This window comes from Rhizobium leguminosarum, from assembly GCF_010668065.1.
Taxonomy (GTDB): Bacteria; Pseudomonadota; Alphaproteobacteria; order Rhizobiales; family Rhizobiaceae; genus Rhizobium; species Rhizobium leguminosarum_S.
This window is the reverse complement of sequence record NZ_WUEN01000001.1, coordinates 1-57,671: the sequence shown is the minus strand read 5'-3', so window position 1 is coordinate 57,671 and position 57,671 is coordinate 1. Positions and strand designations below refer to the sequence as shown.

The 57,671-nt window shown below is 59.6% G+C and carries 52 protein-coding genes (1 of these 52 running past the window's edge); 24 read left to right on the top strand and 28 right to left on the bottom strand.

Annotated features, from left to right (window positions below; translation table 11 throughout):
* The 5 genes in view from GR198_RS00260 to GR198_RS00240 are tightly spaced (each overlapping or abutting the next) and all read left to right on the top strand, a layout consistent with a single transcriptional unit that may run on beyond the window.
* Positions 1 to 709: the 3' portion of a carbohydrate ABC transporter permease gene (locus tag GR198_RS00260; RefSeq protein ID WP_029872481.1), read on the top strand. Its footprint begins 176 nt before the window's first position; only the last 709 of its 885 coding nucleotides appear in the window; its start codon lies beyond the left edge, outside the window; it ends in the stop codon at positions 707 to 709.
* Positions 709 to 1,554: a carbohydrate ABC transporter permease gene (locus tag GR198_RS00255; RefSeq protein ID WP_029872482.1), complete on the top strand. Its 846-nt coding sequence runs from the start codon at positions 709 to 711 to the stop codon at positions 1,552 to 1,554. The genes GR198_RS00260 and GR198_RS00255 overlap by 1 nt, the downstream gene beginning before the upstream one ends.
* Entirely contained in the window at positions 1,551 to 2,573 is a 1,023-nt protein-coding gene (locus GR198_RS00250) for an SIS domain-containing protein (protein WP_164066949.1), read from the top strand. Before GR198_RS00255 ends, GR198_RS00250 begins: the two co-directional genes overlap by 4 nt.
* Positions 2,574 to 3,503, top strand: coding sequence for a PfkB family carbohydrate kinase (locus GR198_RS00245; RefSeq protein ID WP_029872484.1), 930 nt, complete (start codon positions 2,574 to 2,576; stop codon positions 3,501 to 3,503).
* Complete coding sequence (locus GR198_RS00240; RefSeq protein ID WP_028743250.1) at positions 3,500 to 4,573, top strand: ABC transporter ATP-binding protein; 1,074 nt, start codon at positions 3,500 to 3,502, stop codon at positions 4,571 to 4,573. The genes GR198_RS00245 and GR198_RS00240 overlap by 4 nt, the downstream gene beginning before the upstream one ends.
* Before the next feature lie 28 nt (positions 4,574 to 4,601).
* On the opposite strand, the gene GR198_RS00235 is transcribed toward GR198_RS00240, so the two are convergent.
* From GR198_RS00235 to GR198_RS00215, 5 genes are all read right to left on the bottom strand, one after another.
* Positions 4,602 to 5,429, bottom strand: coding sequence for a glycoside hydrolase family 16 protein (locus GR198_RS00235; protein WP_041936439.1), 828 nt, complete (start codon positions 5,427 to 5,429; stop codon positions 4,602 to 4,604).
* A gap of 50 nt (positions 5,430 to 5,479) precedes the next feature.
* Complete coding sequence (locus GR198_RS00230) at positions 5,480 to 6,961, bottom strand: lipopolysaccharide biosynthesis protein (RefSeq protein WP_164066947.1); 1,482 nt, start codon at positions 6,959 to 6,961, stop codon at positions 5,480 to 5,482.
* A gap of 69 nt (positions 6,962 to 7,030) precedes the next feature.
* The gene (locus tag GR198_RS00225) at positions 7,031 to 8,275 is read right to left on the bottom strand and encodes a glycosyltransferase family 4 protein (RefSeq protein ID WP_164066946.1); all 1,245 of its coding nucleotides are present in this window, start codon (positions 8,273 to 8,275) and stop codon (positions 7,031 to 7,033) included.
* The gene (locus GR198_RS00220) at positions 8,272 to 9,621 is read right to left on the bottom strand and encodes a glycosyltransferase family 4 protein (RefSeq protein ID WP_312876432.1); all 1,350 of its coding nucleotides are present in this window, start codon (positions 9,619 to 9,621) and stop codon (positions 8,272 to 8,274) included. Before GR198_RS00220 ends, GR198_RS00225 begins: the two co-directional genes overlap by 4 nt.
* Positions 9,618 to 10,355, bottom strand: a complete 738-nt coding sequence (locus GR198_RS00215) for a Crp/Fnr family transcriptional regulator (RefSeq protein WP_029872489.1) — start codon at positions 10,353 to 10,355, stop codon at positions 9,618 to 9,620. Before GR198_RS00215 ends, GR198_RS00220 begins: the two co-directional genes overlap by 4 nt.
* A 468-nt stretch (positions 10,356 to 10,823) precedes the next feature.
* Between GR198_RS00215 and GR198_RS00210 the strand changes: the two genes are divergently transcribed.
* The 5 genes from GR198_RS00210 (at position 10,824) to GR198_RS00190 (ending at position 17,408) form a co-directional block, all read left to right on the top strand.
* Positions 10,824 to 11,525, top strand: coding sequence for a sugar transferase (locus GR198_RS00210; protein ID WP_164046801.1), 702 nt, complete (start codon positions 10,824 to 10,826; stop codon positions 11,523 to 11,525).
* 118 nt (positions 11,526 to 11,643) lie between these two features.
* The gene (locus GR198_RS00205) at positions 11,644 to 13,410 is read left to right on the top strand and encodes a GumC family protein (RefSeq protein WP_164066943.1); all 1,767 of its coding nucleotides are present in this window, start codon (positions 11,644 to 11,646) and stop codon (positions 13,408 to 13,410) included.
* Complete coding sequence (locus GR198_RS00200) at positions 13,407 to 14,426, top strand: glycosyltransferase family 2 protein (protein WP_204336988.1); 1,020 nt, start codon at positions 13,407 to 13,409, stop codon at positions 14,424 to 14,426. The genes GR198_RS00205 and GR198_RS00200 overlap by 4 nt, the downstream gene beginning before the upstream one ends.
* Positions 14,427 to 14,432: 6 nt before the next feature.
* Complete coding sequence (locus GR198_RS00195; protein ID WP_164066941.1) at positions 14,433 to 15,818, top strand: polysaccharide biosynthesis/export family protein; 1,386 nt, start codon at positions 14,433 to 14,435, stop codon at positions 15,816 to 15,818.
* A gap of 123 nt (positions 15,819 to 15,941) precedes the next feature.
* Positions 15,942 to 17,408, top strand: a complete 1,467-nt coding sequence (locus GR198_RS00190) for a hypothetical protein (protein WP_164066939.1) — start codon at positions 15,942 to 15,944, stop codon at positions 17,406 to 17,408.
* 185 nt (positions 17,409 to 17,593) lie between these two features.
* Here GR198_RS00190 and GR198_RS00185 read toward each other — a convergent pair whose 3' ends face one another.
* Entirely contained in the window at positions 17,594 to 17,890 is a 297-nt protein-coding gene (locus tag GR198_RS00185; RefSeq protein ID WP_164022959.1) for a hypothetical protein, read from the bottom strand.
* Positions 17,891 to 18,198: 308 nt separating this feature from the next.
* On the opposite strand from GR198_RS00185, the gene GR198_RS00180 reads away from it, so the two are divergent.
* Both GR198_RS00180 and GR198_RS00175 read left to right on the top strand, forming a co-directional pair.
* Positions 18,199 to 19,110: a glycosyltransferase family 8 protein gene (locus GR198_RS00180; protein ID WP_003562063.1), complete on the top strand. Its 912-nt coding sequence runs from the start codon at positions 18,199 to 18,201 to the stop codon at positions 19,108 to 19,110.
* A 133-nt stretch (positions 19,111 to 19,243) separates the two neighbouring features.
* Positions 19,244 to 20,266: a glycosyltransferase family 2 protein gene (locus tag GR198_RS00175; RefSeq protein ID WP_164046797.1), complete on the top strand. Its 1,023-nt coding sequence runs from the start codon at positions 19,244 to 19,246 to the stop codon at positions 20,264 to 20,266.
* Between the two features lie 185 nt (positions 20,267 to 20,451).
* Here GR198_RS00175 and GR198_RS00170 read toward each other — a convergent pair whose 3' ends face one another.
* Positions 20,452 to 21,201, bottom strand: a complete 750-nt coding sequence (locus tag GR198_RS00170; protein WP_029872498.1) for a Crp/Fnr family transcriptional regulator — start codon at positions 21,199 to 21,201, stop codon at positions 20,452 to 20,454.
* A 453-nt stretch (positions 21,202 to 21,654) separates the two neighbouring features.
* Here GR198_RS00170 and GR198_RS00165 point away from each other — a divergent pair, with 453 nt between their 5' ends.
* The gene (locus GR198_RS00165) at positions 21,655 to 22,311 is read left to right on the top strand and encodes a sugar transferase (protein WP_029872499.1); all 657 of its coding nucleotides are present in this window, start codon (positions 21,655 to 21,657) and stop codon (positions 22,309 to 22,311) included.
* Between the two features lie 143 nt (positions 22,312 to 22,454).
* On the opposite strand, the gene GR198_RS00160 is transcribed toward GR198_RS00165, so the two are convergent.
* A complete protein-coding gene (locus tag GR198_RS00160; protein WP_029872500.1) occupies positions 22,455 to 22,751 on the bottom strand; it encodes a hypothetical protein in 297 nt (98 codons plus the stop codon).
* Positions 22,752 to 23,342: 591 nt separating this feature from the next.
* Positions 23,343 to 24,563: an acyltransferase family protein gene (locus GR198_RS00155; protein WP_029872501.1), complete on the bottom strand. Its 1,221-nt coding sequence runs from the start codon at positions 24,561 to 24,563 to the stop codon at positions 23,343 to 23,345.
* Between the two features lie 142 nt (positions 24,564 to 24,705).
* On the opposite strand from GR198_RS00155, the gene GR198_RS00150 reads away from it, so the two are divergent.
* Together GR198_RS00150 and GR198_RS00145 are read left to right on the top strand one after the other, a co-directional pair.
* On the top strand, positions 24,706 to 27,024 hold the full coding sequence (locus GR198_RS00150) for a membrane-bound PQQ-dependent dehydrogenase, glucose/quinate/shikimate family (protein WP_029872502.1): 2,319 nt from the start codon (positions 24,706 to 24,708) through the stop codon (positions 27,022 to 27,024).
* 147 nt (positions 27,025 to 27,171) lie between these two features.
* Positions 27,172 to 28,959 (top strand): adenylate/guanylate cyclase domain-containing protein, encoded by a 1,788-nt coding sequence (locus tag GR198_RS00145; RefSeq protein WP_029872503.1) that lies wholly within the window; start codon positions 27,172 to 27,174, stop codon positions 28,957 to 28,959.
* A 100-nt stretch (positions 28,960 to 29,059) separates the two neighbouring features.
* Here GR198_RS00145 and GR198_RS00140 read toward each other — a convergent pair whose 3' ends face one another.
* The 3 genes from GR198_RS00140 to GR198_RS00130 all read right to left on the bottom strand — a co-directional run bounded on the left by GR198_RS00140 (position 29,060) and on the right by GR198_RS00130 (position 32,052).
* Entirely contained in the window at positions 29,060 to 29,842 is a 783-nt protein-coding gene (locus GR198_RS00140; protein WP_029872504.1) for a FadR/GntR family transcriptional regulator, read from the bottom strand.
* 194 nt (positions 29,843 to 30,036) lie between these two features.
* Positions 30,037 to 31,023, bottom strand: a complete 987-nt coding sequence (locus GR198_RS00135) for a substrate-binding domain-containing protein (protein WP_012758783.1) — start codon at positions 31,021 to 31,023, stop codon at positions 30,037 to 30,039.
* A gap of 48 nt (positions 31,024 to 31,071) precedes the next feature.
* Entirely contained in the window at positions 31,072 to 32,052 is a 981-nt protein-coding gene (locus GR198_RS00130; RefSeq protein ID WP_029872505.1) for an NAD-dependent epimerase/dehydratase family protein, read from the bottom strand.
* A 259-nt stretch (positions 32,053 to 32,311) separates the two neighbouring features.
* Between GR198_RS00130 and GR198_RS00125 the strand changes: the two genes are divergently transcribed.
* Both GR198_RS00125 and GR198_RS00120 read left to right on the top strand, forming a co-directional pair.
* Positions 32,312 to 33,052, top strand: a complete 741-nt coding sequence (locus tag GR198_RS00125; protein ID WP_032987312.1) for an ATP-binding cassette domain-containing protein — start codon at positions 32,312 to 32,314, stop codon at positions 33,050 to 33,052.
* A gap of 40 nt (positions 33,053 to 33,092) precedes the next feature.
* The gene (locus GR198_RS00120) at positions 33,093 to 34,091 is read left to right on the top strand and encodes an ABC transporter permease (protein ID WP_029872506.1); all 999 of its coding nucleotides are present in this window, start codon (positions 33,093 to 33,095) and stop codon (positions 34,089 to 34,091) included.
* A 60-nt stretch (positions 34,092 to 34,151) separates the two neighbouring features.
* Here GR198_RS00120 and GR198_RS00115 read toward each other — a convergent pair whose 3' ends face one another.
* The 6 genes from GR198_RS00115 to GR198_RS00090 form a co-directional block, all read right to left on the bottom strand.
* Positions 34,152 to 35,201, bottom strand: coding sequence for an ABC transporter ATP-binding protein (locus GR198_RS00115; protein ID WP_029872507.1), 1,050 nt, complete (start codon positions 35,199 to 35,201; stop codon positions 34,152 to 34,154).
* A 12-nt stretch (positions 35,202 to 35,213) separates the two neighbouring features.
* Positions 35,214 to 36,056: a carbohydrate ABC transporter permease gene (locus tag GR198_RS00110; RefSeq protein ID WP_029872508.1), complete on the bottom strand. Its 843-nt coding sequence runs from the start codon at positions 36,054 to 36,056 to the stop codon at positions 35,214 to 35,216.
* Positions 36,053 to 36,976 (bottom strand): carbohydrate ABC transporter permease, encoded by a 924-nt coding sequence (locus GR198_RS00105; protein WP_029872509.1) that lies wholly within the window; start codon positions 36,974 to 36,976, stop codon positions 36,053 to 36,055. The genes GR198_RS00110 and GR198_RS00105 overlap by 4 nt, the downstream gene beginning before the upstream one ends.
* Positions 36,977 to 36,987: 11 nt before the next feature.
* Entirely contained in the window at positions 36,988 to 38,235 is a 1,248-nt protein-coding gene (locus GR198_RS00100) for an ABC transporter substrate-binding protein (RefSeq protein ID WP_029872510.1), read from the bottom strand.
* Between the two features lie 133 nt (positions 38,236 to 38,368).
* On the bottom strand, positions 38,369 to 39,160 hold the full coding sequence (locus tag GR198_RS00095) for an SDR family NAD(P)-dependent oxidoreductase (protein WP_029872511.1): 792 nt from the start codon (positions 39,158 to 39,160) through the stop codon (positions 38,369 to 38,371).
* Positions 39,157 to 39,915 carry a FadR/GntR family transcriptional regulator gene (locus GR198_RS00090; protein ID WP_164053865.1) on the bottom strand — a complete coding sequence of 253 codons (759 nt, stop codon included), beginning with the start codon at positions 39,913 to 39,915 and terminating at the stop codon, positions 39,157 to 39,159. The genes GR198_RS00095 and GR198_RS00090 overlap by 4 nt, the downstream gene beginning before the upstream one ends.
* Before the next feature lie 160 nt (positions 39,916 to 40,075).
* Between GR198_RS00090 and GR198_RS00085 the strand changes: the two genes are divergently transcribed.
* Genes GR198_RS00085 through GR198_RS00075 form a run of 3 tightly spaced genes read left to right on the top strand, consistent with a single transcriptional unit; the run spans position 40,076 to position 42,481 of the window.
* Complete coding sequence (locus tag GR198_RS00085) at positions 40,076 to 41,221, top strand: mandelate racemase/muconate lactonizing enzyme family protein (RefSeq protein ID WP_029872513.1); 1,146 nt, start codon at positions 40,076 to 40,078, stop codon at positions 41,219 to 41,221.
* A 58-nt stretch (positions 41,222 to 41,279) separates the two neighbouring features.
* Complete coding sequence (locus GR198_RS00080; protein WP_029872514.1) at positions 41,280 to 42,146, top strand: DUF6772 family protein; 867 nt, start codon at positions 41,280 to 41,282, stop codon at positions 42,144 to 42,146.
* A complete protein-coding gene (locus GR198_RS00075; protein WP_029872515.1) occupies positions 42,146 to 42,481 on the top strand; it encodes a hypothetical protein in 336 nt (111 codons plus the stop codon). The genes GR198_RS00080 and GR198_RS00075 overlap by 1 nt, the downstream gene beginning before the upstream one ends.
* A 41-nt stretch (positions 42,482 to 42,522) precedes the next feature.
* On the opposite strand, the gene GR198_RS00070 is transcribed toward GR198_RS00075, so the two are convergent.
* The 10 genes from GR198_RS00070 to GR198_RS00025 all read right to left on the bottom strand — a co-directional run bounded on the left by GR198_RS00070 (position 42,523) and on the right by GR198_RS00025 (position 52,588).
* Positions 42,523 to 43,917 carry an FAD-dependent oxidoreductase gene (locus tag GR198_RS00070; RefSeq protein WP_029872516.1) on the bottom strand — a complete coding sequence of 465 codons (1,395 nt, stop codon included), beginning with the start codon at positions 43,915 to 43,917 and terminating at the stop codon, positions 42,523 to 42,525.
* 20 nt (positions 43,918 to 43,937) lie between these two features.
* The gene (locus GR198_RS00065; protein ID WP_029872517.1) at positions 43,938 to 44,741 is read right to left on the bottom strand and encodes an SDR family NAD(P)-dependent oxidoreductase; all 804 of its coding nucleotides are present in this window, start codon (positions 44,739 to 44,741) and stop codon (positions 43,938 to 43,940) included.
* Between the two features lie 314 nt (positions 44,742 to 45,055).
* Positions 45,056 to 45,613, bottom strand: a complete 558-nt coding sequence (locus tag GR198_RS00060; RefSeq protein ID WP_164066937.1) for a c-type cytochrome — start codon at positions 45,611 to 45,613, stop codon at positions 45,056 to 45,058.
* A gap of 104 nt (positions 45,614 to 45,717) precedes the next feature.
* Positions 45,718 to 46,038, bottom strand: a complete 321-nt coding sequence (locus tag GR198_RS00055; RefSeq protein WP_280806047.1) for a methyltransferase — start codon at positions 46,036 to 46,038, stop codon at positions 45,718 to 45,720.
* A gap of 74 nt (positions 46,039 to 46,112) precedes the next feature.
* Entirely contained in the window at positions 46,113 to 46,862 is a 750-nt protein-coding gene (locus GR198_RS00050) for a ribonuclease activity regulator RraA (protein ID WP_029872520.1), read from the bottom strand.
* A 21-nt stretch (positions 46,863 to 46,883) separates the two neighbouring features.
* Positions 46,884 to 48,047, bottom strand: coding sequence for a mandelate racemase/muconate lactonizing enzyme family protein (locus GR198_RS00045; RefSeq protein ID WP_164066935.1), 1,164 nt, complete (start codon positions 48,045 to 48,047; stop codon positions 46,884 to 46,886).
* A gap of 33 nt (positions 48,048 to 48,080) precedes the next feature.
* Positions 48,081 to 49,178, bottom strand: a complete 1,098-nt coding sequence (locus GR198_RS00040; RefSeq protein ID WP_164066933.1) for an ABC transporter ATP-binding protein — start codon at positions 49,176 to 49,178, stop codon at positions 48,081 to 48,083.
* Positions 49,179 to 49,189: 11 nt separating this feature from the next.
* Positions 49,190 to 50,080, bottom strand: a complete 891-nt coding sequence (locus GR198_RS00035) for a carbohydrate ABC transporter permease (protein WP_003542591.1) — start codon at positions 50,078 to 50,080, stop codon at positions 49,190 to 49,192.
* Positions 50,077 to 51,036 (bottom strand): carbohydrate ABC transporter permease, encoded by a 960-nt coding sequence (locus GR198_RS00030; RefSeq protein ID WP_028743224.1) that lies wholly within the window; start codon positions 51,034 to 51,036, stop codon positions 50,077 to 50,079. The genes GR198_RS00035 and GR198_RS00030 overlap by 4 nt, the downstream gene beginning before the upstream one ends.
* 73 nt (positions 51,037 to 51,109) lie before the next feature.
* Positions 51,110 to 52,588: an ABC transporter substrate-binding protein gene (locus GR198_RS00025; protein WP_003542594.1), complete on the bottom strand. Its 1,479-nt coding sequence runs from the start codon at positions 52,586 to 52,588 to the stop codon at positions 51,110 to 51,112.
* Between the two features lie 208 nt (positions 52,589 to 52,796).
* Here GR198_RS00025 and GR198_RS00020 point away from each other — a divergent pair, with 208 nt between their 5' ends.
* The 4 genes from GR198_RS00020 (at position 52,797) to GR198_RS00005 (ending at position 57,374) form a co-directional block, all read left to right on the top strand.
* Positions 52,797 to 53,507, top strand: coding sequence for a GntR family transcriptional regulator (locus tag GR198_RS00020; RefSeq protein WP_029872523.1), 711 nt, complete (start codon positions 52,797 to 52,799; stop codon positions 53,505 to 53,507).
* A gap of 53 nt (positions 53,508 to 53,560) precedes the next feature.
* The gene (locus GR198_RS00015; protein ID WP_029872524.1) at positions 53,561 to 54,727 is read left to right on the top strand and encodes a mandelate racemase/muconate lactonizing enzyme family protein; all 1,167 of its coding nucleotides are present in this window, start codon (positions 53,561 to 53,563) and stop codon (positions 54,725 to 54,727) included.
* Positions 54,728 to 54,795: 68 nt separating this feature from the next.
* A complete protein-coding gene (locus GR198_RS00010; protein WP_164066931.1) occupies positions 54,796 to 56,157 on the top strand; it encodes a mandelate racemase/muconate lactonizing enzyme family protein in 1,362 nt (453 codons plus the stop codon).
* Positions 56,158 to 56,174: 17 nt separating this feature from the next.
* Positions 56,175 to 57,374: a mandelate racemase/muconate lactonizing enzyme family protein gene (locus tag GR198_RS00005; RefSeq protein ID WP_164066929.1), complete on the top strand. Its 1,200-nt coding sequence runs from the start codon at positions 56,175 to 56,177 to the stop codon at positions 57,372 to 57,374.
* Positions 57,375 to 57,671: the final 297 nt, after the last annotated feature.

Genomic DNA, 57,671 nt, shown 5'->3' with positions numbered 1-57,671 from the left:
CTCCGGCTCGAACTTCCAGCGCACGCTTGTTACCACCGCATGGTTCGCGATCATCTCGGTCGCCGCCGAAATGGTAATCGGCGTTTTGGCAGCCCTGCTGCTGAACCAGCAGTTTCGCGGCCGCACCGCGCTTCGCGCTCTGATGATCCTGCCCTGGGCGCTGCCGACCGTTGTGAACGCCACGCTCTGGCGGCTGATCTACAATCCGGAATATGGTGCGCTGAACGCCGCGCTGACTCAACTCGGCCTGCTGGAGGCTTACCGCTCCTGGCTCGGCGAACCGGGCACGGCGCTGGCGGCCCTCATCGTCGCCGATTGCTGGAAGAATTTCCCGCTGGTGGCGCTGATCGCGCTGGCCGCACTCCAGGCCGTGCCGCGCGACATCACCGCCGCCTCGCTGGTCGACGGCGCCGGCGCTTTCGCCCGCTTCCGCTTCGTCATCCTGCCCTATCTCGCCGGTCCATTGATGGTGGCCCTGGTGCTGCGCACGATCGAGGCCTTCAAAGTGTTCGACATCATCTGGGTGATGACCCGCGGCGGCCCGGCCAACAGCACGCGCACGCTGTCGATCCTCGTCTATCAGGAAGCCTTCTCCTTCCAGCGGGCAGGCTCCGGCGCATCGCTGGCTTTGATCGTCACGCTGCTGGTGACGCTGCTTGCTGCCGGCTACGCCGCTCTGGTGCGCAAGACGGCGGGGAGTGCGGCCTGATGGAACGCCAAGGCCCGCTTTTTTCCGCCTTCATATATGTCTGCGCGCTGCTGCTTGCCGCCGTCATCCTGGCGCCGATCCTGTGGTTGTTCATCATGAGCATCTCGCCGGCCGCCGACCTTGCGGCAAAGCCGCTGCGCTGGTGGCCGCAGACGGTGGATTTCTCGCGCTACGGCGTACTGCTCTCGACGATCGAAAACAGCGCCGGCGCCGCCTTCACCTCGTCGCTGCGCAACAGCATCGAAGTGGCGGGCATGGCGACGATCGCCGCCATCGCGCTCGCCATTCCGGCCGGCTGGGCAGTGTCGCGCACGCCGTCCGTCGGCTGGTCGCTGTCGATGGTGATCGCCACCTACATGCTGCCGCCGGTGGCGCTCGCCGTGCCGCTCTATATGGGGCTTTCCCATCTCGGCATGCTGAACAACGTCTTCGGCCTCGCGCTCGTCTATCTCACCATCCTTGCGCCTTTCACCACCTGGCTGATGAAATCGGGCTTCGATTCCATCCCGCGCGAGATCGAATCCGCCGCGATGATCGACGGCGCCGGCCTGTTTCAGACGCTCAGGATCATCACGCTGCCGCTGGCCGCCCCCGTGGTCGCGACGTCAAGCCTCTTTGCCTTCCTGCTTGCCTGGGATGAATTCTTCTATGCGCTGCTCTTCACCTCGGACCAGCGCGCCAAGACGCTGACTGTCGCCATTGCCGATCTCGCCGGCGGCCGCGTTTCCGATTACGGACTGATCGCGACGGCAGGCGTGCTCGCCGCCCTGCCCCCGGTGCTGATCGGTCTCGTCATGCAACGCGCCCTGATTTCGGGGCTCACCAGCGGCGGCGTCAAGGGATGAACATGACATCAGAAAGACCCCGGCCGGCCGGACTTGCCGCGATTGATTGCGAAATGGCGCGCCAGCATGCCGATGCGATCGCCTCCTATGAAGCGGCCAAGCTGATGGCTGTCAGGGCCGCCGCTTCGCTGAAAAAGACCGGCAGGCTGCTGCTCATCGGCATGGGCGGCTCGCATGCCGTCAACCGCGCCGTCGAGCCGCTCTACCGGGCTCTCGGCGTCGATGCCGTCGCCTTGCCGCTGTCCGAACAGCTCGGCCAGCCGCTGCCGATCGCCGGCAGGACGATCTTCGTCACCTCGCAATCCGGCGAAAGCGCCGAGGTCGTGCGTTGGTTCAACGAGACCGGCGGCACGGAGGAAACTTTCGGCCTGACACTCGAAGGCAATTCCTTCCTCGCAAGAACCGCTCCGTCGCTGGTGGGCAGCGGCGGCACCGAGCTTGCCTTCGCCGCGACCCGCAGCCTGACGGTGACCTTCGCCCTGCATCTGGCGATCCTTTCCGCCCTCGGCGAAGATCCTGACACCGCACTTGCCGCCCTCAAGGCGCCGGAAGATCATGACATCGCCGCCGCTCTCTCGGCGCTCGAAAACGTCGCGACCGTCGCCACGTCGGGCCGCCGGCTGCAGGGTATCGCCGAGGCGCTCGCGCTCGGATTGACCGAGCTGTCGCGCCGTCCCTGCTTCTCGCTCGAAGGCGGCCAGCTGCGCCACGGTCCGATGGAAATGCTGGGGCCGGAAATCGGCGTCGTGCTGTTCCGCGGCATGGACGAAACCGCCGACCTGGTGACGGCAATGGCGACATCCGCCGTCGAGACCGGCGCCCCGGTCATCCTGTTCGACGCATCCGGGCAAGCGCCGGTCGCCGGCGCGGTGACGATCCGTTTTGCGCCTGCAACCGGTCTTGCCGCGATCTTCGCCATGCTGCCGGTCGCCCAGCGGCTGATGATCGCCTTTGCCGATGCCCGCGTGGAGAATGCCGGAACGCCGGTTCGATCCACCAAAATCACCCGGAGCGAATGAATGCGGCCGCTTGCAGTCATCGGCAACGTCAATGTCGACCTGATTCTTGGACCGGCCGCCCCCTGGCCGAAGGCCGGGACGGAAATCATCGTCGACCATGACGAGTTGCGCGTTGGCGGAGCCGCCGGCAACAGCGCGCTCGCCTGGCAAGCGCTTGGTGTCGAATTCGAAATCGCCGCCAATATCGGCAGTGACCAGTTCGGCCGCTGGCTGAGCGAAGCCTTCGGCCACCGTTCCGACAAGTGGCCGGTACGTCCGGAGAAAACGACGCTCTCCGTCGGCATCACCCATCCGGACGGCGAGCGCACCTTCTTCACGACGAGGGGCCACCTGCCGCGTTTCAGCCTGGCAGATGTCTTCGCGGTCCTCGACAGCGCACACCTCGCCGGCGGTTACACCCTTCTCTGCGGCTCGTTCCTGACCGACGATTTGACGGCGGAATATGACGCCTTCTTCGATTGGACCGACAGCCATGACATCATCGTCGCGCTCGACACCGGCTGGCCGCTCGACGGCTGGACGGACGAGAATTGCGCAGCGACGCGCGCCTGGCTCTCCCGCTGCGGCATCGCGCTTCTGAACGAAGTCGAATCGACGACGCTTGCCGGCATCGCCGATCCGATCGAGGCCGCGCGTCACATCAGGTCGCATATGCCGGCGGGTGCGATTGTCGTCGTCAAACGCGGCCCGGACGGCGCTCTCGCGATCGGGCCGGACGGCAGCTTGGTTTCGGTGGCAGCACCCGTTGTCGAAGTCGTTGATACGATCGGCGCCGGCGATGTCTTCAACGCCGCCTTTCTCGCCGCGCTCGCAAGCAGTGAGCCGCTGGTTTCCTGCCTGATGGCGGGAACCGAGGTTGCCTCGCGCGCCATCTCCACTCTTCCCCGCAACTATGGCGGCCCGACATCTCTCCAGGAGCCCTTGCGATGAGCGCGCTCGAAATTCAAAACATCCGCAAGACCTATGGCGACGTCGAGACGCTGAAAGGCATCGACATCTCATTGGAAAGCGGCGAGTTCCTGGTGCTGCTCGGCTCCTCCGGCTGCGGCAAGTCCACCCTGCTGAACATCATTGCCGGCCTTGCCGAGGCGACGAGCGGCGATGTCAGGATCGGCGGCCGCTCGGTGCTCGGCGTGCATCCGAAGGACCGCGATATCGCCATGGTCTTTCAATCCTACGCGCTCTATCCCAATCTGACGGTGCACCGGAACATCGGATTCGGCCTGGAAATGCGCAAGGTGCCGGCGCAGGAGCGCGACAGGGCCGTACACGATGCCGCCAAGCTCCTGCAGATCGAAAACCTCCTCGACCGCAAGCCGAGCCAGCTTTCCGGCGGTCAGCGCCAGCGGGTCGCGATCGGCCGAGCGCTGGTGCGCAAACCTGAGGTATTCCTCTTCGACGAGCCGCTCTCCAACCTTGACGCCAAGCTGCGCATGGAGATGCGCACCGAGATCAAGCGGCTGCATCAGATGCTGAAGACCACGGTCGTCTACGTCACCCATGACCAGATCGAGGCGATGACCCTGGCAAGCCGCATCGCCGTCATGCGCGACGGCCGCATCGAGCAGCTGGGCACGCCGGAGGAGATCTACAACCATCCGGCAACGCTCTATGTCGCGACCTTCGTCGGCGCGCCGCCGATGAACCTGCTGAAGGCGACGGCGCGCGACGGTGGCCTGGCGCTTTCAGGCTCCGATGCGATCCTGCCCCTGCCCGCTCGTTTCCGCCAGACGGCCGGCAATGGCCGCGACCTTATCCTCGGCATCCGTCCCGAGGCGCTTCGCACGGACGGCACCGGCCCGTCGATCGAGGCAAGCCTTGAGGTCGCAGAGTTGACCGGCCCGGAACTCGTCGTCACCGCCCTTGCCGGACATCAGCGGCTGATGGCCTGCCTGCCGCCACGCACACCGATCCGCGACAACGAAAAGCTCACCCTCTTTTTCGACGAGGAGGCAATGCATCTCTTCGATCCGGAAACCGGTATCAGCTGCGGCTGTTAGCGACGGAACGGCTATCCCCGTCAGTTGTTCAATTCGCTGCGTCAGTAGGCTTGCGCTTGTAGACGTGAATATAGTCGACGAGCAAAATGGAAGGATTGGGCGTTTCATCGATCGGCCAACCCGAGCCGAGTGCCAGGTTCACCAGCGGATAGAACGGCATGTGGAATTCCTTCGGCGTGTCGAAGCTCCAGATGAACTGACGGTCGAAGTAGAAGCTCGTTTTGTCGGCTTGGATATCGACGCCGTAGGTGTGATATTCACTGTTCAAAATGCCGTCCTGGACCTTTTGCCAATGGCCGCCGGTGCTGTTCTGGCCGCCCTGGCTCTGACGCCAGATATGAAAACCCATGCTGAATTCGTAGGGCGCGCGTCCGTAATATTCCAGGACGTCGATCTCGGCGGTGTATTTCGACCGGTCGAGCCCGATCAGCCAGAATGCCGGCCAAACGCCCTTGCCCGGAGGCAGCTTCATCCTTGCTTCGAAATAGCCGAACTGCTGCGAGAACCCTTCACCTTTCGGGTTCACCGACGACAGCAGGCCCGAGCGCCAGGTTCCATCGGCCTCCTTGCGCGCTTCGATCTTCAGAATTCCCTGATCGGTGGTAAACGGAAAGCCGGGGGCCGGATCTGTGAAGCGGGCGTCACCGAAATCGCCGTTCCAGGGCGTATGGGCGATCCAGCGCGAACTTCTCTCCCCCCAGGCCGAGACGTCGAGACTGTCGAAACTCTCCTCGAACGTGAGCTGGTACGCATTGATATTAAGTGGTTCCTGAGCCACGCTGGGTTGGCCGGGCAACGCGCCCAGACCAAGAACGATAAGCAAACCCAGAGCCTTAGAAGATATCCCGTAACGCATTCTGCTCCTCCGAAAACGCCAAACCAATTTTTGGGCTGCACTTGTCTCGATCATGAGATGAGAACTCCGTTTCGTCGCGGCATGAGCCTTTGGACGACGATGGTCTCGATGCCGTCGGGCCTTCCGACAATTTGCCACACGAGCAGCGCGAAGGCCCAGAAGATCGCCACTGCCGCCCCGCCGCAAAGCGCCAGGCTGGCGACCAGGTTGAGGCCGACAGGCATGGCAGCGAGCATCGGCTCCATCCACAGCAGGAAAGCGATCATCGGCAAGCTCGCGGCCAGCGGCCTTAAAAAGGCGTGCAACTGAGCGGCGAACGTCGCGCCGATCAGCCGCCGCGTGATGACCAGCGATGCGGCATAGGCGACAAGCACCGCCACGATCCGCGCGCCCAGTGCTCCTGCCACCTGAAAATAGACAATGCCCAGGATGGTGACCGGAACCCTGACGGCGAACTCGGCAAACATCCGGAGAGCGAGATAACGGGTTTTGTTCAGCACCATGGCCAATGGCGGCATCATGTTCGTCGGAAGACCGAGCAGACTGCCGATGCACAACCACTGCAGAATCGGCGCGGCGGATGCCCATTTCTCGCCGACGATGATCCGCACGGCCGGCTCAGCAAGCAAGGCGAGCGCGATGAGGATGGGCGCTGCCACAAAGGTGATCGCGTTCGTCGCCTTCAGATAGGCAGCGATCAGATTACGACGGTCATCGACGGTCGAGAATGCCGCCATCAGCGGACGCAACAATGGCCCGACAAAGGTCTGGTATGGAATAGCGGCGATATTGTCGGCGACGCTGAAGGCGCCGAAAGTCGACAAGCCCGTAAAGCGCGGCAAAAGCAGCCGGTCCAGTTGCCAGTTGATCGAACTCAGCACCTGCGAGACGGTGTTCCAGCTGATCATGTCCTGAAAGTGCTTCCACTCGGAAAGGCTGAACCTCGGTCGCATCGGCGCAAAGACATAGGAGGTGATCGCCGCGGCGGTCGGGCCTGCAACCGCGCCGATCGCCAGTCCCCAATAGCTGCCGGTCGCGACCGCGACCCCGACACCGAACAGCAGTGTCGAGCCCTTGGTGATGAGATCGAGTGCGAACTCGCGTTTGAAATCGAACCGCTGCATGAACAGAACCATGCGCGGGCTGATCACGCTACGCATGGCAGGTGCAATCGAGAGCACGGCGACAAGAGAGAAAAGCCGGGGATCGTCATAGATCAGAGCCATCGGCCAGGAGATGAACATCATCAGCATGCTGATGGCCACGCCTCGAAGCAGACTGAGGGTAAGGGCCGTGGCAAACATATCGTCCGAAGGCGACGGCTGGCGCATCAGGGCCTGCGTCAGCGGCAGGTCCAGGATTGTCTCGACGATGACCAGAACCGAGGTCGCGATGGCGACAAGGCCGAAATCCGCCGGGCTCAAAAGCCTTGCGAGGATCAGGAGGCTGACGAAATCGAGCAGTCGCGCCAGGAACTTTCCGCTGATGGTCCAGATACTCGCCGTCGCCGTCCTCTGAGATACGCTTGACATGATCTATTTTCTATTCCTCGTCGACGGGTTCGGTCGCAGCGGCAAGACAGGCAGCTCCGTTCCTTGCCCTCAGCCCGCCCGTCTTCTGAAGACCTCGGCGGATCGGTCGCCTTGGTCCGACAGTTGCTGCTCTATCAGGCTGGACAGACGGTCGCGGAACACGGTGGAAGAGAATTTCAGCGAGTGCGCGCGGATGGCATGCGGATCGATATCGTCCTCCACCTCTTCGAACGCCGCCATCGTTTCCAACAGAGCTTCCGTGGTCTGCTGCGCGAAGCGAAAACCGACCTGCGGCGAGGAAACGGTTTCCCGGGCGCCGCCGGCGTCGAAAGCCAGGACCGGCCGCCCTGATGCCATGGCTTCCACCGGCAGGATGCCGAAATCCTCCGTGCCCGGAAACAAGAGGGCACGGCATCGCGACAGATGGTCGCGCAGAACGTTGAAGGGCTGATGGCCGAGGAACTGGACGGTCGGTCCGGCGATCGACTTCAGATAGGCCAGTTGTTCTCCCTCGCCGATCACGACCAGTTTCCTGCCGGCCTCGGTGCAGGCGCGAACGGCGATATCCGGCCGCTTGTAAGTGGTCAGCTGTCCCGCATAGAGATAGAATTCGCCTTTCCCCTTCCCCACCACAAAATCGTCGGTCGCAACCGGCGGATGGATGACGATGGATTCCCGGTCGTAGAAGCGGCGGATGCGGCTTGCGACATAATCGGAATTGGCAACGAACACATCGACCCGCGAGGAGGTCGTCACGTCCCAAGCGCGCAGCATGGGTGCGGTGATCGACATCAAGGCGCGACCCACCCAGGGCAGGCCATGGCGGTAGACATGGAACTGATCCCAGATGTAGCGCATCGGCGAATGGCAGTAGCAGACATGCAGGGCGTCGGCGCGCGTGATGATGCCCTTGGCGGGTCCGGATTCGCTCGACAGCACGAGATCGTAATCCTGCAGATCGAACTGCTCGAGCGCGAAAGGCATCAGCGGCAACATCTTGGTATAATGCCGCTTTGCACCGGGGATCTTCTGCAGGAAGGATGTGCGGATGTTCCGCGTCTTCAGAAAATCGCTGATGCGATCCCGGTTGCAGACGAGAGTGAAGATGTCGGCCTGCGGAAACATCCGGCACAGCTCTTCGACGACCTTCTCGCCGCCGCGCATCGAAACGAGCCAATAATGCACGATGGCGACACGAAGCTGCTTGGTATCGCTCGCGCTTCCGGCCTCAGTGACACGTCTTTTCGCCATGACAGGCGCATCGCCGAGAAATGCCCTCGCGTCGGGAAGAGAGGTTGTTGCCTTAAGGGTCAACTCAATACTCCTTGTATGGACACACCGTCTGTCAGCTCGGGAACCGCATTCGTCGAAATCAGGCTGTGGTATTCGGAAAGAAGCGCGTCGCGCCATTCCTCGTGTGTCGACGCAAGATCCGGCGACTTCAGGAAAGCCCGCTCGCTCATGGCGCGGACCTCGTGCCTCGGCATTTGGCTAAATCGCGTCAAAGTATCGGCAAAGGCGCTTTCGTCAGCCGTATCGCAGGCGATCGCCATGCCGGCTCTTTGCATTTCTTCGGCAAGAAAGGCGCTACGCGACATGATGACCGGCAGACCGCTCCTGGCCGCTTCGATAGCGACGAGGCCGAATGGCTCGGGATAGCGAGACGGCATCAACAGTGCACGCGCCTTGCGGATGGTCGGGCCGATCTCCGCATGCGACTGCCAGCCGACGGCCCTGACGTGATCTCCCGAAGCCGCAACCAGCGGCATCAGCGGCCCGTCCCCGATCACGCAGAGCCTGACGCCAGCTTTGCGTGTGGCGGCCACGGCGTCCTCTATGCCCTTTTCTTCGTCCAGCCGCCCGATGAAGACGAACTCCTCGTTGGCCTCCGCCTCGATGCGTTTGATGGAGAGCGGAGCGACGGGATTGCGGATTGTCGTCAGTCGTTCGGGCCGATATCCGGCGCCGACGAGGAAGCTTGCCATCTTCTCGTGCAGCAGGATGATACGGCCGAAATCGGCCTGATCCTTCAGCCGCCGGAGGATATTGGAGCCGCGGGCAACCCGCCACAATTTGTGCGAATAACTTCTCTTGTCGCAGGCCGTCGCAATGCAGCCTCCGCCGAGCGGGCGTCGAAGGCAGACTTCCTGCGCCTGATAGTCGAAGAAGGCGCCGTTGGGGCAGGCCGTGAAGAAATCATGCGCGTGCACCACACATCGTCTGGCGACCGGCATCAACGCCCTGAAAATCGCCGGAGACAGGATCTGGTGCCAGCCATGCACATGGTAGACGGTATTGGCGGTGTCGTTTGCGGCAATCCAGTTCCCGACCATGCGGACGGCGGCGCCATTGTGAATGCCGGTCACGAAAGCCTTCGCACGCTCGGCACTGAGCAGATCGCGGCTGTTCAACCCGACCATTGAAACCCCGAGCGCGACGAGATCCGCATTGGCGGCGTCATCTCCGCAAATATAGGTCACAGGGATGTCGAGGCCCCGAAAAAGCTTGGCGGACAGCACCGCCAACGCCGTCGCACCGCCTCTGGCCACCGAATAATCATCTATGATGACCACGCGATCGATCTTTGTCGTGCCGGGGCCGGGAAACCGGCCGACGTTTGCGGCGGATCGAAGGACCTCGGGAAGCGACGGGCGCATCACTTCACCGAAACTGCGCCGTTGGCACAGGCCTCCAGCGCCTTGCGGTTGAGGATGCGGATCTTGCCCTGGCCCCCGTCGATGATCTTGCCTTCCCGCAGGCGCCGCAGGCATTGATTGACCTTCTCGCGGGACGCCGGCAACGTCGCGGCCAGGTCATTTTGCGAGATGATCAGTTCGTCGCCGCTGTTTGCCGCATCTTTTCCATAAACCGTGGAGAGCCGCAGCAGCGTGCTGGCCAGCCTCGATTGCAGGCTCGACGCCGCATTCGCAATGATCCGGAGTTCAAGCTCTGAAATACGCGCCAGCGCTCTAGAGAAGACCTTTTCGCGAAAGCAGGGATCGCTGGCGTACATGTCGCGCAGCAGCCGGCCTTCGAAGAAATGCAGTTCGCAGGCGGAACCAGCGCGGTATTCGAGGCTCAATGTCTGCCTGCGCAGAACCTCGAGCTCGCCGATGAGGCCGGATTTCGGAATGATCTCGACGATGAATTCCCGGCCGTCGGGCAGCATCGTGCTTGCGCTGACAATCCCCGAATGGACGCGCGCGAACGTATCGACGAGGACGCCGGCCCCGGCGATGATCTCACCGCGCCGGAAACGCCGGACGCTCGACCGGCAGGAAAGGAATTCGTCGTCGATGACGATGCGGCTGTTCAGATGAATGCCGCCGTTAGCCGATATCGCCGCCTTGCCGATGCCGGCCCTGCGATCTGATGCGTGTGTCGCCCCATCCATGCGCATAACTCCACTCGATAACCATAGGCAATGCTGCACTGCATCATTTATATTGTCTTAATATGAGAGTCAAATAACATCACGGAGATATGACGTAAAGATAAAGTATATATTTAACTTCAAAACAAAATATACACCGAAAAAACGACCAGAAATCTCAAAGAAGCCAAAAAACCGCCACGCGGTCGAAGATGGCTGCCTATTAAAATGGCTTACTGAATAAAAAACGGCAATAATCAAAGTGATGACATCAAAACTGATAAATAAGCGTCAGCAGATAATCACCACGAATTAGATTAGATTGTCGTTTTAAATGAAAAGAAGGCCATAAAAGTGTAATCCGAATTCTCGATTGCCCGTTAGTAGCATAAAGAATTTGTTAAGGATTATGACCTTGGTAACAGACAACCAGAGTGCGGCGCAGCAAACTTTGAACGGTTCTTAATCGGAATATTTTGGAGACCACCCATGACATGGGAAGCACATAGTTTCGAGGCTTGGTCGCGTGTCGGACGGTCCGCGAAAGGCGCCGATCTTCATTCGTCCCGGCCGCGTGCGGCAGGCAGATCGTCGAAGCGCGCGCTAGACCTTGTCATCGCAGTCACGGCGCTGATCCTGCTTTCGCCGCTTCTGTTGATCGTCGCAATGATCGTGAAGATGAGCGACCGCGGCCCGGTTTTCTATTCCCATACGCGCATCGGCGTCGGCGGAGCGCCGTTCGGATGCCTCAAGTTTCGCACGATGAAGACCAACGCGAGTGCTCAGCTTGCCGAATTGCTGCAAAACAGCCCGGCTGCGCGAAGCGAATGGGAAGAGACACGCAAGCTGAAGGACGATCCGAGGATCACGGCCGTCGGTGATATCCTCAGGCGGTCGAGCATCGACGAGCTTCCGCAACTGATCAATATCGTGCGTGGCGACATGAGCCTTGTCGGCCCCCGGCCGATCACGGCCGAGGAATTGCCGCGCTACGGCGAACATATATGGGCCTACATGGCCGTCCGCCCGGGCCTGACCGGTCACTGGCAGACCAGCGGGCGCAATGATGTCAGTTACGAGTACCGGGTTTCCCTCGACGTTCACTATCTCAACAACTGGTCGCTCGGCCGGGACTTCATCATCATTGCCAAGACCATTCCCGCTCTGTTTTCGCAGCGCGGCTCGTATTGAGCATTCATGGGGAGAGCCGCCGATCATGCCTGGAATCGGAAGACACGCTACTCCCCCGTCCCTCCAAGCTGCCACTACCTGGTTACTCCGTGATCTCGCCATTTTGGATTAGGACGACATGACCTCAAGCACGATCTTCAGCGGTGTTTCTCCGATATCTTTGCCTGCCGCACCCACCGGCGGGAATTCGCCGCTCACCTTGCGGGATATGCTCTTCTTTCTCAAAATGCGCTGGCTGTGGATTGCGGCGACGACTTTCGCTTTCCTCGTATTGGCAGGGAGCTACGTGCTGACCGCCGAACCGACGTTCGTTGCCAACACGCAACTTGTGATCGTCCCCCAGGTCAGCGGCTCCGAAGCACAGAGGGCTTTCGCGGAAGATGCGTTCATCGAGGGACAGTTGGAGATCGCCAAATCCAGCGATGTCGTCGGTGGAACGGTAACGGCACTTGGTCTCGATACCGATCCTAACTTTGTCGATCAGACGCCTTCGCTGCAGGATAGGGCAAAGAACTGGTTGATGGGCGCTTCTTCTGAACCGGATACGGCATCGCACGAAGCGGCAGGCCCAGGACCGCGTGACACACAGCCGCAACAGCAGATCAAGGACGGGCGGATCCGTGACCGGGCGATCGCCACACTTCTGAACATGATGGGAGTACGCCGGATCGGGAGTTCGACGATCATCGAGATATCGGCTGCAGCGTCGACCCCGCAGCAAGCCGTCGACATCGCCGACACGCTGGCCAGGCAGTATATCCAGAAGAATATCGCGATGAAGGCCAATGCGTCCCGGCAATACAGCGAATGGCTGACCAGATTCGTAAGCGAGCAGCAGCGCGGACTGGCCGAAGCTGCTAGCGCCCTGGCCAGCTTCATGAGCAATCCGCGCGATCAGTTCAAGCTTGCGGAGCTGCAGAGCGCGACTGACGCGCGCCGCACCCTTTATGAAAATACCTTGAACCAGCTGACCGAAGCCAGGCAGCGCATCACCTACCCGGTGTCGGATGCCACGATCGTCTCTCGGGCCACCCTGCCTCTTTCGAAAGCCAGACCACGCAGCACGCTCATCATCGCCTTTGCGGCGGCGGTTGGTCTTGGCGTCGGCTTCGCACTCGCCATGATAAGGCACGCCGGCGATCGCCGGATCGTCCGGCCCCATCAGATCGCGGAAGCCGGTGGGCTGCCCTTTGTCACTTTGCTGGCGACATCGAGGACCCGCAATGGTCACTCTGCGCGTTTCCTCGCTGCCGGTACCGGCAGCAGCGGCACCGCAGCCGCCTATCCTGTTATTCCCGGCATGGCGGAGCTCAGCGCGACGGTCGTTGGTCTTCGGCGCAAACGCCGGGTCGTCATTGGAATCGTCGCCGTCAATCCCGGCAGCGGGGCATCGACCATAGCATGCGAACTTGCCGTGCTCTCGTCGATATCAGGAGCGCAGACGCTGCTGATCGATGCGGCCGCGCAGAAATCGTCGCTCAGCAAATCGATCGCGCCCCATAGTTCCACAGGCCTCGTCGATGTTCTCGACAATGGCGAACTGATCCAGACGGCGGCATTGCCCCTCACCCCGACGCTGAAATTCCTACCCCTCGGCAAAGTCGAAGCGGTGACGCCGGCCATTCGCCTCAGTTCCCGCCGCACGCAGTTGAGCTTCGCCGACCTGAAAAAGGAGTTCGACGCCATATTCGTCGACATTTCCGCATTCTCTGCTTCGCCGGATGCCAATGCGATCGCGCCGGAACTGGACGGTGTCCTCGTGGTCACCTCGCACGGGCACACCTCGATCGACGATACCATGCACGTCATCGAGACCCTGCGGAATATCGGCGCGGAGATCCTCGGCGCGGTCATCAACCATGCACCGAAAAGAATAGAGTCATGACTTCACCTTCGGCAGAAGCAACCAGGCAGGACAGCCCGATCGGACCGGCGCCTGTTCCTTGCGGCGCTGAAGCCATGGCGGGCCCCGCGCGCCGCCCATTGCGAATGGCCGTGGGGATTGCTTCGGCAGGCCGCCCCTCGATACTCAAGGAGACCGTCGATTATCTCACCGCCCTGCCGGACCAGGCCGAGCGGCTGATCGTCTGCGTGCCCGTGATCGACGACGCCGCCGGCCTCGCCGACCGCCTCGATGTGGAAGTCATCGTCGGCAGCCGTGGCCTGACCTCCCAGCGCAACAGGATCATCCATGCCGCCGCCGATACGGATATTCTGATCTTCCTGGATGACGACTTCATTCCCGCCGCGACCTTCCTGCCGCGGATGGCGGCGGTTTTTGCAGCAAACCCCGACGTGGCGATCGCCACTGGCGAAGTCCTGGCCGACGGCATCCTCGATGGCGGCCTCAGCATGTCAAAGGCCCTGAAGGTTCTTGAAACTGCGGGCGAAGGAGCCGAGCAGGTGACAGAGGTCTATAACGCCTACGGATGCAACATGGCGGTTCGCCTTTCACCCGTTGTCGAGCACGCGCTGACCTTTGATGAAAAACTGCCGCTCTACGGCTGGCTCGAAGATGTCGATTTCAGCCGGTCCATCGCCCGCTACGGCAGGTCCGTGCGTGTCGAAGGCGCTCGCGGCGTGCATCTCGGCGTCCGATCCGGGCGCCAGCCAGGCCGAAGACTCGGCTATTCGCAAGTTGCCAATCCTGTCTACCTACTCCGGAAGGGCACAATGTCGAAGGGCCGTGCTGTCGCACAGATCGGCCGCAACATCCTGGCGAATACACGGGGCCTATTATTCAATGACCGCTTGATCGACCGATGGGGACGCTTGAACGGCAATTTGCTGGCGCTTTCCGACCTTCTTGTCGGCCGCGTCTCTCCGTCCCGCATCCTGGAATTCGGCAATCCCGCGCCGCGCGAAATGCCTTCGCCGTCGATCGCAACGAAACGGAGATAGCAGACAATGCAGCGCACATCCTTGTCCGGTCGCCTCATCTCCATCGCCCTTGCCTTGCTGGTATTTTCCGGCGTGACCGGCTGGAGTGTCGCCCATGCGGAAAACTATACCCTCGTGCCGGAAGATCAGGTCAGACTGCGTGTCGTCGAATGGCGATCGTCGGATTCCCGGTATGCCAGCTGGGAAGCCCTCGGCGGAACATATACGGTCGACGATGCCGGTAATCTGGCGATTCCGATCGCCGGCCAGGTGCAGGCGATCGGCAAGACGACGGAGCAGGTTTCCGATGCGATCGCCACCGCGCTCTCCGAAAAGGCCGAACTGCCGGGAAAGCCGTTCATCGCCGTGGAAATTGCCCAGCATGCGCCGATCTTCGTGACCGGGACCGTGCAGACCCCTGGGCGCTATGCTTTTGAGGCCGATATGACGGTCATGAAGGCCGTCAGCATCGCCGGCGGCTTCCTTCGGGAGCGCGAGGAGAATACCGTCTTCGAGCGCGACCGGATCGAGGCTGCCGGCGCCTACCGAACGGCCATTCTCAACCGGCGTGATCTTCTGATGCGCCAGGCGCGGTTGCGCGCCGAGATCGCCGGCGAACAGAGTTTCGATATCCCTGCAGAACTCGCCGGAACACCCGATGTGGACAAGCTGAAGGCGCAGGAATTGAACCTGATGCGGCTGCGACGCGTCGATATCGAAAGCCAGATCGACGCGGCGAGCGACCTCGCCCGTCTCTACGGCCAGCAGGTCCAATCACTCGAGGCCAAGATCAATTCGCAAAGGCGGCAGATCGACCTTGCGCAAAAGGAACTGGATAATGTCAACAGCCTGGTGAGCAAGGGTCTGGTCAGCAATTCCCGGCAGGTCACGGTCGACCGCGGCGTTGCGGATGCACAAGGCACCCTGATTGATCTCGAGGTAGCCCTGACCACGGCTCGCCAGGGGCTCAGCGAAGCCGATCGCTCGAAGATCAATATCGCCAACCGGCAGAACAGCGAAAACCAGGAACTGCTCAACCAGGTCAATCTCGCGATCGGCAGGGCTGCGATCGACATCCAGGTGGCCCAGCTTCTGGGCGAACAGGCTGGCTACAGCGCTCAACTCGCCCAGATGAACATGGACACGCCGGGCCTTGGCAGAGCGCAGAAGAACTACAGGATCGTGCGTCGCAACGACGATGGCACCTATCGCAATATCGAGGCGGACGAGACGACCAGCTTGCGGCCGCATGATGTCATCGAAATCGGCATCGACACGGATCTCCAGACGCCTTCGCCTACGCTGCAGCTGCAGTCCGCGCCACAGCAGCAAAGCTCGGCAGTCCCGCTGTCTGATGTAGCAGGCGACAATCAGACGGCTCCCGGCTGGATATCCCAGACGGGATCGAATTAGGGGGCGGTCGTGACCATTAACGACAGCTGGCGGCTTTCGCCTCGGGCATTGCGTCGGAGGGCAGATGCCGGTTTTCGGCAAACCCGATGCCTCCGCCGCTCCGTCCGGATCGGGATCTGAAGCATGTCGATAGAACCGATCGGCTTCATCGTTCTGCTGCTTGGCCTGCTCAGCATGGTCAACGGGGCGCGTTTTGCGATCACGACCCTTTGCCTGTCGACGCTGCTCGGAGCGGCAGCGGCTCTGCAATTGCCCGCGCTCGGCGGCAGCAGCATCCAGCCAAGCCATCTTCTCGTGCTTTTTCTCGTGGTAGCCGCCCTGCTGCGCCCGGCTCAAACACAGGCGACGCTCGCCAGCTTGGCCTATCCGGGTCCCGGTTTCTGGTTTGCCGCCTACATCCTGTTTTCCGTGGCATCATCTTTCTTTTTGCCGCGCATCTTTGCAGGCGCGACCCTCGTCTACTCCTCTGCACGAGACACCACGGGCATGATGTCGACGGTGGCGGCTCCCCTGTCGCCGGGTTCGTCCAATCTCAGCCAGTCTGTCTATCTGCTCGGCGACCTCGCCTGCTTTGCCGTCGTCTCGGGGCTTGCCAGGCTCGGCTTTGCCCGTTTCATCGCACTGCAGTTAATCGTCGCCTCGATCGCATGTTTTACCCTGGCATTGATTGATATCGGAACATTCCTGACCGACCAGTCCTACCTGCTCGATGTCATCAGAAACGCGAATTATACGATGCATACGGCCGAGACGATCAGCGGCTTCAAACGCATCGTCGGACCGTTCCCCGAAGCAAGCACTTATGGCGCGGTCGCATTGGCCTATTTTTCCTTCACGCTTCTGCTCTGGCTGGAGCGCGTCCAAAGCCGCATGGCGGGACTTGCAACGCTTTTCATCGGCCCGACGATCGTCCTCTGCACATCGACAACCGCCTATATCGCCGGCATTTTCGTTGTCTGCATGTTCGTCCTGTTTTGCCTGAAACGACTGATTAGCGGCCCCGCCAAGACCCCGCATGTGACTTTCCTGGTGATCACGCTGTTTTTGATTCCCTGCGCCATCGTCGCACTCAGCCTTGTCCCAGATGCGTGGAATTCCATCGCCGGCCTGATGAGCACCACCTTGTCGGACAAGCTCCAATCGCAATCCGGTGAAGAGCGCACCGCCTGGAATACACTTGCATTGATCGCATTCGTCGATACCGCCACCTTCGGCGCCGGGCTCGGCACGGTTCGGGCCTCGAGTTTTATCGCTGCGTTACTCTCCAATGTCGGATTGACCGGCACTCTTCTCTTCGCCGCCTTCCTGTACAGCCTTGCGCGGGCCTCCGGCCGGCACATGTCAGGCGATCGGGAGATGCACGCGATCGGAAACGCTGCGGTCATGGCATCCATCGCGCAGGTCGCCTCGGCGGCGATATCGGGGAGCGGCACGGATCTCGGCTTGCTGTTCAGCACCACAGCAGGTCTGGCGGCCGGCTGCCTGGCAACCAATACCTCTCCCCGGCGCGCGACCCGATCGCTCGCTAATCGAACCCCGCTGGAGACATCGGCATCTCTGATGAGAGCGCCGATGTTTTCAACACGATGACGCCCGCTTTGGAACTCCGCCACGGCGCGGGATGGCAATCTCGTCGAGCCATCGGCGCGCCCGCATTGGGCCGAAGCCGGCCGGCCGCACCGCATCTTTCAAGGATCGCCTGTAAAAGCAGTCCAGCGAACAAACGCCGTCGGAGGTCAGTCGCGGAAGGCTATGCTGTAGCTTTTATGTCGACATCAGCCTTGCGGGCGCTCGCTGGTGGTCGCGACGCTATCTGCAACATTGTTTTCGCGCAGCTTGGCATTGCGCCGCAAAAGCCCCGACAGGAACACGCCTGCCAGATAGCCGATTTCCATGAGCACGAGGATAGCGATACCGGAGAGCATGGCCGCGATCACGGAAGACCCGCCGGCAAAAGCCACGCCGCCGAAGCCGATTGCCACCAGGATTGCAAAAATCGCGAAAGCCCAGGCGCGGATGGAAGCCCCGGCAGCGATCGAAATCACAGCTGCCCCGAGCGTGGTGATCAACATCACAATCCCCCTTCCCTCCGCATTCCGACAAGGGTCCCGGCACCAATCGCCGTACCGCGAAAAAACATGTCGAAACATAGCCTTATGACAGGCAAGGCACTCTTCATGGTGAACATCTCAACAATGAAACATACAAAAGCCGCCGACAGCCAGACACCGATTCAGCACCAGCGCACTGGATGCTGGCCTATATATACCGAACAGGGCCTTCATATGACAGACCCGTCGGCTCAATTCACAACTGGTCCCTCGCCTCGCAAAGACAATACCGATTCACTTGTATCGCGCACAATCGGAAAGGTGATGACATGAACAACCAGTGCGTCGTCTACGTCACGGATGTCGAGTATTCATTTCCGACCATTCTCTCGGCGCTTCAGGCTCGCAAATTCGCAAGCCCTGCGACCGACGTCTGCGTTCTGATGTCGGAACATCTCGACAATTTCGAAGAGCTGAAAGCCCTGCTCGCAAGGAGTGGGGTCATATTGACCGATGCGACCGAAGCGCTGCAGGACTCGCTCGGCAAGCTCGACAGTTCGCATTTCCAAGGACGCATCAGCGTCAGCACAATGGCCAAGCTGGTCCTTTGCGAGATCCTGCCTTCCAACTATACCCAGATCATCTACCTCGATGGGGATACGCAGATCGTCAGCGATCTCGGTGCGTTCGAAAGTGCCACTGTACCCGAAGGCAGGTTTTTCGCGGCGCGCGATTACACGGCGATCCATGACTTCCTCGACACCGGAAAGGACAGCCACTATTTCAACGCAGGCGTCCTAAAATTCCATCGAAACGGCTGGATCGGGCAGGAGGCGCTCGAGCTTTTTGCTAGAAATCCCGAGGCCTGCGAGGGCAAACATGATCAGGGTGCATTGAATTATGTCTGCGGTTCATCGCTCATCCTGGTGTCGAACCGCTGGAACTTTCCCAAACAATTCCTTCATCTGGTGAACATGTCCTCCTTGTCGATCGTCCATTATATGGCGCATCCGAAGCCATGGCATGGAACTTTCTTTCCCTGGACCGATAAGGAAAGCCAGGTATACGTCGACCTCCGCAAAGCACATCCGATTTACAACTCGCTGTATCGTGGAATAACCTTCGATCGGAAGATGCTGTATAAATACCGGTCGATACGGGCGCGCATCGAGCACGCAGTTGAGAAAGAAGGACCTAATCCCAGGGTCCAGAGCCTGCTGGTTGGCGACTACGCCGTATGATGATGTATTGTTGGTCCGACTTGAATGTCCGCGTGACTGAACTCAGCGTCGCCGGTCGAGCCGTGGATTTGCAGACGGAAGCGCAAGGTATTCATCCATTCATTCCAGGAATGGATAATCTTCAGGACAGAATATGAGTTATAGGGCTTCCGCCGCCAGTATCTCGCATTACGTGAAAGCCCGTCTGCGCCGGTCGCTCAAGGCTCGGCAGGTTCGCTATGACCTGCTGCGCAACGGGCTCAAGCAGGCGCGCCACGTCGTCATCTGCGTCATTCGTGACGAGGGGCACCGGTTGGCCTTCTTCCTTCAGTATTATCGCGATCTCGGCTTCGAGCACTTCATCTGTATCGACAACGGCTCGACCGACGGCACGGCCGAGTTGCTGTCCGCCTTCGACGATGTCTCCCTTCTTTCGGCTCATGGTTCCTACAAGGCGGCGAGGTTCGGAAACGACTGGATCAACGAAGTCATCAACCGCCACTGCCGGGAGAAGTGGGTCCTGTATGTCGATGCAGACGAGTTCCTGGTCTATCCGCATTGCGACACACGGCCGATCGATCAATTGACGTCCTATATCGATTCCATGGGCGGCCATTCCCTCCGCTCGGTCATGATCGACATGTACAGCCCGCATCCCGTTCTCGAAAACATCTGCGAACCCGGTCGCAACCCGCTCGAGGTCTGCAATCTCTTCGACCGCTCCGGCTATGTGGCGCATTTCGACAAACGCAACGAGACGATATGGATCAAGGGCGGCGTTCGCGGGCGCGTCTATTTCCACGACCGGCTCTGGGACGGCCCCGCGCTCAACAAGATACCCCTCGTCTATGTGGCGGGTGAACGTCTGTTTCTCAAATCATCGCACCAGGTCTGGCCGCTCTCCCTGAATTTGGGCGACATGCGCGGAGCGCTCGGCGTATCCGGCGCCCTTCTGCATTTCAAGTTCCTGTCGACCTTCGTGCACAAGGTCGCCGATGCGGCACACCGGTCCCAACATACGGAAGAATATACCGTATACTCCTCAGGCAAGGACATGGATGACTTCGTCTACGACGATACGGGCACCTACAGAAGCTGGAAGGACCTGTCCGATCACGGGCTCATACAGGGTGAAGGCTGGAAATACTGGAGGAGTGCTTCCGAGAGCGAAGTCTAAGTATGCCGCGCCAAAATGCGCAGCGATTTTGGGACGACGCGCATGAAGACAAGAGCCAACACGCCAACCCGATCTTTCAGCCTGCCTCGTCTGACGATCAACTCGCACTGTCATCAAACACAAAACCCGCCGGCGGCGGGTTCTGTCGAGGCTTTCTGCCGTTCCGTTTTTTATCGCGGCGCGCCTCAGCCGAGACCCGCCCCCTCGGCATAAGCCTCCAGCGCCTTCCGATTGAGAATACGGATTTTGCCCTGTGTCCCATCGACCACTTTGCTCTCGCGCAAGCGCCGCAGGCATTGGTTGACCTTTTCACGCGACGCCGGCAGTGTCGCAGCCAGCTCATGCTGGGAGATGATCAGCTCGTCGCCGCTATTCTGCGCATCCATTCTATACAGGGCAGAAAGACGCAGCAGCGTCCGGGCCAGTCTTTGCCTTAGACTAGATCCGGCATTGGAAATGATCCGCAGTTCGAGTTCGGAAACACGCGCCAGCGCCTTCGACAGGATCTTCACCTGAAATTGCGGATCGTTCGCACACAGGTCCCGCAGCAACCGACCGTCGAAGTAATGCAGTTCGCAATCCGACGAGGCCCGATATTCCAGGCTGAGAGACTGCTTGCGGAGCACCTCCAATTCGCCGATCAAGCCGCCTTTCGGAACGATTTCCACGATGAACTCTCGTCCATCGGCAAGCGGGGTGCTTGCGCTTACCATTCCGCGCTGTACGCGGGCGAACATGTCAAGGACGACGCCGGCGCCGGCAATAATCTCACCGCGGCGAAACTTTCGAACATTCGAGCGGCAAAACGGGAACTCGTGATCCAAATCCGCCCGGCCGTCGTAAACAATACCTGCAGACCCGCAAGTAACCGCGTCGCTTATTCGCGCTGCGTTTCCTCTAGGTCTGTTGTCTCTGGTGCTGATCGCCCCGTCCATACGCACAACTCCACGCAGACTAAATAGCTTATTATCTGGAGCGCCATTCGTAATAGATTAGCTTAGAAAGTCAAACAATAATAAAATAAAAACTTCGTGTTAAAACTATACATTATTATGAATAATCCTCATATTTATATATCATAAAATTCATATTGAATTCTATCGCAAACAATTCTTTGAGGCTGCATGACGATTTTTATACAATTTATGACAATCGCCTATCCGCAGAACACATCCACAACGCACAACAACAACACTGAATTTTAAAATAACACTAAATAACATTTCCGAATATATCCAAAAGCAAAGGTAATATTTTTTAATATACGTAATAATTTCTTTGGAGTATAAAGAATTTATTCACGATTATGACCTCGGTCACAGACATCAAACTTGCATTAAAACAAAGCTTTGGCTGTGATTTCTGGAATTCTTCTAACGGAGACGCGGGTGGCGGGAAAAAATCAGGGCATCAACCCAACCGGACCTTGGCGGGATTTCGCCAGGGCTCGACAGGAAAGGCGTCCATTCAATTCGTCACAACCCCGTCTGATCAGCAGAATTCTGAAGCGCGCATTGGACATCACCACTGCGGCAAGTTTCTTATTCTTTCTGTCGCCGCTCCTTCTGTCGGCGGCAGTCATCGTCACGCTAAGTGATTGGGGCCCTGTTTTCAATTCTCATCGCAGGATCGGTTATAAGGGAAAAGAGTTTGGTTGCCTCAAGTTTCGGACGACAGGATCCGACGCAACGACCGACGCGCACGTCACGATCGTCGGCGATATTTTCAGGCGATCAAGCCTCGACAAGCTTCCGCAATTGATCAACGTGTTGCTGGGTCAAATGAGCCTCGTCGGGCCTCGCGCCATTACCAAAGAAGAGCTGCCGCGTTACGGTGAACATGCCTATGCCTACATGGCCGTCCGTCCCGGCCTGACTGGCCATTGGCAAACCAGCGGGCACAACGACGTCAGCTATCGGAACGGAATTTCCCTCGACGTCGAATACTTGTCCAAATGGACGCTCACGCTGGATTTCGTGATCATGGCAAAAACGCTCTCGGCGCTGCTTTCCCGGCACGCGTTGCTGCCCAAAGTCGATTGCTAAAGCATGCCGCGCAAAACTGTGGTGCGGTTTTGCGAAAGACATGCGCAAACCAGAGACTAAGGCGCAAGCGAATCTAAAATATCGCGACCCGCTTTACACCCTGACATAGCGCAGCCGAGCATCCTGCCGCCTCGGTCATGTCACTACCCATGAGGACGCTTGCCCGTAACATGGGAGCGCTCAGTGAGGGAGTTCTTTTTCCGGCGCTTTTGAATATGCCAGAAGGAGAAGGCGAATAGACCCGCAAGATAGCATATCTCCATCAATACAAGCACTTCGACGCAAGAAACGACCGCCTCCGTCAAGGAGGAACCTTTCAGCAGGATCACGCCGCCCAAGGCCGTGACCACCAGAAATGCAAAGATTGCAAAGGCCGAGGCGCGAATGGTCGCTCCGGCGGCGATAGAGACGGCAACCACGACGAGCGTGCTCTTCAGCATTATTCTGATCCTCTCTTCACACCTCCTTCAAGCCACCGTCAGCCCGCGATGGCATGACAAACTCAAAGTCGAAACGAAGTCCGATCAAAGTATTTTATCTATTGAGGTTAAAATATTGCTAATACCGGCCCAGCAAGTCGACTGAACAATGCCGGAGAATATTCGACTATTCATCCAGCAGGGCCGCTCTACCGATTAAACCCAAGAAATCCTTGGATGTTGCGGTCAGAAAGATTTAGGTATCGGAGGCTTATACAGGAGCCAGCAATGCAGCTACGGCGTTCTCTCGCCGAACTGAACGTTCATTTGTTGTTTCTGAAAAGATGAATTTGGCCATAGGCTTACGCTCGAGCGCATGTGCGCTGGCAACGATCGGGCTTACGCTCGTCCGGCAAGCGTGACATCGACCGCATCAAGGTTGCGCAGCAGCCTAAGGAAAACTGGGGGCCCGACGATGGACCCGGATATTTATCTGAGGTGATCGGTCAGGCAACAACGAAACAGGGCCGCCGCTATGGCGAGCCCTGCTGATCTCCTTGCCGGTTGAGCACCTGGATGGAATTGCCAGCCTCGAGGCCGATATCGACAGACCTATTTCGAGACCGCGCCGGCCAGTTGCCGTTTTACGCCGCGTTGGAGACTGAGGTTTTCCAGCCAGGTGACTTGTTTTCTCAATTTCAAGGCCGGCTTTTCGATGAATCTCCACGAGAAGGCGGCAAAGCAAGCGGCAACAATGCTGCAGACGATGCCGTTCAACCACCAGTTATGCGCCCAGGGGCCGAGCGCCACGAACGCCTGTTGGATCGGATAGCCATAGAGGAAGACGCCGTAGGAGTAGTCGGCCCCACGCAGGACGCCGAGCTTGCGGGGCGAGGTGAGACCAAGGAAGACCGTGACATATCCCATGGCCGGAATGGCAATGAAATCCCCAAAGGAGGTGAACCAGTAGGCCCACAATATCACTGCCACAGAGGCGAGGAAAATTCGGATATCCCACAGAACCTTGTCCCTGTAGAGATAGAAGGTCACCCCCACAAGAAAAGCACAAATGAGCAGATTGCCCGACGCGGTCGTCGGCATCGTTGCCCAGTCGCTTTCATGTTTCCAATATCTTGCAATACCGAAGGCTATGATCAACGCCGGCGTGGCGATGAGGGCAATCACCCGCCGCCTGACCACGCCGAGCAGGAAGAGAACGGCGATCACGGCATAGCACTCAAGCTCGAAGGGCACCGTCCAGAGCTGCCCGTTCACCATTGCGGCATCAGGATTATCCAGGAATACCCCGGGGAGATTGAAGTGAATGTGCCCTGTGACATTCATCAGATATGTAAAGAACTGAGGATCGGTGAAATAGTCACGCAGGTCATACTCAGTGTAGATCGCTCCGAGTATAAAGGCAGCCAACAATACCTCTACCGCCAGAGCGGGGTAGATCCGGATAAATCGATTACCGAGAAAGGAGATCAATGTCTTCGATCGTTCAAGACTGCCAGCCACCAGGAAACCGCTCAGGACAAAGAACATGGGCAGCACTGATTTGATAAAAGGACGGAATGGCGACTCCCAAAGAAACAGGTCGTCGCCATAGGTGACGCGGGCCGTGTGTATCCAAAGCACTGAAAAGGCTAACAGTAATCGCATATAGTCGAATCCTGTCGGTCGCCCGTTCGCTAGATCAAGCTTTTCGCCGAGAACCATCTGTGCCCCTTTCAGAAGTATTGACTCGATTTGGAATGGCAAGCCGTTGCAGCAGAGCGGCGGTGGCATCATTGCCGGGTCGGGGCTGCGTGTCAGTGACCACAGGTACATCAGGTAAAAATTGAACGAGAGAGCAGCCCTCTCCCGAAGACGCGTCTCTGACCATCAACCCATGGCCCTGCGCTTCCCGAGGGCCATGCGACGGTCGGAGTTGGAATCCAGATGATCGGGCGGCAGATTGGATGAGGAGACTATGAAATTTCTGGCTACCCTGTTCTGTATTGTTCTCGCCCTGATCGGATTGGGGCTTATCGGAGGCGGCGCCTGGTTGCTGCGCCTCGGCGGCTCGCCCTATTACGCCATCGTCGGGTTTGCCTATCTGGTTGCCGCGCTTCTGCTGTGGCGCCGGAAGACGGCAGGCGGGCTCATCGTCCTGCTTGTCGTCGTTTTCACCCTTCCCTGGGCGCTATGGGAGTCGGGTCTCAATTTCTGGGCGCTGTTTGCCCGCTTGATGTCCCCCATCGCGCTGGCGGGCTTTGCTCTTCTCTTTGCACCATCGCTTTCCCCGACCGCCAACCGGAAGCTCTTTTATGGCGGCGCCTTGGTGACCGCTCTCATCTTTGTAGCGGGTTTCGGTCTCAGCTTCGTGCCGCATGGGATCATCCACCCCTCCGCCGACATCACCGCCTATAAAACCGCCAAGGGCGACAACTCTCCCTCCGACTGGACATCCTATGGCCGCACCACGGCAGGAGATCGTTATTCCCCATTCGATCAGATCAACCGCGGCAATGTTTCCAAGCTCGATCTCGCCTGGACATATCGCACCGGAAAAGGCGATGGCGCCGATCAGAACACGCCTCTGCAGATCGGCGATACGATCTACACCTGCACGCCGACAGATGTGATCGCAGCGCTCGATGCAGATACCGGCAAACCCCGCTGGACTTTCGATCCCAAGGCGACGGCACCTTATTGGCAACGCTGCCGCGGCCTCGGATACTACCAGATGCCGATGGAAGCCCAGTCCGCCGATGGTCTTTGCAATGAGCGCCTGGTGCAGACGACGATCGATGCCCGTCTCCTGGCGATCGACAGCAAGACCGGCGCGCCCTGCAAGGACTTCGGAGACAATGGCACCGTGCAGCTTTCCCAGGGCATGGGCGAAGTCAAGACGGGCTATTATTTCCAGACATCGGCGCCGCTGATTGCCCGCAACCTGATCGTCGTCGGAGGCTGGGTCACGGACAATCAGGAGGTCGGCGAACCCTCTGGCGTCATCCGTGCATTCAACGTCGTCACCGGCGATCTCGAATGGGCATGGGATCTCGGCAACCCGGAGATCACCAAACTCCCGCCGGAGGGCCAGACTTATACGCGGGCCACGCCCAACATGTGGACGACCGCCGCATTCGACGACAAGCTTGGCCTTATCTATGCACCGCTCGGCAATACCACGCCGGATTATTACGGCGTCAATCGCCCTGCCTTCGCCGATCAATACAATGCGACATTGGTGGCACTCGATGTGACGACGGGTCGGGAGAAATGGAAATTCCAGACGGTGCATCACGATATCTGGGACTATGATCTGCCGGCCCAACCGCTCCTGCTCGACCTGCCTGACGGCATTGGCGCCACCGTGCCTGCTCTGCTGCAGACCACCAAACGCGGCCAGCTTTTTCTCCTCGACCGCCGAACCGGCACACCGCTTGCCGAAGTTCAGGAGAAGCCGGTGCCGCAGCAAGGCGGCGTGCCGGAAGAGAAACTCTCCCCGACGCAGCCCTACTCCGTCGGCATGCCGACAATCGGTGCGGAGCGCGTGACGGAGCAGACGGCCTGGGGCCTGACGATGTTCGATCAACTGGCATGCCGCATCGCCTTCCGCAAGATGCGCTATGACGGCGATTTCACCCCGATCGGCACGCAATATGCGATCCAGCAGCCGGGAAATCTGGGTGGCCTCAATTGGGGAAGCGTATCGGTCGATCTGCCCAACAACCGGGTCTTCATGAACGATATCCGCGTCCCCAGTCTCTTCGCACTCATCCCACGCGAGGAGTATGTCGACTTTGCCCTCACCACGACCGCGCACGGCCCCTCCGCCCCCCAGCGCGGTACGCCTTACGCCATGGCCACCGAGATGTGGACATCGAGGCTCCGCGTTCCCTGCACCCAACCGCCCTTCGGCACCGTCACTGCAGTGGATCTGAAGACGCGCAAGATCGCGTGGCAGGTTCCGGCCGGTACAGCCGAAGAACTCGGGCCGTTCAAGATCAAAACCAAACTGCCTATGCCGATGGGCCTGCCCAGCTACGCCGGCACTTCTGCGACCGCCGGCGGCGTCGTCTTCTTCGCCGGCTTCCAGGACTATTATATCCGCGCCTATGACGCCGAGAACGGTACAGAACTCTGGAGATATCCCCTGCCGGTCGGCTCGAGCGCAACGCCCATGACCTACGTCTCACCGAAAACAGGCAAGCAATATGTCCTGATATCGGTTGGCGGCGCACCCTATTCGAAAGACGTCGGCGACTACGTCCTTGCCTTCTCTCTAAAAGACGGCGTTTAGCCGCGGGTATCGCATAAGGTTCACCGACTATCTTCACGTCCAAGCAACCGGCCACCGGACCGCTTCTTAGCGAAGGCAATCGGATTTGGCGGCGTTGCCGGTCACACTGTGTTACTTTGATCCGACGAGGAATTGGGACTTACGAACGTGACGCGAAAACTGGCGGCGATCCTGGTCGCAGATGTGGTCGGCTACAGCCGCCTCGCCGGTGCGGACGAGGATCGCATCCTGGCGCGGCTGAGAACGCTGCGCAGCGACCTGGTCGATCCGACCATCGCCGTGCACAATGGCCGGGTCGTCAAGCGAACGGGAGACGGAAGCCTCATCGAGTTTCGCAGCGTTGTGGACGCTGTGCGCTGTGCGATCGAAGTGCAGACTGCCATGGTTGAGCGCAATATCGGCGTGTCGCCTGAACATCGCATCGAGTTCCGGGTCGGGATCCATCTGGGAGATGTGGTCGAGGAAAACGACGGCGACTTGATGGGCGACGGCGTCAATATCGCCGCGCGGTTGGAAGGAATTGCCAAGCCCGGCGCCATCTGTCTTTCCGAAGATGCCTACCGCCAGGTGAAAGCGCGGCTTGATCTTGCCGTCACCGATCTCGGTAAAATTGAGCTCAAGAATATCGCTGAACCGATGCAGGTCTATTCGCTTCAGATCGGAACTCCGCGGCCGAACCCGGCGCCACAGGTGCGGCCCGCAATCGAAATGCCGTCGGCTCCGGCCATTCCCGACAAGCCGTCCATCGCCGTACTCGCGTTCAACAACATGAGCGGCGATGCCGAACAGGAGTATTTTTCCGACGGTATCAGCGAGGACATCATCACCGATCTCTCCAAGCTGTCCGAACTGCACGTAATCGCCCGCAACTCATCCTTCGTCTACAAGAATGTAACAGCCTCCGTTCCTGAGATGGCCAAGGCGCTCGGCGTCCGCTATGTCCTCGAGGGCAGCGTTCGCAAGGCTGGCAACCGCGTGCGTGTCACCGCCCAATTGATCGACGCCAGCAACGGCGGACATATCTGGGCCAGCCGCTTCGATCGCGACCTCACCGACATTTTCGCGGTTCAGGATGAGCTCACCCAGGAGATCGTGGCCGCGCTCAGGCTGAACCTCACGCATGGCGACCAGGGTCGATTAGCCCAAGGGCGCGCACTCAATGTCGACGCTTACGAGTTGTTATTGCGCGGCCGGGAACAGGCATCGGCCCATACCCGAACCGGAAACAGAGCCGCCCGCAGCCTGGCGGCCGACGCCATTGCCATCGATCCGCAATATGCGGCCGCCCAGGCCCTCATTTCCTTCACCCACGTGCTCGACTACGTCAACGCCTGGAGCACCGATCCGGAAGGCTCGCTGCGGATCGGGATGGATCTCGCGCAGCAGGCCGTGGAAATGGCCGAGGAACAGCCCAACGGCCGCTTCGCACTGGGCATGGCTTGCATGTGGAACCGGGAACTGGACCGGGCGCAGGCGGAGGTGCAGCAGGGCCTCGCGCTGCAGCCCAACTCCGCCGAGCTCCTGTTACTGATGGCCCATATCCAGATATTCTCCGGCGATCCCGCCGGCGCCCTGGAAACACTCGATGCATCGATGCGGCTCGATCCGCACCATCCGGAAATTCTCTTCCAATTTCGCGCCGATGCGCACTTTTCTCTCGGCGAGTATGAACAAGCGATTGCAGCCATCGAGCAGCGGCTCCAACAAAACTCCCAGTCGGAGACCGCCTACGCCCTGCTTGCCTCATGCTATGGGCACCTCGGCCGGCCGGAGGAGAGCCGTCTGGCCTGGGAAAGGGCACTCCGGATCAATCCCGATTTTTCTGTCGAGCGCCGCCGGCGGGTCCTTCCATTTCGAAACCCCGAGGACTTTGACCGCCGCGTGGAAGGACTTCGTAAGGCAGGACTTACCGTTTCGGATCTTGGTCTATGCTGAGGGGAACTGCTGTCGAGCCGATATCGCGGACAGCTCGTTTTATGACGGACGCGTGCACGCGGGACTGGCGACCGTTTCCTCAGCCCGCCAGCTGCAAAATCTATCGTGACCACCGTGCGATGATTTCGTCGGTATTTGCCAGCACCTTACGGACTGCGTTGCGCGCCATGTTCGGTCGCTGCAGTCGAATGCTTTTCTCAATATTTTCATGAAGCTTCAGCGCATACTGTAAATTGTCTTCCTCCCGCGTCACATGGGCGAAGAGGTGGTTCAGCGCCGATTCGATCAAGACGCCGAGCGGCACCAGCAGATCATTTCCGGAGGCGCGTAAGATCGCGATGTGAAATCGCGTATCGGATTCTGTCCGCTGCTGGAGCGATGTGGCCTGATCCATGTCATGCAGGGCCTGGCTGATCGCGGTCATCTGCTCGTCAGTTCGGCGCACTGCAGCAAGCGCAGTCGCTTCCGGCTCGATCATATGCCTGAGTTCTTGCACGGCCCTGAGAAAGGATTCGCGATCGGGAGATGCCGCATACCAGCCCAAGACATCTCGATCCAGCAGGTTCCAACGTTCCTTGGGTTCGACCCAGCTGCCGATTTTCGGGCGGGAAGAAAGCAGGCCCTTGGCCATCAACATCTTGATCGCTTCGCGCACCGCTGATCGGCTGACCTCAAAGACTTCCGACCATTTTGCCTCATTTGGCAAGATCGTACCGGGCGGATAGTCGCCGCGCACGATTCGCAGACCGATCTCGCCTGCCAAAGACACATGAACACTCGCCCCAGTCATGCGGGGAGAATTTGGGCGCCTTGTGGTGGCCGAACGGTCAACCATCACCACCTCGACCGCAGCCGTTGGCTTTCCCGATTTTTTGTCAGGCATTTATTTCTACTGCCTCAGCATTCTTTCGACTGTCTGCACGTAAGATCAAAACAATCGTAATAACGAGGAAGTCGCCTGCGATTGACGCCGGCACAAAGCGCGGAATTCAGGGCGCGTCAAGCCCAGCGGATCTCTCGATCCGTCTCGTGAGGACAGTCGGCGCACCCTTGAACCGGGTGCGCCAAACCGTGAACCTACTTTTGAATGCAGGTGTCGACTGTATCCTTCGTGCACTCATCGAGCCCGGTGAAGACCGGATCTTCAACCGGCTTGCCGGCAATCAGATCCATCATCACCGACGGTGCCTTGTAGCCCATCTCGAACGGCCGTTGGCCGACGAGCGCTGTCACCAGCCCTTCCTTCGCAATGGCGACCTCGTCGCCGATCGTGTCGGCGGCACCAATGACGAAATCGTTGCTGGCGATCTTGTCGGCCAGCGGTTTGAACAGGTCGCGATAGGGTTGCGGTGCGCCGAACAATGGCCAGCCACCCATGATGCCGAATGCGTCCAAGTCGGGATTGGCCGCGAGGATATCGGTCATTGCCTGAACGCCCTTGGCACCGTCGTCATTGGTGAACACCGGGCAACCGGCGACCTCGGTCCAGCCACCCTCGCCTTTCAGCTCGGTCAAGCCTTTCTGGCCAGTCAGCGTGTCGCGCATTCCTTGTGCGCGGCGTAGAATATTGTCTGCTCCCGGATTGCCTTCGATGGTGCAGATCTTGCCGCCCTTCGGCTTGCCCTTCTTGATGTATTCGCCGATGCGGGCGCCCATCAGATAGTTGTCAGTGCCGAGATAGGTCTTGCGCAACGCTGCATCCTCGGCGGCAAGATCGGCATCGAGCGTCATCACCGGAACCGTCGGATTGGCCGTCTTCAGGGTCTGGGCAATGAGCTTTGCATTTGACGGCGAGATTGCGATTGCAGCCGTGTCCGCCTTGCCCAACATATCCTGAACGATCTGCGCTTCGCCGGCTTCATCGGATGTCGATGCCGGACCGGTGTAGAAGCATTCGTATTCCGCCGTGGGGTTCTCCTTGTTCCATTTCTGGCAACCTTGATTGATTGCTTCGAAGAACGGATTGTCGAGGCCTTTGACAACGATGACGAGTTGCTTCTTGGCCAAGGCCTGCCCGGCGGTCAGTGCTAAAACTGCGGCTGTAAGTAGTAATGCCTTCCTCATAGTTTCCTCCCTTGAAACAGACGGACACCGCGTGCCCGCCACACGAAATCAACCCGGATACCAGACGATGCGAGGCTCCTCCTTTGAACGCTCGTATTGCCAGGCCGAGTCGATAAGCATTTCGAGATTGTAATTTGGCTGCCAATCCAGCAGGTATTTCGCCTTGCTGTTGTCCATCCAATTGGAATGGAAGCGGCTCGGTATGTCGACAGAGCCGAGATCGCGCGTGCGCAGGAGATAGGCGGCGACTTCAGCATAATCGACGGGTCGATCCATGCAGATATTGAAGAGCTGCCGCTCCGCCCGCGGGTTGTCGATCGCTGCCAATATTGCCGACACAAGGTCGTCGACATGGACGAAATTGCGCTTCAGCGCACGTCCGTCGGCATCCAAGAGCAGCGGCACCCTACCCATCGCCGCATAGCGCCGTGCCGCTTCTTCCGGAACGAGTGTCTTCCAGTCCGGACCGCCAAAGACGTCGTCTCCAAAAGACAGCGAATACTTGAAATCGTCCTTTTCCATGATCCAGGGCGCGCGCAGACAACAGCCATTGAGACCATACTGAATGCCAAACTGCTCCAGCATGACCTCTTCCAGGACTTTGGAGAGCGCATAGCTTCCCGGATACGCACAATGACGGGCGCTCTCGGTGATCGGGCCGTCGTGGCGATAGTGGAAATGCCCCACACCCGCATCACCACCGATCAGGATGAACTGGCGTGCGGTGACGCTCGTGCGGAACTCCTCGAGCAGCCAAAAGAGACCTTTGACCGTGACGTCCATGATGTCTTCAGGCGTTTCCTTGCATGTGGCGAGATGCACGACATGGGTAACGTCATCCAGCGCCGCTGCCACGACATCGCGATCGGCGATCGAGCCGCGGATGACGTCGACATGGTCGGTCGCCTCGTACAAACGATTATGACAAAGCGCACGAATACGGGCTTTGGAAAATCTCGGATCGTCAAGCAGCCCAGCAATGAAGCGCCGCCCGACCTTGCCCGTCGCACCGGTCACAAGGATCAGCATGCTCTTTCTCCCCCATTTGATAGCTAATATCCGGGCGCCACTTTCGTCAAATGATATTTGTCTGACAAAACAGATTTTTGCGACAATAAGGTCAATGGCAAGGACAATGAGTTGACGCTGTCGCAGGGTTTTGCGTAAATGCTCCCGATCGCTTTTCCTGGGAGGATACTGGAAAAGCGAACTCGCCGGAGCCTTCCTTCAAGACAAGCAGGGTTCGGTGCAATGGATAGCCCGCAGGTTTTGGGAGGCGGTGAGGCTGGTGGCGGTTCTTGAGCTCATCAATATTTCCAAACATTTCGGTGCCATCCAGGCAGTCAACGATGTTTCGTTTTCGCTCGAAGCCGGGCAGGTTGTCGGCCTGATGGGCGATAACGGCGCTGGCAAGTCCACATTGGTGAAGATGATCGCCGGCAACTTTCGACCGAGCCATGGAACCATGCGGCTCGATGGCGCTGATCTCGTGCTTCATCGGCCGAAGGAAGCACGCCAGCATGGCATTGAGATCGTTCACCAGGATTTGGCGCTCTGCAACAATCTGACGGCGGCGGCGAACGTGTTCCTCGGACGAGAATTGCGCCGCGGCGTATGGCCTCTTCGCATCCTCGATCACAAGAGCATGTACAAGCGCGCCGGCGAGATATTTCGCGAGCTCAAATCCGAGACGCGGGCGCGCGATCTCGTCAAGCAAATGTCAGGTGGCCAGCGCCAAGCGGTCGCGATCGGCCGCACGATGCTGTCTGAAGCGAAAATCGTATTGATGGACGAGCCGACCGCAGCCATTTCCGTGCGCCAGGTCGCTGAGGTTCTGAATCTGATCCGCCAATTGCGGGACCGGGGCATTGTCGTTGTCCTGATCAGCCACCGCATGCCCGACGTCTTTTCGGTCGCCGACCGTGTGATCGTGATGCGGCGAGGCAGAAAAGTAGCCGACAAGCAGATTGCGGCAAGTTCGCCGGAGGAAGTGACGGGACTGATTACCGGCGCCATCGAACAGGTGTGATCGATGCTATCCGTTGCAACAGGAAGGAAGAAGGTCGACGATGGCGATTACACTTGACCAAACGATCGGACAGAAGCAACGGAGCTGGCTTGCAACGATCATGAGTGGCCAGACATTCTGGGTGCTGATTGCAGTCATTCTAGCCTGCATTTTTCTGTCGATGGCAACGGACTCCTTTGCGACGGCGAAGAACATCTACAACATCACCCGCAACGTCACCTTCGTCGCAATTATCGCGCTGGGCATGACGCTGGTGATCATCACCGGCGGCATCGATTTGTCCGTTGGCTCCGTACTTTGTCTCTGCAGCATGGTGCTGGCGGTGGTCATGCATGCGGGATACAGTATTGAAGTCGGCATCGCCGCCTCGATCGGTACGGCTCTTCTGGTCGGAGCTTTCAACGGCGTCTTGATTGCCTATCTCGGCTTCCCGCCTTTCGTCGTCACGCTCGGCATGTTGTCGATTGCGCGCAGCCTTGCGATGGTTGCCTCCAACAACACTGTGGTTTTTGAATTTGGACCTGATCACGACAAACTATTGGCTCTGGGTGGCGGCGCCTGGTTTTTCGGCATCGCCAATCCAGTGCTTTACATGGTCGTGCTGGCACTCATTACCGGTTTCGTGCTGCGCTGGACCAAGTTCGGCCGCTATGTTTTTGCCATCGGCGGCAATGAGCACGCCGCGACACTGACGGGCGTTCCCGTGCCGAGGATCAAGGTCATCGTCTATATGATTTCTGCCCTCTCGGCGGGGGTTGCCGGCATCATTCAGACCGGTTGGCTCGGCGCCGTCACCACAAATATCGGCGCCGGGATGGAACTTCAGGTCATTGCCGCTGCGGTTATCGGCGGCGCCAATCTGGCCGGCGGCGTCGGCACCGCCTTTGGAGCCTTGGTCGGCGCCGCACTCATCGAGGTCATCCGTAACAGTCTTGGCCTGCTCGGCATCAACGCGTTCTGGCAAGGTTGCTTTATCGGTGGCGCAATCGTGCTCGCCGTCCTTTTCGACCGACTTCGCAACTTGCGACAGGGCGAGTAGACGACCCCCGCTCTTCAGAGATTTCTGCGGCTCGCGCCCGCGCCAGGAGCTGCAGTACGTTCAAGCAGTCCAGCCTTGCTCAGTCCGCGTTGTTGTCTGCCCGTTGCCATTGAAAAAGTGCACCTTCGAGACATCGGCGGTGAGCCCTATTTGGTTTCCCGCCTTCATATCACCACCGTCGTGCAGGACGAGGCAATCATGCCCGTCCTGCAGCTTGACGTGGAGCAGCGTTACCGCCCCGGTATATTCACAAAGCCCGACGGTTCCGCGCAGCGTCCCCTCTCGAGGCTCCACGACCGTCAAATGCTCCGGTCTTATCCCGATGGTCTCGGCGGCGGGATCCGCTGCCGTTGCGCCTGTCAGCAAAGGCGCGATATCTGCCGGGAGCAGATTCATTTTTGGGCTTCCGATGAATTGCGCCACGAAGATATTTGCCGGCCGCTCATATAATTCCCGGGGGGAACCGACCTGCTCGACACGGCCGTCGCGCAGAACCACGATCTTGTCGGCGAGTGTCATCGCTTCGATCTGGTCATGCGTTACATAGATCATCGTCGTGGAGAGCCGCTTATGCAGCGCGGCGATTTCAGAGCGCATGTGCACACGCAACTCTGCATCGAGGTTCGACAGCGGTTCGTCGAACAGGAAGACATCAGGATTTCCGACGATGGCCCGGCCGATCGCGACGCGCTGCCGCTGACCGCCGGAAAGCTCGCGGGGGTAGCGATCGAGCAATGCTTCGAGCTTCAGTGTGGCGCTTGCTTCATCGACGCGCTTCTGACGCTCCTGTGCCGGAACTTTGCGGACCTTGAGCCCGAAACCCATATTGTCCCGGACGGTCAGATGCGGATAGAGGGCATAGGATTGGAAGACCATGGCGACACCGCGTTTCGAGGCCGGCACTTCGTTGACCACCCGGCCGCCAATCGCAAGTTCACCGCCGCTGAGATATTCCAGTCCCGAAATCAGCCGCAGCAAGGTGGACTTACCGCAGCCCGACGGACCGACGAATACGACGAACTCGCCCGGATCGATCCTGAGATCGACGCCGCGGATGACCTCGACGGCGCCGAAGCGTTTTTCGATGCCTTTAAGCGATACACTGCTCATGAACGAAAATCCTCATCCCTTCACGCCTGATAGCGCAAAACTTTCGATGATCTGCCGCTGGGCTATCAGATAGACGATCAGGATCGGCACCACGGCAAGACTGGTAGCGGCAAGCTGCAGGTTCCACAGCGGCAAGCCGTAGCTGTCGTTGAAGTTCGACAAGGCCAAAGGCAGCGTGAACATGTCGAGCGAGCTCAGAAAGATCAGCGGCTCCAGGAACAGGTTCCACGAGAACAGAAAGGTGATTATGGAAACCGCAGCCAGGGCCGGACGCGCCATCGGCAGCGCTATCTTCCACCAAACGCCGAAGCGTGAGAGACCGTCCATCTTGCCAGCCTCTTCCAACTCCTTGGGCAGGGCCAGGAAATACTGGCGCATCAGGAACGTTGCCATCACCCCATGAGGGCCGAAGGTGGGCAGCAGGATCAGCGGCCAGTGAGTATCCACCAAACCAAACCAGCGCATCAGGAAGAAGTTCGGAATGATCGTCACTTCCTCCGGCACCATGAGCGCCGAGATCAGAAAAAGCATCAGCAGCCCGGCACCGGCAAACCGCATGCGCGCCAGCGCATAGCCGGCCAGGGACGAGATGACGAGGGTGAGCGCCGTCACCACGATCGCGATGTAAAGCGAGTTGAAATACTGCCGCGCGAACGGCTGGTAGGTGAACACTTCGACGAAATTCTGCCAGCGCCAGACGCGCGGAATAAGCGTCGGCGCACCGAATATCTCGGTCACGCTCTTGAAGCCGGCAGACACCATCCAAACGAATGGGAAAACAAAAGGAATGGCGGCGATCAGCAGCGCGATCGTCCAGCAGCTGCGGTAGAGGATCTGGATTTGGCGCTGGGTCACTCCGATCCCTTTCTCCGCAGCATCACCTGCACCAGGGTCAGCGCCATGATCATCACGAACATGATCATCGCGAGCGCCGAGGCATAGCCGACATTGAAGAACTTGAAGCCCTGCTGGTAGATATAGAAGGCAAGCACCAGTGTGCCGTTTTCCGGGCCGCCACCGGTCATCTGATATATGTGATCGAAGACCTTGAAAGAGCCGATCGTCGTGATGACCATGATGACGAGCGTGGTCGGCGCCAGCAACGGCCAGGTGATCATGTTGAAGATCTGCCGGCGTGAGGCGCCTTCCAGGCGCGCTGCCTCTTCATAGTCCCGCGGGATCGCCTGCAGCGCCGCAATGTAGAGGATCATGTTCAGGCCGACCATCTTGATGACACGGGTGACGATGACCGCCGCCATGGCCCAGCTCGGTTCACGCAGCCAGTTCGGACCGGTGATCCCGACCAGTGCCAGCACCTGGTTGATGAAACCGCCTTCTCCCTGCAGCAGAAATTTCCATACGATCGCCCAGGCGATGGCCGAGGTGATGACGGGGGCGAAAAACACCGTGCGAAAGAACACGACCCCGAAAAACGGCCGGGAAAGGGCGAGCGCCAAGGCGAGCGCGAGCGCCATGTTGAGCGGCACGAGACCGATCGCGAAAATAACCGAATTGCGTACCACAAGCCAAAAGTCAGGGTTTTCGAGGAGCGCATTCTGAAAATTGGCAAGGCCTACGAAGGTGGCCTGCTGGCTGAGCAGGTTCCATTCGGTCATGGAATAATAGACCACTGCGCAGAGCGGACCGAGGAAGAAGATGAGGAAGCCGATGAAGGTGGGGCTGACAAACAGCCACGCCTCCATCATCTCTCTCATCTTCAACGTCAGCCAGGTCTTTTGGCCGGTTCGAATGGAGTTATGAACGGTATCGGCCATCTTCGTTCTGATCAAAGCAGCGGCTGGATTGCCGCGCAGATGCCCTTGATGGCGGCATCGACATCGGCATCCGGCTTCCACAGGGCATCGACGCGAGGCGCCATGGCGGCAAGGATCTGGGGCGCTTTTTCGTTAGCCGAGACCACCCGGCCCTTTTCTATAGCGGCAGCCACATTCTTCATCATCTCGGGCGGCACGAGCTTGTTGCCGTTGATGAATGCATCGGCCTGCAGAACGCTCTTACGGGCCGGCGGGAAGAACTGCGCCATGGTGGCGACATTTTCCTTATTGGTCATATGCGCTACGAATTCCGCGGCGATTTCCGTATTCTTGCCTTGGGCGAACACAACAAGACCGGCCTGGCCGATCACGGGTGACTCACCACCTGGGCCGGTGGGCAACGGTGCGATGCCCCACTTGAAGCCGGCTTCCGCCATCTTCGAAGCACGGGAAATCTGGTTGACCGTCATCGCCGAATTGCCGGAGAAGTAATCGCCCTGTTCGCCTGGCGGAACGATGGACTTGTCCTTGAAGACCATGTCATGCAGCTGCTTGACCGCTTTGACGGCTTCTGGATTGTCGAAGCCGCATTCCTTGTTCGACCAGATATCGCCGCCATAGGCGCGGATTGGCGGCAGAAGGGCATGGGTCATGCGAGAGGCATAGCCTTCGCCATCCTTGAACTCGAAGCCCCATTTGCCGGGATTGGCTGCCGCGAGCTTCTTGGAGACCTCCTGGAACTTGTCCATGTTCCATTCGCCCTTGGCGGCGAGCGTCAGCGGGTCTTCGAGCCCGGCTTTGTCGAACATGTCCTTGTTGTAGTAGATCATGAAAGGCGAGGTGGAGAACGGAATGCCGTAGACCGTTTCATCCTTCTGCCAGAGGCCCATGGCCGGCTTCGAAAAATCGTCGAAATCATAGCCTTCCGCCGCCTTGAGCGTCGGGCCGAGATCCATCAGAAGATTGGCGTTTTCGAAAGCCGGAGCGGCATCCTCCATCATCCAGGCTATGTCGGGAGCATTGCCGCCGGCGATCTGGAAGGTCAGTTTCTGCGTGTAGTCGCTGACCGGCACGGTCTCGAACTTCACGTTGACGTCGGGATGTGTGGCTTTGAAGCTCTCCGCAATGCCATTCAGCATCTTCAGATGAGCCTCGCTCCCGGTCCAGACCGTCATGCGGAGATCCGTCGCGAAGACGGCAGACGTCGATATGCACAATGTCAACGCGGATGCTGCGATACCTGCTAATGCGGCCTTCATGGTTTCCTCCCTTTTTGGTCGTCGGCAAGCAGCCTTCGCCGAATGAATGCAAGCGGCATTCGCCCGGAGTTTGGCGGTAAGCTGCGGCGGGTGGTTCCGCCGCATGATCTCGAAAACCTTGCCGCAAGGCCGCTCACCCGGCAGCGTGCGGAAGGCTCCCGGGCGCGTCTCCGATCGACCATCCTCCGTCGACCGGGATATTTGCACCCGTAATGTAGCTGGCAGCATCGCTGCACAAAAAAACAAACGCCCCAACCAGGTCCTGCGGCTGGCCCGGCCTGCCCACAGGGATCTTGGCGGCAACCGCTTTGCGGAACGCCGGGTCGCCGTAGCGCGCGGCATTGGCTTCGATCTCGATCGCACCCGGCGAAACCACATTCAGCGTGACGCCGCGATGTCCGATTTCGCGCGCAATCGACCTGATCGCAGTCAACTGCGCCGCCTTGAGCGACGCATAAACAACCGTTTCCGCCCGCGGCCGCACCGCCATGATACTGCCTGTGGCGACGACCCTGCCCCAGCCCCGCTCGGCCATCGGTGGAACCAGCTTTGCCGTCAGCGTCAGCAGCGCCGAGAAATTCGATGCCACATGGGCGTTGACATGCGCCTCATCCAATTCCTGCCAGGGCCGCCGATGTTCGATAGCGGCATTGGCAATGAGGGTATCGATCGGGCCGTGTGTTTTGAGCACTTCATCGGCAAAAGCCTGCGTCGCACGCCCGTCGGTGAAGTCTGCTTCCAGTACCGGCGCTGTGCCGCCGGTCGCCCGGGCCACCTCACGCGCGCCCGTCTCATTACCGAAATGATGAAGGATCAGTTCCGCTCCATGCTCCGCAAGGCCAAGCGCAACAGCCCGACCGATACCGGAACTGGCACCGGTTACCAGCACGCGCCGGCCTTTCAGTGAGAAGCGCGCGGCGCTCATCGCTCGGCATCTTTCAACTTGTCGGCCACCTCGAGCGAGGCAATGTCGGCAGCTTCGAAATGCTCCCGGATTTTTTGCTCGGCGAGGTCGGCATCACCAACTGCAATTGCGTCGTAGATCGCCTGATGCCGGTCAATCGTGGCCCGCCAGTCAGCGTCGCTGCGATTGGCGCGACGTGAAAACAATTCCGACACCTCGCGCTGCACGGAACGCATGCTCTCCATGTGCACGCGGATCATGTAATTGCCCGTCGTCACGGCAAGGCCAAGGTGAAACAGGATATCGGCGGCGGTAAAGCCGGAGGGCTCCTGGACGGAAGCCAGCATGCCCGCCAAGCCCTGCCGCATGATATCCAGACCCTCCGGATCGCGACGCTCGGCGGCGAGCCGGGCAATTCCCGTCTCGACAACGCGGCGCATTTCATTGGCTTCGCGAAGCCGCTTGAGGCTGGAACGCACCGCGTAGCCGTAGATTTTGTCCATCGATTCGCCGCTCAGTGCCTTGGCGCGGGCAACCTTGCCTTGTTGGGTGAAGATCAGCCCGGCTGCCGTCAGCTGACGAAGCGCCTCGCGGGCGATCGGCTTCGAGACGCCGAACTCCCTGGCGATCTCCCCTTCGGGCGGCAACGGCTCGCCAGGCGAGATGCGCCCATCAAAGAGTGCGGCGGCAATCGCGTCGGACACCCCATCCGCCAACCGCGAAGGGTTTGGCGGCTTGGCGGTGAAAACGGGCTTCCTTTCGGGAGTTTCAGTCATTTCGATCCTCATCTTCACAAAGCTAACATGCAGTTTCCAACTTAGCAACTAGGTTTATCAGTTGCCAAGTCGCCAACATCTAGCTAGGAATAACAGACACGCCCCAAAGCAGCGAGCAAAACCAAGAGCAGCGAGCAAAACATTGGGAACGAAAGAGCCGATGGATTCTGTGCAACGTTCGACCGGACCGGCGATCCTCATTTCAGATGTCGTCGCTCATCCGCTCAGTCAGACGCTGCCCAAACCGACCGTCACGTCCTGGGGCACCTATCACAAGGTCTCGATGGTTCTCGTCGAGGTGCGCACCGATGCCGGCATCGTCGGCGTCGGTGAGGTTCTGGCCCGGTTTTCGCCCAAGGCCTATGTGGAGCTTATCGAAACCTCGTTAAAGCCACGGCTGATCGGACAGGACGCACGCAACATCGGCGCGCTCTGGCAATCCATGCGGCGCTCGCTGTCAGGCCGTGCCGGCGGCATGCTGATCGAGGCGATCGCTGGCGTCGACATTGCGCTGTGGGACATCATGGGCAAGGCCGCGGGCATGCCGATCACCAAGCTGCTTGGCGGCATCGGCCGGGAAACGATCGAGGTCTATGCCGCCGCCGTAAACTGGGTCGACGATGCTGAGGCGGATCGGGAACTGGAGCGCTATATCGGCGAGGGATTCCCTCGCATCAAAGTCAAGATGGCCAATCCCGTCCGGGAAGCCTGCCGGCGCATCGAACGGCTGCGCAAACGCGCCGGCGACGATATCGAACTCTGTGTGGACGCCAACTGGGCCTATGATCTGGACCAGGCGATCGAAGTCGGCAGGGCACTTTCGGCCAACGGCTACTTCTGGTTCGAGGAACCGCTGGCGCCGGAAAACGAGCAAGGCTACGAAGAACTTCGCAAACGCTGCGACGTGCCGCTCGCAGCCGGAGAGAGCAACTTTACCGCCGATCAGGCGCAGCGTCTCGTCGCCAACCGCACCCTTTCAATCCTGCAGCCGGATGTCGCGCGTGCCGGCGGCATATCCGAAACACGGCGCATGGCCGACTATGCCGCCCTCCATGATGTGGGCTACGCACCGCATATCGGCATGTCCGGCATTATCTGCGAGACGGCCAGCGCGCATCTGGCGGCCGCCCTTCCGAATTTCCGGGTGATGGAATGCGAATGCGATCTTAGCCCCTTCAAGCGCGACCTGGCCGATCTGGCGCCCGGCTGCCTGCGCCAGAAGAACGGCAGGCTCGACGTGCCGACACGGCCGGGTCTCGGCATCGAAATCGATTGGGACGCCGTCAGCCGGCTCCGCATGCAGTGAGGTCAACGCCATAATGACGACATCAGCCCCCTCTTCCACAGCCGACATAATGGAAGCCATGAGGCTCGCCATGCTTCGCGCAGATCCGGCGCTTAGCCGTTTCGATCCTCTGCCGCGCATCCTGTCGTTTGATGATTTTTCGCGCGGGCATTGCGGCTGGTCACAGTTGGTCGGCAATTACGAGGACAGCCTCGACGTCATGCTGCCGGGCTTTGCCCAGCACTCGAGCGCCATGCTCTCAACTCTCGGGCATTGGGATGCAGGATCCCACGGCGGCATGGATTCGTCCTATGCGCTAAAGATCGCCACAAAGGCAAAACCGGGTGCGCAGAACGTTGCAATCAAGCGTCATACCTTCCGCAAGCGCGGGCCGATCCGCTTCGAGATTTTCTTCACGTTCAAGCCGGAAGCGACGGAACTGAAACTATCGGAAACCGACGTGCGATCGATCGGCTTCCTGTTCGACCTGCAATGCGGCGATCGCGACGGAGACGGCGAGCGGGTTATGCCACATCTGCGCTTTCTCAATGCACTCGACGGCAAGCACTTGCAGAAGTGGCAGTACAAACGTGAGACCACGTCCTTCACAGCCATCGGCCGGGAAGACAAGACCGTAAGCCACTATCACCTGGCGCCCGAAGGCTGGCTGGACCTGCCGGATGGTGAACAACGGCTCTGCTACAACGAGATCCCGACGAAAGTGAACTGGAGCTATGTGCGCTTCGATTTCGACCTCGCCTCCATGAAGGCGACCGGCTTGCAATGCAACGACCGGAATTTCGATGTATCCGGCTTCGAGTCGATCCGGATTCCGGCGATGAAAAACCTCTGGTGCATGCTGAACTTCTGCCTGTTCGCCGAGACGGATGTCGCCAAGCGCGCCTTTCTCTATGTCGATTCCATCTGCATTTCAGGGGATTTTTGATGCTTCCCGAAAACATCACGGCGGTGATAACCCGCAATGAGCGCTGGAGCGGTGACGCCGCGAGCGAACCCTATGAGGCCGGCTGGGCGCATGAAGCCGTGTTCTTTATTCGGGCATTGAAGCCTCCCGTCGGCACTGTACCCAAGGGCTGGGTGGAGATCTCGCCTGACGGCATGCACTGGGTTCGAGAAGGAACGGAATTCGTCATGCCGGGCGAACAGGACGGCATTGCCGTGGCCCGGCTCAACGCCTTCGGCAATTGGCTGCGCGTTGCAACCCGCTTTGCCGATGGCGCTGAATGCACCGTGCTCGTGACCCTTCATCTGAAGGCTTGATTTGAGAAACGCGGGTATCGCTTCCCCGCCTTCACCTTCCGTCAGCCAAGATAGGCGCCCTGGGCCAGAAGTTCCCTGCGCAAATCCGCGTAGTCGACATGCCGGGGGCTGGCCCTGTTGCCGACCGAAAGTGCTGCGGCAACACCGGCCGCCTGGCCGAGCGCAAAACAGGGCGGCATGACGCGAATGGCGCTGAGCGCCTCATGCGTCGCCGAAACCGCGCGGCCGGACACCAGCAGGCCCTCATGAACGCGCGGCAGCATCACCCGGTAAGGTATCTGGTAGATATTGGCCGCATCAAGCCCCTCGCCACCGGTACCACCGCCCGAGCCTGTGGGATCGTGAATATCGAGCGGATAGCCGCACAACGCTACGACATCTTCGAAGGTGCGGCCGGAATGCAAATCTTGCAGCGTCAGTTCGTAGGCGCCGTCGATCCGTCGGGTTTCCCGCACGCCGATCTGCGTTGCCGTGTCCCGCAGCTCCACCTGCTCAAAGCCGGGCAGGTTGTCGCGGAAGAAATCGAGCAGCGCCACGGTCTGCTCCCGGCCTTCGACCTCGGCAAGTGAGAGCTCAAGGGCGTCAGCCCCATTGCGGCGCAACACGCGGCCGGTATTGATGCGCCAGACGCCGGGTTCCATGGTCTTGTAAAGGCCGATGCCGCGGCGAGGCGCGGGAAAGCGGCCCTCGGCTGTCGCCTTGGCGACGATCGAGGCGAAAGGCCGAAAATCCTGCGGATGCGCGCGGATGTAATCCTCCACCACCTGGTCGTCGACGTTCTGCACGCGGAAGAACAGTGTCTGCGGCTGGGAAAGGCCGTCGCTTTCCCGCCCCTGGCGGGTATGGACACCGGCATAATGGGCGACATCGCCATCGGCCGAGCAATCGACGACGACCTTGGCACGAACGCTCCTCAGCCCGCCCTTGCCGGCGCAAACCACACCGAGCACCCGGGGATTGTCCGCATCATGGTCATCGACGATCGCATCGACGACCATGGTGTGCAGCAATAATTCCACGCCCGCCTCGACGCACATGCGCTGCGCCGCGACCTTCGCCGCCTCAGGCTGGAAAGGGGTCACCTTGTCGTGGCCGTAGACGATGAAGCCACAATAGGCCGAACCTGCCGGGATCGTACTCGGATGCAGCGCGCCGCCGAGCGCCATCATCCGCTGAACGAATTCTTCGTAGATGCCGCGGATCAGTTGCTGGCTGCCGTCGAGCGAATAGGAGGTCATGCAGGGGCCGACGAGACCCGCCGTGAGGTTGCCGCCGAGGAAGCCGTAGCGCTCCACAAGGCGTACCCGCACGCCAAGACGTGCCGCCGCGACCGCCGCCGATAATCCCGATGGTCCGCCCCCGATGACGAGCACATCGACATCATCGAGTTCGGGAATATCAGCCGAATAGGCATAACGGCGGGCTGTCTGCTGCATGCCTTTATCCCCTCCCCGATCTAGCGGAACATCGATCCGCCATCGACATCGAGCGCGGCGCCGTAGGTAAAGCTGGCTGCATCCGAGCACAGGAACATGATTGCCGCCGCCATGTCCTCCGGCCGTCCCATGCGCCGCATCGGCAGATTGCCGGCGATGCGCTCCTTCAGCGACTGGTCGATATGGGAGTGCATCGGGGAATCCGTCGGCCCGGGGTTCAGCGCGTTGATGCGGATCTTCTTGCCCGCAAGTTCGCGCGCCACCGACTTGACCATCGACAGGGTCCCGGCCTTCGATGCCGCATAGGCGGTATCGGCAATCAGCCCACCGCCGCCATGCACGCCGGCATCCGAGGCGATACAGACGATGTTGCCGCCATCGGGGTTGTCGAGCATGCGTTTGACTGCGCCCTGCACGACGAAGAAGGTGCCGAGCAAATTGACATCGAGCACGCGATGCCAATGCGCCCGATCCTGCTCGAATATACGCTTGGCTGTGATGATCGCCGCACATGTCACGACGTTATCGAGACGCGCGAGATTGGCGTCACAATAATCGAAGGCCTTGTCGATGCTTTCCTGATCGCTGACATCCACCGTCACGGTGTGAACAGCCGCGCCGCCACTGCGCAGTTCCGCACCGTAGCGCTTCAGCCCCGCCTCGTCACGATCGGCCATGACGACTTCCGCGCCCTTGCTGGCGAAGGCCCTTGCCGTTTCAAGACCCATTCCGCTCGCTGCGCCCGTGATAAGGACGCTTCGGCCCGCAAAACTATCGTCGGAAAAAGTGGCATAGGTCCCAGACATCGTCGCAGCGTCCTTCATTAAGGGCAGTCCAACAACCAGTCAGCAGGCCCGCTTTCCATCGCTAGTAACGTAGCAACTATGTTATATAGTTGTAAAGCGCAATGTGGAGGCGATACGCAGTCTGGAAACAAGTTTCGCGTGGCAAATACTCAGGACGGAGGGAGCAAACCGTTGATCGCGCTGCTTCAAAAAGCGCGGCAGGCGGCGAAAATGCGGGCTCGGCAAGGGCGAGGTTCTCTTCCCGAACTGAACTCCGGCGCAATCGTCCGGGGCGACTCCGCGCGAGTCGCGAGCCGGCAATGGGAGGGGCGCCGCCCTGCAATGCGCCGGCCCTATTTCTCCGCCGGCGCCACGATCTTCATCACGAACGAAGTCGGCGCCTCGCCCGGCCCGAACGGTCCCGGCACCTTGTTGCTCACCGGCGGCAGGCTCTTGAGATAGGCCGCAATCGCCGCGGCGTCAGAGTCGGTGAGCTTCGCCAATGCGGGCCACGGCATGACCGGAGCAAGCATGCGTCCGTCGGGGCGCTTGCCCGTCCGGATCGCCGTGACGATATCGCGCTCGCTCCAGCGCCCGAGGCCCGTCGCCTCATCGGCCGTGAGGTTAGGCCCGTAGAAGACCCCGACATTAGGGATCTCGAAGCCGACCTCGGAGCCGCCGAGGTGACGCGTCATGTCCGGCTTACCGAGGAAATGTCCCGGCGTGTGGCAATCGGTGCAGCTCGCGATGGTCACCAGGTATTTCCCCCGTTCGACCAGCTTGCTGTCGGCCGCGCCGGCAGGCGACGATCCAATCGTCGCCGCCAGCGCTGCGAATGCTGCGGGCAACACCCGCCTGGCCGCGCGCGACGCGACGCGCGTGGCAGCAGATCCGAAGTCGTGAATGCTCATGCTTCCCTCCGTCCCGTTGCTCTGGAGCATGATGCCGAAAAGTGTGCTCGGTTTTCGGACGACATCATGCTCTGATTTAGATCAAGTTTCATATTTTAGGCCGATCAGACCGTCTCGATGTCCCGGACTCCGGCTTCCTCGATCCACGCCGAATATTCGGCCGGCGCGTAGTTTCGCCCTTCCGCCACGATCAGCATGTTGAGGCTCATTAGCGCGGCCGGCGCCGGCCCGGTCTTTTCGTCATTGACGAGAAGCTCGCTAATGATCACTGCGCCGCCGCTCGGCAAAGCCTCGAAGGACCGGCGCAGCAGGGCGCGGTTCTTGGCCTCGTCCCGATCATGCAGGATCATCGACAGGAGATGCACCTCGTGATCCCCGGGAAGTTGTTCGAAGAAGTTGCCGCCGGCGGTCTCGCACGGCGAAATTCGACTCCCTATTTTTTGCGTAGACGTCGGCGATACCTCAGAAGGTTCGCGGCCCGCCGAGGGTAATCAATAGGCTAACTTCGGTTCTCCAAGCGGTTTGCTTTGCGCCACTCTTCGTATTCTCCGCGGGCATCGTCATGCAGCGGATAGTAGCGCTGCAACGACCCGCCCTCCATAAGCTTCACGCGCGAGAACTCCTCCCAATCGTGATGCTTTTGCGACTCTTCGATTACCTTCGACGCCATTGCGACTGGAAGCACCACCACCCCGTCATCGTCGGCGACGATGATGTCGCCGGGGATTACCGTGACACCGCCGCAGGCAATCGGAACGTTGACCGCATTCGGATAGATGCTGGTCTGCACATGGTAGTTCGGAGTCCAGCCACGTAGCCATAGAGGGAGATCCAGCTTCTCGACATTGGGCCGATCGCGCATGCACCCATCGATCACGATGCCAGCGCCGCCTCTGCCTTTGAAATAGGTCGACATCATATCGCCGAAGACGCCCGAGCTCATGTCGCCGCGCGCGTCGACCACGACCACATCGCCCTCCTGCGCGTGATAGAGCACGTGCCGGTGCAACTGTGTCTCCGGATCGGCATATTCCCCTTCGGTGAAGAGGTCCGGCCGCTGCGGCATGAATTGAAGCGTCAGCGCCGGCCCGACGATCGACTTCCCGCGGTTCTGCGGTACGGGACCGACCATGTGCGGATTGCGGAAGCCCATGTGGCCAAGCGTGCCGGCAACCGTCGCAGCGCCGATTTCCTTCAATGCGTCGATCAGCTCTTTGGGCGGTCGCGTAATGTCGGGAGTATGCGTCATTTTGGGCTCCGATGGATGAAACTACCAGTTTGTGACAGAACCGTCGCGGCGCTTCAGGTGAGGCGCTTCCCAGAAACGAAAGCTCTCCGCCTTGATCGCCTCTTCGTTGACCTCGACGCCGAGCCCCGGCAGATCGCTGACCGGATAGTCGGGGCCGTCGAGCCGTGGTTGCACGGGGAAGAAGTCGGAATTGTCGAAGCCGAGCTTCGCTTCGGGCACCCTGGTCTCGAGCCAGGCGAAATTCGGCACCGCGGCGGCGAGATGGATGGTCGCGGCCGTGCAGACTGGGCCAAGGGGATTGTGCGGCATCAGGTCCACATAGTGCGCCTCGCTCCAGCCAGCAACCTTCATCGCTTCGGTGAGCCCGCCAACATTGCAAACATCGAGCCGGTTGAACTGATGGATGCCACGCTCGATGTAGGGCAGGAATTGCCACTTGCTGGCAAATTCCTCGCCGATGGCGAACGGGATGTCGGTCATCGTGCGCAGGGATTCGTAGGCCTCGGGTGTCTCGTCCCGTATCGGCTCCTCGAGGAAATCAAGCACACCACGGCTGAGCTTGTTGCAGAAACTCGCCGCCTCTGCCACCGACAGCCGATGATGATAGTCGATGCCGAGGACGACATCGTCGCCCAGCGCCTCGCGCGCCTTGTTTAGCATCGTTGCGGTAGCGCCGATCGACTCACGCGGCTCAAAGAAGTCCTTGTTGTTTTGCCCGATGGGGAAGAAGCGGATCGCCTGCCATCCTTGTGCGCGTAGTTCGCGGGCTCGTTCGATGGCAACATCGCCCTCGGCCTCGTCACCGGTCGAGGCGAAGGTAGGAATGCGGTCGCGCTGCTTGCCGCCCAGCAGGTCGTAGGCCGGCACCCCCAGCGCCTTGCCCTTGATGTCGTGAAGGGCAATGTCGATGGCGGAAATCGCCGCCTGCAGAACGCGCCCGCCTTCGAAGTATTGGCTACGATAGACTTCTTGCCAGATGCGACCAATCTGCATCGGGTCGCGGCCGATCAGAAACTCGCGATAGTGCTCGATCGCGCCGGCCACGGCCTTCTCGCGACCGCTCAAGCCGCTCTCGCCCCAGCCGAAGATGCCGTTGTCAGTCTCGACCTTGACCAGCATCTGGTTGCGCGTTCCTACCCATACCGGATAGGGCTTGATCGCCGTGATTTTAAGCTTCGTAGTCATCCACGCCCTCGTTTCACACGCATCCGCTTGGTCTCAGTTGGCTTTGAGGGCCATTTCTGTTACGCCGTCGAACAGATGCATCCGCTCCTGGTCGAACTCGAGCCAAATCTGTTCGTCCGGCGCGACGGCAATGGTCGGCGGCACGCTGACATTGATGATGGCGCCAGACAGGAACGCCTGTACGAAGGTGACGTCTCCGGTCGGCTCCACCGTATAGGCCTTGGCGGGAATGCTTCCTGGCACCGGACTCTTGTGCAGCTTGATCGTCGAGTGACGTGCGCCGAGCACGACTTTCTTGGTTGTTGCCCTTGAGACCTTCTGAGCGTTTTCTGGCGAGAGCTCGAGGCGCCAGCCCTCCGCGCTGGTCAACACAGTGTTGCCGTTTGCCGTTGACGCCTCCAGCGGAACAAGGCTCATCGCCGGGCTGCCGATGAAGCTGGCGACGAACATGTTCACCGGATGGGCAAAGACCTGCGCCGGTGAATCGTATTGCTGCAGGTAGCCACCGTTCATCACCGCCATCCTGTCGGCCATAGTTACCGCTTCGAGCTGGTCGTGCGTCACGTAGATGATCGTCGCCTTGAGGTCCTGGTGGAAACGCTTGATCTCCGACCGCATCTGCACGCGCAGCTTGGCGTCGAGGTTGGAGAGTGGTTCATCCATCAGGAATACCGCCGGATCGCGAACGAGGGCACGGCCGAGCGCCACGCGCTGCTGTTGCCCGCCCGAAAGTTCGCGTGGCTTGCGCTCGAGCAACTGCGTCATGTCGAGCACTCGCGCTGCTTCCTTGACCTTCTTGTCGATCTCGTCCCTTGGCAGTTTGCGCATCTGCAGCGGGAAGGCCAGGTTTTTGTAGACCGATTTCTGCGGATAGAGCGCGTAGTTCTGGAACACCATTGCGATGTCCCGGTCCTTGGGGTCGAGGTCGTTGACCACCCTGTCGCCGATGAAGATGTCGCCAGATGTGATGGGGATGAGCCCCGCCACAAGATTGAGTGTGGTTGTCTTGCCGCAGCCTGAAGGGCCGACGAGCGCAACGAATTCGCCGTCGTTGACCGTCAGCGAAACATTGTTGACAGCTTTGAAGCTGCCATAGGTCTTGACCAGATCTTTAAGGACCACGTGGGCCAACGGCAACTCCTCTAGTGCTTGACTGCGCCTTCCGTGAGGGCGCGTACGAAGTATCGTTGCAGGACGAGGAACAGGACCACGACGGGCACGCTCATCATAAAGCTGGCCGCCATCAGGCCCGGAAAGTCCGTCGTATTTTCCGAGAAGAAGCGCTGGATGCCGACCGGCAGTGTCAACTGCTCGTTCTTGGAGAGGAAGGTGTAGGCGTAGATGTATTCGTTCCACGCGCCGATAAAGGAATAGATCGCCGTGGCGATGATTCCTGGCGTCGAGAGCGGCATCACGATCAGGATAAAGGCCTGGAACCGCGTCGCGCCGTCGATGCGCGCCGCCTGCTCGAGTTGCACCGGAATGTTGTCGTAGAAGCCCTTGAGGAGCCAGATTGCCAGCGGCAGACCGAATGTGAGGTAGGTGAGGACGAGCGACGCATGCGTGTTCACCAGCCCGATCGCGCGCATCAGGATGAAGAGCGGCACGAGAAAGATCACGGCCGGGAACATGTTGCGAAGCAAGACGGCGAAGAACAGAAAGTTCCGGCCCGGGAAGGTGAAGCGCGAAAACGCGTAGGCCGCAGGAACTGCCACGATGACCGAAAGGATGGTCGTGGCGGTGGAGACGAAAAGGCTGTTCCAGAAGAAGCGGAGGAAGTCCTGGCCGACGCTGTTTTGCGGATCGAGCAGCTTCTGGTAGCTGGCAAGAGTGGGTTGGTCAGGCCACCATTGCGGCGGGAATTGCATGGCCGCGAAGCCGGACTTGATCGAGGTGATCAGCATCCAGATCATCGGCAACGCGGTGTAAAGCATCATGAACACGAGGAAGATGCGTCCGCCCCACCGCCATCCGTCGATGCGCATACGGCGACGGGCCGGGCCTCGAGGAGTAGTCTCGGCAATCGTGCTCATGCGCTGCCATCCTTCCGCTCGTTGCCGCTTAGCGCACGGACGTAGAAGTAGCCGAGCGACATCAGGATCAGGAACAGCAGCACCGAATAGGCCGATGCCACCCCCCAGCGCTGGCGGCCGAAGGCGAGCTCATAAATGTGGGTGATCCAGATATGCGATGCGTTCGACGGCCCGCCGCCGGTCATGATCCAGGGGATGATGAATGAATTGAAGTTGGCCACTGCCAGCAGAAGGATCGTCACCGTCGAGACGTTTCTCAAGTGCGGGAAGGTGACGTGCCAGAACCGCTGCCATGCATTGGCTCCGTCGACCCTTGCGGCACGCAGCAACTGGTCGGGGACTGTCTGCAGGCCAGCCATCATCATGATCATGGCGAACGGAAACTCTCGCCAGATATTGACGACGATCAGCGAGGGCAGCACCGTGCTGACGCTGTCGATGAAGTTCGGCGGCCGGTCGGCCAATCCGAGGCCGACCAGCACCGCGCCAATGATCCCGAAGTCCGAATGGTAGATCCACTTCCAGATATAGGACGCGGCGACCGCGCTGATGACCCAGGGGATGATCAGGATGGCCCGCAGGATGCCACGGCCTAGAAAGTCACGATGAAGCGCCAGCGCGCAGCCAAACCCTAGGACAAATGCGATGAGAGTGGATCCCAATGTCCAGATAAGAGTGTTCGAGGTGACCGTCCAGAACACCGGACTTGTGAGGATGGCGATGTAATTGTCGAGGCCGACGAAAATCTTGTCCCGGAGTTGCAGGCCAGGCGGTGTGTTGAAGAACGACAGCTCGATCGTGTAGTAGATCGGATAGGCAATGACGATCAGCATCACGGCGATCGCGGGAAGCACGTATGCGTAGTCAGCGCGATGCTCCCAAATCTTTCGCAGCACGCCGGACCTATCGGGTTGCAGTCTTCGGCGTGCCTCGGCCTTGCCAGTCAAGATCGTCACTGTGCTCTGCCCTTATTCTTCGGAAGAAACCGGCTGCAATCGAGGCGCAGCCGGTCAGATCGGCAGGCTTGGACTAGAGTCCGCCGTCCGTCAGGTCTTTTACCTTCTTGGCTGCGTCGTCCGCTGCTTGGTCGACGGTCATGGCTCCGGTGAGGGCATTCTGCAGCATGTCCGGGACGATGATGTTCATGATCTCGGGGGACTGTGGCAGCGCCGGGAACGGGATGCCGTATGGCAGCATCGAAGTCGTGACGTCAAGGAACTTGATACTATCAAGGCGTTCCTTCATCCATTTGGTCTTGAAGCCGTTAAGGTTCCCCGGGTTCGAGCCGGCATAGGCCATTTTCAGCGACCATTCGGGGCTCGCCCACATGCAGCTGATGGCCTTTGCAGCCGGCTCGTCGACCTTGCCGCCCTCGACATATTCGGGCTTCAGGATGTGAATGTTCGAGCCGCCAAACACGACGGCACGCTTGCCGTCGGGGCCAGTCGGAATCAGGCCGTAGCGCATATTATCGATGACGGTCTGCGCTTTGTCCTTGTCGCTGCCCGTCGTCTTCTTCTGCAGGTCGAGCATGACGTTGTAGTCGGACGGGTGCGAGACCATCATGCCGAGCTGGCCAGCGAGGAAGAGGGGCTGGTTATCCGCCTGCTGATTGGTGAGCGCCGAAACCGGAACCGACTTGTCGCGAACATACATATCGTAGGAGGCTTGCAATGCCGCTTTGCTCTGGGGGCTATCGAGCTGGACCTGCTTATAGGTCGGGTTGGCGGTAGCTTCGTCGAAGACGCCGCCGCCATAGGCCCACAGCTGCGGCATGAAGCGATACGGCGTATTGCCGGCATTCTTGCGCGCCACGAGGCCGTAACCGGCAATGCCGAGCTTGTCGTGGATCTGCTTGGAATATTTGACGACGTCGTCCCAGGTTGCCGGAGCCTTGTCCGGATCGAGGCCTGCACGCTTGAAGACGTCGGCGTTCCAGATGAACGCCATCGTCTCGTTGTTGGTTGGGATGCCGTAGGTCACCCCCTCCCAGGTTACGGCCTTCATTGCACCGGGCCAGAAGTCCTCGGTCGAATATCCTACATCCTCGGGTTTGAGCGGTTCCAGATAGCCTTTTGCGGCGAACTCGGTGCCCCCCAGGATTTGCAGGCGCACCGCCATGGGCGCTGCATTGCCCAGAAGTGCGGTCCGGAACTTATCCAGAAGGTCATTATAGGTAAGGGCTTGTTCCTCAAGCTGGATGTTTGGATAGGTTTTGCGGAAGGTCTCGAAGAAATCCTTGTAATACTGGCGCAGGAGGTCGGGGTCGCCCTCGAACACGCCCTGATACCAGAAAGTCAGTCGCCCCTTGTAGTCGAGTGGGGTGACCTTGGCGCAATCGCCCGCCGTGTCAAAATCCTGTGTGCCGGCAATGGAGCGCACATATTCCGGCGACCACTTGCTCAAGTCGACCGGCGCACCCAGCGCAGACGCAGACATCAACGATACCATCAAAGCAGTGCAGACAGTGCCGCGTAGGACGGCACCGCCGAGTGAAATCCTCGTCATAAGGTATCCTCCAGCTTCTCCCATGCCGCTCTGCGTCGAGGCGAGCGGTCTTTGCTCCCAGGCCGCGGGACTTTCCACCCAATGTATCCCTTTGGCCTAATCATACGTTTTCAGATTGTACATTGCCTGTCAATTGAATAAATCGTACATTGTTTAAAGAAGGTTGACGTGATATCCGAGCAATATGTGTATTGATTTGGGGACAGCCTTGGCCGAAACAAGCGACTTTAAGGCAAAGCCACCCGAAGGGATCGACGCTATCGGAGCCTCCAGCGAGGGCGCCTCGCTTTATCAACTGATCAGGGAAGACATCATCGAAGGACGGCTCGCTGCCAACGAGCGGCTTGTGGTCACCGATCTCGCCCGGCGTCACGGCACCTCAACCAATCCCGTGCGCGAGGCTCTGCAACTATTGCGTGGGGAGGGCTTTGTCACCCTTGTTCCCAACCGCGGAGCGCGCGTGCGGCCCATAGATCAGGATTTTGTTCGGGACATCTACGAGATAGGAGTCTTGATCGAGCCGGCACTGACGCGATGGTTCGTGAATATGGCCACTGTCGAGGACATCGCTGAACTCGAACGCATCCAAGGCCTGATTGAAGAGAACAACTTCGCCGACACGTTCAGGCACAGCGAGCTGGACACCGCCTTTCACACCGTAATGTACCAAAAGCACTACAACCGCCATGCCGCCGAGCTTTGGTGGAAGCATCGCGAAGTGCTTCGAGCCGTGAGCCGGCGTTTCAACTTCACGCTCGCCCGGCGTGCCGCGATCCTTAGCGAGCATCGCGAGCTCATCGCGCATGTAAAAGCGGGAAATGCGAACGAGGCAGCCGAGCTCATTGCACGCCATGTCGAGGGCTCCGGCCGGCACATCCTCGAACACATGCGCGCGCGTAACGCCGCTCGGGCAGGATAGAATACACGGCCTGGAATATCGTTATCCCGACCATTTCAGTAAAGGCAGTTGAGATGAAAATCACCAGCGTTCGGCCGTGGCTAATCAGATCCGATGCTTCTTATTGGGGAGAGTTTCTGTTCGTCGAAGTGACGACCGACGAGGGGGTGAGCGGCTGGGGAGAGATCACCACCACGACAAGGCTCGCCAATCGCGCCCTCTGCACGATCCTGCGGCAGATCGGTGCCGCTGTGACAGGCGAGGACCCGGCGCGTATCGAGTATCTGTGGCACAAGATATTCCGCAGTTTCACCTACATGGGCAGTCGCGGCGCCGCAGTCGAATGCGTAAGCGCCATCGACATAGCCCTTTGGGACATCCGAGGCAAAGTTCTTGGTAAGCCGATTTACGAGCTGTTGGGCGGACCGGTACGCGATGAAATCGCGCTCTACACCCATCCCAACCAGGCCAAGTTTACCAGCAAAGAGGCTGTGGTCCGCGAAATTAGAGACATCGTCGAGTCCGGCCACACTGCGCTCAAGTTCGATCCTTTCCCCCACCAGGGCCGCACCGCCGATGGACAGTCCCGCGAACAGCGGGACGGCTACCTCGACGGCAGCATGACCCGCAAGGACGAGCGCGAAGCCGCCGAACTCACGGCTCTGATCCGCGAAACGGCGGGCTCTGATGTCGACATCCTCATCGATGCGCATGGCCGCTTCGACGTTCCCACCGCCATTCGCCTTTGTCGGAGCCTGGAGGAAGCTGGTCAGATCGACTGGTTCGAGGAGCCCTGTCCACCGGAGAGCCTCAACGCTCTCAGACAGGTCCGTGAGAAGGTCAGCACCGCTATCTCGTGGGGCGAGCGCGGCCACACGAAGTGGGATTTCGTGCCGGTGCTCGAAAACAAGCTCGCCGACTATATCATGCCTGATGTCACCTGGACCGGCGGCATTACCGAACTCAAGAAGATTTCTGCCCTATGCGAAGCCTACTACATCCCGGTCTCGCCGCATGACGCCGCAGGGCCGATCAACGTGGTTGCGGGAGCGCAGGTGATGATGACCGTTCCTAATTTCTACAAACTTGAGACGTCAGAGTGGAACCTGGGCAAATACGATCACCTCATCGACAGACCACTGGATGTTTCGAACGGCAGCCTCAAGCTTACGACCAAGCCTGGTCTCGGCATTGAAATGAACCGCGACTACCTTCAAAATCACGAGATAGCGCTGGACTAGCTAGCAACGCTCTACGCCGCCGCAGCCGTGCGCGACGACGAGCCCCCCGACCAGAACGAGGATAAATCATGCCAGAGGCAGATGGAGCCGACGAAGCGCTCAATCGGGTGAACACACATTCCAAGCCGTCCGACCTTCGCATCACCGACATGCGGGTAGCCGAAATTGTCGGCGCGCCGTTCACCTCAGTGCTACTCAAGATTTACACCAACCAGGGCATCGTCGGGCTTGGCGAGGTGCGCGACGGCGCCAGCGCCACCTACGCGCTGATGCTGAAGAGCCGGTTGCTTGGCGAGAACCCTTGCCACATCGACCGCCTGTTTCGCCGGATCAAGCAGTTCGGCGGGCACGGCCGGCAAGGCGGCGGCGTATCGGCGGTTGAAATCGCGTTATGGGATCTTGCCGGCAAGGCCTATGGCGTCCCTATCTACCAGATGCTCGGCGGCCGGTTTCGGGAGAAAGTGCGCGTCTACTGCGATACCGACGCCACCGTGCCGAGCGGTACTGAGACCGGTAAGCGCCTCAAGCAGCGCATGGAGCTCGGATTCACCTTCCTCAAGATGGATTTGGGATTGATGCAGATCGCGGATGTGCCCGGTGCGGTCGTGTTTCCTGCCGGCTCGCTAGAAGGATACCGCGACGGTCCCAGTCGCGGACCGCTGAAGACCATTGAAGAGCGGCGTGTCCGCAACGCTGCGTACGATTTGCATAACGTCCAGCACCCGTTTACCGGCCTGCACTTTTCCGACAAGGGTCTCGACCTGCTTGAGCAATACATCGCTGAGGTTCGTGAGGTCATCGGCATGGATGTGCCGCTCGCGATCGACCATATCGGCCATATCTCCATGCAGAACGGCATTCGCCTTGCCAGGCGAATTGAAAAATACGTGCCAGCCTGGCTCGAGGATGTGATCCCATGGCAGTATACCGAGCAATACAGACAACTGCAGGACGCCACCACGGTGCCGATCTGCACTGGCGAGGACATATACCTCAAGGAGGGCTTTGAGCCTCTGCTTAACAGCGGCGGCGTCTCCGTTATCCACCCGGACCTGCTTACCAGTGGGGGCATCCTCGAGACCAAGAAGATCGGCGACATGGCGCAGGACCGTGGTGTCGCCATGGCTATCCACATGGCAGAAAGTCCAATCGCCGCAATGGCCGCGGCACATGTCGCGACCGCGACCGAAAATTTCATGGCGCTCGAATACCATTCCGCCGATGTCGACTGGTGGGACGATATCGTCACGGGGCTTCCCAAGCCACTGGTGAAGGACGGCTTTATCACTGTCCCGGACAAGCCGGGCCTGGGGATTGACGACGTCGTCGACGAGGTGATCTCGCAGCATCTGCAGCCGGGTGTCACCGGCATTTGGCAGCCCACGGATCGCTGGGACGATGAGTATTCCTGGGATCGCACCTGGAGCTGAGGCGAAAAGGAACGAAGATGAAGATCACCGATCTCCGCTGCGCCGTTATCGGCAAACACCCGATCGTCCGCATCGTAACCGACGAGGGCCTCTATGGCTTGGGTGAAGTCGAATTCACCAAGTCCTACCTCAAGCCCTTTGTGCTGCATTTCCGCGAGGCGCTGATCGGCGAGGACCCGACTGACGTCGAGAGAGTCATGCTGAAGATCCGCCAACGCGGCTCTTTCAAGCCATACGGCGCGGCGGTGAGCGCTATTGAGCATGCGCTGTGGGATATTGCTGGCAAGGCCGCGGGCGTGCCCGTTTATAAACTGCTCGGCGGCAAGGTGCGCGACAAGGTGCGCGTCTACAATGGCTCGATTCGCCAGAAACGCACGGGCGACCGGCCGGAGGATTACGCCGCTGACGTCAAATGGATGATGGAGCAGCCGCAGAACTTCTTCATGGTCAAGCAAGGAATCTCGTTCCACTCCAACATGAAGGACACCATCGAGGACTTCCACTACGGCGTGACGCAGAAGAAGGCCGGCTATCACGGCGCCATGGATCAGGGCATGATCAGCGAGCGCGGTTTCAATCACATGCTCGACTGCGTGATCGCGATGAAGGAAGTGCTGGGCGACAAAGTCAGCCTGGCGCTCGACTGCGGCCCGGGCTGGATGCTGCCCGATGCGATCAAGTTCGCTCGCGCGGTCGAGAAGTACAATTTGATGTGGCTCGAGGATATGCTGACTGGCGATTATGTGCCGTGGGTCAATCCGCAGGCCTATCGGGAACTGACAACCTCCACCTCGACGCCAATCCACACGGGTGAGCAGATCTACCTGCGGCACAATTTCAAGGAACTGATCGAGACGCAGGCGGTACGCGTCATCGGCCCCGATCCAGCCGACATTGGCGGCATTGCCGAACTCAAATGGGTCGCCGAGCATGCCTACATGCACTCGATTCTGATGGCACCGCACGGCACCGCTAACGGCCTGCTGGGGCTCGGCGCGTTGATCAATGTCTGCGCCACATTGCCGGCAAATTATATCGCCTTTGAATATCCGAGCGCCTCCGACCCGTGGTGGCAGGATCTGGTAATCGGCTTGCCGCCGCAGATCGTGAAGGACAGCATGGTGGACCTACTGGAAGCGCCGGGGCTGGGCCTCGATATCGACGCCGAAGCGGCCAGGAGATATCTCAGGGAAGAGGATGCAGGCTTCTTCGACTGAAGCTCTCTCCACGCTATGTCGTCGGCGATCGCACGCTCTGGGAGGCCTTGACTTACTTCAGGGAGACAGCGAGTGCCCTGGATACAATACAGGCAGCAGAATTCCTGGCTCGTAATGAATTGAACTGAAGGATCCGGATCCGGTTGCTGCATCCCGGATGCCCGCCTCGACCTACTTCTGGAACGCAAAAAGCCCGCACGGGGCGGGCTTTTGCGTATTGTTTTTATGGGAATAGTTTGGTTGCGGGGGCAGGATTTGAACCTGCGGCCTTCAGGTTATGAGCCTGACGAGCTACCG

Coding starts and splice junctions, on each gene's coding strand:
- GR198_RS00150 (WP_029872502.1), top strand. CDS start 24,706: ATGAAATTTCTGGCTACCCTGTTCTGTATTGTTCTCGCCCTGATCGGA.
- GR198_RS00200 (WP_204336988.1), top strand. CDS start 13,407: ATGACTTCACCTTCGGCAGAAGCAACCAGGCAGGACAGCCCGATCGGA.
- GR198_RS00175 (WP_164046797.1), top strand. CDS start 19,244: ATGAGTTATAGGGCTTCCGCCGCCAGTATCTCGCATTACGTGAAAGCC.
- GR198_RS00070 (WP_029872516.1), bottom strand. CDS start 43,917: ATGCAGCAGACAGCCCGCCGTTATGCCTATTCGGCTGATATTCCCGAA.
- GR198_RS00005 (WP_164066929.1), top strand. CDS start 56,175: ATGAAGATCACCGATCTCCGCTGCGCCGTTATCGGCAAACACCCGATC.
- GR198_RS00205 (WP_164066943.1), top strand. CDS start 11,644: ATGACCTCAAGCACGATCTTCAGCGGTGTTTCTCCGATATCTTTGCCT.
- GR198_RS00085 (WP_029872513.1), top strand. CDS start 40,076: ATGGATTCTGTGCAACGTTCGACCGGACCGGCGATCCTCATTTCAGAT.
- GR198_RS00130 (WP_029872505.1), bottom strand. CDS start 32,052: ATGCTGATCCTTGTGACCGGTGCGACGGGCAAGGTCGGGCGGCGCTTC.
- GR198_RS00015 (WP_029872524.1), top strand. CDS start 53,561: ATGAAAATCACCAGCGTTCGGCCGTGGCTAATCAGATCCGATGCTTCT.
- GR198_RS00025 (WP_003542594.1), bottom strand. CDS start 52,588: ATGACGAGGATTTCACTCGGCGGTGCCGTCCTACGCGGCACTGTCTGC.
- GR198_RS00210 (WP_164046801.1), top strand. CDS start 10,824: ATGACATGGGAAGCACATAGTTTCGAGGCTTGGTCGCGTGTCGGACGG.
- GR198_RS00230 (WP_164066947.1), bottom strand. CDS start 6,961: ATGTCAAGCGTATCTCAGAGGACGGCGACGGCGAGTATCTGGACCATC.
- GR198_RS00060 (WP_164066937.1), bottom strand. CDS start 45,613: ATGAGCATTCACGACTTCGGATCTGCTGCCACGCGCGTCGCGTCGCGC.
- GR198_RS00245 (WP_029872484.1), top strand. CDS start 2,574: ATGCGGCCGCTTGCAGTCATCGGCAACGTCAATGTCGACCTGATTCTT.
- GR198_RS00240 (WP_028743250.1), top strand. CDS start 3,500: ATGAGCGCGCTCGAAATTCAAAACATCCGCAAGACCTATGGCGACGTC.
- GR198_RS00090 (WP_164053865.1), bottom strand. CDS start 39,915: ATGACTGAAACTCCCGAAAGGAAGCCCGTTTTCACCGCCAAGCCGCCA.
- GR198_RS00195 (WP_164066941.1), top strand. CDS start 14,433: ATGCAGCGCACATCCTTGTCCGGTCGCCTCATCTCCATCGCCCTTGCC.
- GR198_RS00080 (WP_029872514.1), top strand. CDS start 41,280: ATGAGGCTCGCCATGCTTCGCGCAGATCCGGCGCTTAGCCGTTTCGAT.
- GR198_RS00180 (WP_003562063.1), top strand. CDS start 18,199: ATGAACAACCAGTGCGTCGTCTACGTCACGGATGTCGAGTATTCATTT.
- GR198_RS00215 (WP_029872489.1), bottom strand. CDS start 10,355: ATGGATGGGGCGACACACGCATCAGATCGCAGGGCCGGCATCGGCAAG.
- GR198_RS00100 (WP_029872510.1), bottom strand. CDS start 38,235: ATGAAGGCCGCATTAGCAGGTATCGCAGCATCCGCGTTGACATTGTGC.
- GR198_RS00115 (WP_029872507.1), bottom strand. CDS start 35,201: ATGAGCAGTGTATCGCTTAAAGGCATCGAAAAACGCTTCGGCGCCGTC.
- GR198_RS00135 (WP_012758783.1), bottom strand. CDS start 31,023: ATGAGGAAGGCATTACTACTTACAGCCGCAGTTTTAGCACTGACCGCC.
- GR198_RS00170 (WP_029872498.1), bottom strand. CDS start 21,201: ATGGACGGGGCGATCAGCACCAGAGACAACAGACCTAGAGGAAACGCA.
- GR198_RS00120 (WP_029872506.1), top strand. CDS start 33,093: ATGGCGATTACACTTGACCAAACGATCGGACAGAAGCAACGGAGCTGG.
- GR198_RS00065 (WP_029872517.1), bottom strand. CDS start 44,741: ATGAAGGACGCTGCGACGATGTCTGGGACCTATGCCACTTTTTCCGAC.
- GR198_RS00155 (WP_029872501.1), bottom strand. CDS start 24,563: ATGTACCTGTGGTCACTGACACGCAGCCCCGACCCGGCAATGATGCCA.
- GR198_RS00035 (WP_003542591.1), bottom strand. CDS start 50,080: ATGAGCACGATTGCCGAGACTACTCCTCGAGGCCCGGCCCGTCGCCGT.
- GR198_RS00160 (WP_029872500.1), bottom strand. CDS start 22,751: ATGCTGAAGAGCACGCTCGTCGTGGTTGCCGTCTCTATCGCCGCCGGA.
- GR198_RS00235 (WP_041936439.1), bottom strand. CDS start 5,429: ATGCGTTACGGGATATCTTCTAAGGCTCTGGGTTTGCTTATCGTTCTT.
- GR198_RS00250 (WP_164066949.1), top strand. CDS start 1,551: ATGAACATGACATCAGAAAGACCCCGGCCGGCCGGACTTGCCGCGATT.
- GR198_RS00045 (WP_164066935.1), bottom strand. CDS start 48,047: ATGACTACGAAGCTTAAAATCACGGCGATCAAGCCCTATCCGGTATGG.
- GR198_RS00140 (WP_029872504.1), bottom strand. CDS start 29,842: ATGCCTGACAAAAAATCGGGAAAGCCAACGGCTGCGGTCGAGGTGGTG.
- GR198_RS00255 (WP_029872482.1), top strand. CDS start 709: ATGGAACGCCAAGGCCCGCTTTTTTCCGCCTTCATATATGTCTGCGCG.
- GR198_RS00050 (WP_029872520.1), bottom strand. CDS start 46,862: ATGACGCATACTCCCGACATTACGCGACCGCCCAAAGAGCTGATCGAC.
- GR198_RS00105 (WP_029872509.1), bottom strand. CDS start 36,976: ATGGCCGATACCGTTCATAACTCCATTCGAACCGGCCAAAAGACCTGG.
- GR198_RS00010 (WP_164066931.1), top strand. CDS start 54,796: ATGCCAGAGGCAGATGGAGCCGACGAAGCGCTCAATCGGGTGAACACA.
- GR198_RS00185 (WP_164022959.1), bottom strand. CDS start 17,890: ATGTTGATCACCACGCTCGGGGCAGCTGTGATTTCGATCGCTGCCGGG.
- GR198_RS00190 (WP_164066939.1), top strand. CDS start 15,942: ATGTCGATAGAACCGATCGGCTTCATCGTTCTGCTGCTTGGCCTGCTC.
- GR198_RS00095 (WP_029872511.1), bottom strand. CDS start 39,160: ATGAGCGCCGCGCGCTTCTCACTGAAAGGCCGGCGCGTGCTGGTAACC.
- GR198_RS00075 (WP_029872515.1), top strand. CDS start 42,146: ATGCTTCCCGAAAACATCACGGCGGTGATAACCCGCAATGAGCGCTGG.